Genomic DNA, 55,377 nt, shown 5'->3' on the forward strand with positions numbered 1-55,377 from the left:
TTGCGCAGTTCGCCCCGGTAATAGCGATAGATGGCGCCCTGTCCCGGGCTTCCATCCGTGGCCATGGTCCCGATCCAGAACCCGCCCTGCGGATCGGCGCGGCCATCATTAGAGCGGGTGTCGGGGCGGTCGGCCTCAAGCGCGACCAGATGCTGACGGCTGCCATCGCGCAGGTCGAAACGGAACAGCGCCGTTTCGCTGGCGATCAGCAGATTGTCGTGGTCGATCCAGCCTGCCGCCGAGACACGATCGTCAAAGCTCCATGCCAGTTCGCGGCCGTGCCTGCGGCTCAGCATCCGGCGGTTCAGGATATCGAACCAGAAGGCCTGCTGGCGCTCGGGGTGCCAGAACGCCCCCTCGCCCAGCAGGCAAGGGCGAGGGTCGAACAGCGTGTATTTCATGCCGGAAGCGCCGCGACCATTTCGCGAGCGCGCTGGCCCACCTGATCGGCGCTGTCGCCGGGCTTGTAAAGCGAACTGCCGATGCCGAAGCCCTGCGCGCCCGCTGCGATCCAGTCCGCGAAATTGTTCGGACCGACGCCGCCCACGGCATAGACCGACATGTCGCGTGGCAGCACCGCACGCAGCGCCTTGAGCGCGACCGTCCCGGCCTGATCGGCGGGGAACAGCTTCAGTCCGGTGGCCCCGGCGGCGATGGCGGCAAAGCACTCGGTTGCGGTGAACACGCCCGGATAGGACTCCAGCCCCAGCCGCCGCGTTTCGCGGATGACCTCGGGATTGGTGTTGGGCGAAACGATCATGCGCCCGCCCACATCCGCGACGCGGGCCACATCCTCGACCGTCAGGACGGTGCCGGCGCCGATGGTGGCGCGGCCGGCAAAGGCCGTGGCCATCAGGCGGATGCTCTCCAGCGGATCGGGAGAGTTCAGCGGCACTTCGATTCGGTCGATGCCGGCATCGATCAGGGCCTCGCCCACGGCAAGTGCGTCGGTCGGGGTCAGGCCGCGCAGGATGGCTATGATTGGCTGGGTCATGTGGTCCTCGTCAGGGCGGAAGCAGCGGCGGTCAGTCCGGCAAGGACCAGTTCGCCACCATCCATTTGATGAGCATCCGCACCGGCCTGCGTCAAGGCCCCCGCGTAAAGCGCCGAAAGTTCGGGCGCGCCGATGATGACCACGCGGCGATCGCTCCATAGCGGTCGGGCTGCGGCCAGTTCGGACCCGATCAGCAGGCCCGAAAGCCGTCCTGCGCCCTGTTCCGCCGTCAACCCGTTCAGCAGTGCCGCCGCGCGCAGGGGGAACAGGCCTGCCGGGGCCATGTCGGCATTGGTCGCCGCCTGGGCCGAAGCTTCCAGAAAGCTGTCCATGTCAGGTCGTGCGTTGCCGACGGTCAGGCGCAGTACGGATTGGCGCGACAGAAGGGCATAGACCTCTCCGGTCATGAAGGTGTGGAACCCCTCGACCATGCCGGATGCGATGCGGACCCATTTGCAATGCGTGCCGGGCAGGCAAAGCGTGCCTTCGAAATCCGGGTTGCGCGCCAGAAATCCCGCGATCTGGGTTTCCTCCCCGCGCAGCACGTCGGGCGGGTCGATCTGGGACAGGCCGGGCAGGATATGGACCTGAAGCCGCAGATCGGCGACCAGGGGTCGTGTCGCGCGCAGCGGGTCAAGCGGCGTGCAGGGGGTGGGGCGGTATTCCGCCTCGACCCAACCCGTCCGCGCGCCGACCATGCCGCAGGCGATGACCGGAACCGGCTGGTCACCCAGCCAGTCCGCGACCAGTTCCAGAAGCGCGGGTTCGAACCCTTCCGGCGTCAGGCTGCCCATGCCCTTGTCCGAGGAGCGGTTGTCCAGCACCTCGGATCCCTGCATGGCCCAGACGCGAAGCCGGGTGGTGCCCCAGTCGACCGCGATCCAGTCCGGACCGGTCACGACGGGGCTTACCATTCGAACGCGTCGGTCTGCACCCGGCGCCCCAGCATCATGGCATCGGCGACATGGCGGAAGGGTGCCAGGTCGACATCGCTTTCGCCTTTCGCGATCAGCTCGGCAAAGCGGGCATAGATGCGGTCGTATTCGCCCGCCAGCGCGCCTTCGGCGGACAGAACCTCGCCATCGGCAGTGATGGTCGCGCCGCCTTGCGACAGCTCCATCACCCCGCGATCGGTTTCGATCCGCATGTTCCAGGTCTGGACGCCCGTTTCGCGGAAGTCGAAGTCCAGGTCGACCGGCGCGCCTTCCTCGGTCAGCATGGTCAACCGACCTGCGATGGGCGTGTCGCGGTTTGCCGGGAATTCAAGCTCGGCCCCGGTCGTGTAAAGCGCGACCGGCAGGATATAGGTCAGGATCGAATAGGCGTTGATGCCGGGATCGAAGACCCCGGTTCCACCGGGGGCGAAGATCCAGTCCTGGCCCGGATGCCAGCGCCGCACATCCTCGCGCCAGGTGACGGTGATCGCGGTGATCTTGCGGCTGGAGAGCCATTCCCGCGCGCCGGGAATGCCGGGCGCGAACTGGCTGTGCCAGGCGGTGAACAGGGTCTTGCCCTGATCACGGGCGATGCGCTGCAGGGTCATCACCTCGGACACGGTGGTGCCCGGCGGCTTTTCCAGCAGGACGTGGCGACCCGCCAGCAGCGCTTCGCGCGCGACGGCGAAGCGCACCTGCGGCGGGGTGCAAAGCGCGACCGCCCCGACCTCGGGCCGCTCGGCCAGGAAGGTCGTCACGTCCTTGAAGGCGCTGACCCCCTCGGCCGTGTTGAAGGGGTCGACCGTCGCGGCCAGGTTGAAGGCGCTCGACGCATCCAGCGCGGGACGATGCTGTTCCCGCGCGATCTTGCCGAAGCCGATGATTGCCAGATCAGTGGCTGTCACGTCCCACCTCGCGTCCACGGCTGCCTTTGAGGAAGTCGAAATCGGCCCCGGTATCGGCGCCCTCGACATGGTCATGGAACATCCGGGCATAGCCGGAGGCCGGCGGCTCGACCGGGTTCTTCCAGTCGGCCAGACGCTGCGCGATTTCCTCGTCGCTGAGGTCCAGATGCAGGCGGCGGTTCGGAACGTCCAGTTCGATGAAGTCGCCGGTGCGCACGATCGCCAGCGGACCGCCACGCGCGGCCTCGGGCGAGGTGTGCAGGACCACGGTGCCATAAGCCGTCCCCGACATGCGCGCATCCGAGATGCGGACCATGTCGGTGATGCCCTTTTTCAGCACCTTGGGCGGCAGGCCCATATTGCCGACCTCGGCCATGCCGGGATAGCCCTTGGGACCGCAGTTCTTCATGACCATGACGCAGGCCTCGTCGATGTCGAGGCTGTCATCGTTGATCCGGGCCTTGTAGTCGTCGATATCCTCGAAGACCACCGCACGGCCACGGTGCTGCATCAGGTGCGGGCTGGCGGCCGAAGGCTTCAGCACCGCGCCCAGCGGCGCCAGGTTGCCCTTGAGAACGGCGATGCCGCCCTGCTGGGTCAGAGCCTTCTCGACCGGCAGGATGACGTCCTCGTTCCAGTTCTTGACGTCCTTGACCTCGTCCCAGACCGTCTCGCCCGAGACGGTCAGCGCGTCCTTGTGCAGAAGCCCGGCTTCGCCCAGACGCTTCAGCACCACAGGCAGACCACCCGCATAGAAGAACTCTTCCATCAGGTATTTGCCCGAGGGCATCAGGTTCACGATGGTCGCGACGTCGCGGCCGCAGCGGTCCCAGTCGTCCAGCGTCAGGTCGATGCCGACCCGGCCCGCCATCGCCAGCAGGTGGACGACGGCATTGGTCGACCCCCCGATCGCGCCATTGGTGCGGATCGCGTTTTCGAAGGCCTGCTTGGTCATGATGTCGCTGGGCTTCAGGTCGTCCTTGACCATCTGTACGATGCGGCGGCCCGACAGTTGCGCCATCACGCGGCGGCGACTATCGACGGCCGGGATCGCGGCATTGCCGGAAAGCGCCATGCCAAGCGCCTCGGCCATCGACGCCATGGTCGAGGCCGTGCCCATCGTGTTGCAGGTCCCGGACGAGCGGCTCATCGCCTGCTCGGCTTCCAGGAACTCGTCCTGCGTCATCTCGCCCGCCTTCACGGCCTCGGAGAATTTCCACAGATGCGTGCCCGAGCCGATGCGCTCACCGCGGAACCAGCCGTTCAGCATCGGGCCGCCGGTGACGACGATCGAGGGGATGTCGGTCGAAGCCGCACCCATCAGCAGGCTGGGGGTGGTCTTGTCGCAACCGACCAGCAGCACCGCACCGTCGATCGGCTGGCCGCGCATCGCTTCCTCGACCGCCATGGCGGCAAGGTTGCGATACATCATCGCGGTCGGGCGATAGGTGTTTTCCGAGGCCGAGAAGACCGGAACCTCGACCGGGAAGCCGCCGGCTTCCCAGATGCCGGCCTTCACCTTTTCGGCCAGTTCCCGCAGGTGGCCGTTGCAGGGCGTCAGGTCCGACCAGGTGTTCAGGATCCCGATGACCGGGCGACCGTCGAACAGGTCATGCGGATAGCCCTGATTCTTCAGCCAGCCACGGTGATAGATGGTGTCGCGCGAGTTGCCGCCATACCAGTGCTGCGACCGCAACTTGCGCGGCCATTCTGCGGGTTTGAAAGTCATTACGATTTGCTCTTGTTCGAAACGTCGAAGATGACGGCAGCCATGAGGACCAGCCCCTTGATGACCTGTTGGTAGTCGATGCCGATGCCAAGGATCGACATGCCGTTGTTCATCACACCCATGATGAATGCGCCGACCACGGCCCCGATCACGGTGCCGACGCCGCCCGACATCGAGGCGCCGCCGATGAAGACGGCCGCGATCACGTCAAGCTCGAAGCCGACGCCGGCCTTGGGGGTGGCCGAGTTCAGGCGGGCCGAAACGACCAGGCCGGCCAGCGCCGCCAGCATCCCCATGTTCATGAAGGTCAGGAAGACGACGCGTTCCGAGTTGATGCCCGACAGCTTCGCGGCCTTGGCGTTGCCGCCGATGGCATAGATGCGGCGGCCGATCGTCGTGCGTTCGGACAGGAAGGCGTAAAGCGCGACCAGCACGGCCATGACGATGAAGACGTTCGGCAGGCCGCGGAAGTTCGCGAGCGCCCAGGTCATCCAGGCCAGCGCGACGAAGATCAGCGCGTTCTTGGCGACGAAGAAGGCAAAGGGTTCGTCCGCGATGCCCAGCGTCTCTTCGCGGCGGCGGTTGCGGACCTGCATCCACAGGATGACAAGTGCGGCGCCCCAGCCCAGGATCAGCGACAGAGTGTTCGGCTTGTCCGGCCCGAAGAAGTCGGGGATGAAGCCCGAGGCGATCATCTGGAATTCGCGCGGGAAGGGGCCGATCGACTGCCCTTGCAGCGTCCACATGGTCAGGCCGCGGAAGATCAGCATCCCCGCCAGCGTCACGATGAAGGACGGGATCTTCCAATAGGCGACCCAGTAACCCTGGATGGCGCCGATGATTGCGCCCGCAACCAGGCTGAGCACCACGACCACGGGGATCGGCAGGCCCAGCTTCACGATCATAAGCGCGGCCAGCGCGCCCACAAATGCCGCGACCGACCCGACCGACAGGTCGATATGGCCCGCGACGATGATCAGAAGCATCCCCACCGCCATGATGACGATGTGGCTGTTCTGCAGGAACAGGTTCGTCAGGTTGACCGGGCGGAAAAGAATCCCCCCGGTCACGATCTGGAAGAACGCCATGATGACGATCAGGGCGAACAGGATTCCGTATTCGCGGATGTTGCGGCGGATGAACCCAAAGGTATCGCCGCCGGGACGGGTTTCGGTGGTATCAGACATGGGCGGCCTCTGCCTCGATCTCTTCGGGGGTGATGTCTTCCTCGGTCAGGTTGTGGCCCGACTTGATGATGATCGACATGATGCGTTCCTGGGTCGCCTCGGCGGTCGGCATGTCGCCCACCAAACGCCCTTCGTTCATGACGAGTACCCGGTCGGTGATGCCCAGAAGTTCCGGCATTTCCGAGGAAATCACGATGATGGATTTACCCGCGGCGGCAAGGTCGCGGATGATGGTGTAGATCTCGTATTTCGCGCCGACGTCGATGCCGCGCGTGGGTTCGTCCAGGATCAGGATCTCGGGTTCCGAGAACAGCCACTTCGACAGCACCACCTTTTGCTGGTTGCCGCCGGAAAGGTTGGCCATCACCTGGTCGATGGACGAAGAGCGGATGTTGATCTGCTTGCGGAAGTCGCGCGCGACCTGGCCTTCGCGGTGGCGGTCGATGATGCCGCGTTTCGCGATGCCCGCAAGGTTTGCCAGCGGGATGTTGCGGCGGATCGTGTCCTCAAGCACCAGTCCCAGTGACTTGCGGTCCTCGGTCACATAGGCAAGCCCGGCCTTGATCGCCTTGGGTACGGTCGCAAGATCGACCTGCTTGCCGTGGATCGACACGCTGCCCTTGCGGAAATCACCGACCGAGCGGCCGAACAGGCTCATCGCCAGCTCCGTGCGGCCCGCACCCATCAGGCCGGCAATGCCCAGAACCTCGCCCCGCTTCAGGTCGAAGTTGGCGTTGTCGACCAGCATCCGGCCTTCGCGCAGGGGGTCGGCGACGGTCCAGTCGCGGACCTGCATCACCACTTCGCCGATCTTCGGCTCGCGCGGCGGATAGCGGTCGTTCATGGAGCGACCGACCATGTCCTTGATGATCTGGCTTTCCGGGACCATCCCGGTGTGGTGCGACACGGTCGAGCCGTCGCGCAGCACGGTGATGCTGTCGCAGACCTGCGAAATCTCGTTCAGCTTGTGCGAGATCATGATGGCCGTCATGCCCTGCTCGCGGAAGCCTGCAAGCAGGCGCAGAAGCGCGGCGCTGTCATTCTCGTTCAGGGATGAGGTGGGCTCGTCCAGGATGAGCAGGTCGACCTTCTTGGACAGGGCCTTGGCGATCTCGACAAGCTGTTGTTTGCCCATGCCCAGCTCGCCGACCTTGGTTTCGGGGCTTTCGCGCAGCCCGACCTTGGCCAGAAGCTCGGCCGTGCGGCGGTTCGTCTCGTGACGGTCGATCACGCCACGGCTGGCGATCTCGTTTCCAAGGAAGATGTTCTCGGCGATCGACATCTGTGGCACCAGTGCCAGTTCCTGATGGATGATGACGATACCCTGGGCTTCGCTGTCAGGGATGCCCCGGAATGCCATCGGCTTTCCATTATACAGGATTTCGCCGTCATAGGAGCCGTGGGGATATACGCCCGACAACACTTTCATCAGCGTCGACTTGCCGGCGCCGTTTTCGCCGCAAAGCGCCCGGATCTCGCCCCGGCGCACGACCATGTTGACGTTGTCCAGGGCTTTGACGCCGGGGAATTCCTTGGTGATTCCCCGCATTTCCAGAATGGGATCCATCGCTACCTTCTGCCCCTAGCTAAGGAATACGCCGCCGCAGGGGGCTTTCCCCTGCGGCGGCGCGGGTTGGTTGGATTACTTCAGCTGGTCTTCGGTGTAGTAGCCCGAGCCGACCAGCACGTCCTTGACGTTGGCGGCGGTGACCGGAACCGGCTCCAGCAGGTAGGACGGGACGACCTTGACGCCGTTGTCATAGGTCTTGGTGTCGTTGACCTGCGGCTCTTCGCCCTTGATCATCGCATCGACCATGCTGACGGTGACTTTCGCCAGTTCACGGGTGTCCTTGAAGATGGTCGAGTACTGTTCGCCCGCCATGATCGACTTGACCGACTGGACTTCGGCGTCCTGACCCGAGACGATCGGCATCTTCAGGTCGCCCGAGCCATAGCCCACGCCCTTCAGCGACGACAGGATGCCGATCGACAGCCCGTCATAGGGCGACAGCACGCCGTTCACCTGCTTGTCGGTGTAGTTGGCCGACAGGATGTTATCCATGCGCGACTGCGCGGTGGCCGGGTCCCAGCGCAGGGTGCCGACCTTGTCCATGCCCATCTGGCCCGACGGGATCACGATCGAGCCGTCGTCGATCATCGGCTGCAGGACCGACATCGCGCCATCATAGAAGAAGAAGGCGTTGTTGTCGTCCGGGCTGCCGCCGAACAGTTCGACGTTCCACGGCTTCACGTCCGGGAAACGCTCCTTGAGGCCGGCGACCAGGGTGTTGGCCTGCTCGACGCCCACCTTGAAGTTGTCGAAGGTGGCATAATAGTCGATGTCCGGCGTGTCGCGGATCAGGCGGTCATAGGCGATGACCTTGATGTCCGCCGCTTTCGCGTTCGCCAGCGCGTTCGACAGCGTGGTGCCGTCGATGGCGGCGATGACCAGCACGTTCACGCCCTTGGTGATCATGTTCTCGATCTGGGCAAGCTGGTTCGGAATGTCGTCGTCAGCATATTGCAGGTCGGTCTGGTAACCGGCGTCCTGGAACTGCTTGACCATGTTGTTGCCGTCATCGATCCAGCGGGCCGAGGTCTTCGTCGGCATCGAGATGCCGACCATGCCTTCGGCCAGCGCGAAGCCGGGCACCGAAAGAGCCGCGACCGAAGCAGCAGCAAGCGCAAGTTTCTTGAGGGTAGACATATTTCCTCCCGTTGATGGGCACGACAGAAGAGGGCGCTCATCGGCGCCTTGCAGGATCTTCCGGTGCTTCCCCCCGTCATCGCGGGCCTGCCGGGCCAATCCCGGCAGCCGTCCGCGGCAGCGGCGTCAGGCCGCCTGCCTGCCGACAGGCTAGCTTGGCACCGTTGCAGGCGTCAATTTCGGTTTCTGTGGGGCGTTATATCGTTTATGATATATCTTAGCGCTAACATTGGGATGAACGGCCGCAAGCATGCGCGCAAACCGCGACGTGGGGGACGAACTCGTCTCTCGGGGAATCAAGCTGAAACAACTTGCCCTGCTGGTCGCGGTCGAGCGGACGGGGCAGCTTAGCCTTGCGGCAGCCTTCCTGAACATCACCCAGCCCGCAGCATCGCGAATGCTGTCGGATCTTGAACGCATCGTCGGCGCCCAACTGACGCAGCGTCACAGCCGCGGCGTCAGCCTGACACTCGCCGGGGAAAGACTGGCGGAACGGGGGCGCGCCATGCTGCGCGACCTGGATATCGCCGGGCGCGAGGTGCGCGACATCGACCGCGGGCGGGTGGGGTCGGTGCATATCGGCTCGGTCTCTGGCCCGTCGCTGGATCTGGTGCTGCCGATCGTTCACAGCCTCGAACGGTCCGAACCCCATCTGCGCGTGCGCATCGACGTCGCTTCCAGCGACCGCCTGGTGGGAGAGCTGTTGTCCGGGCGGCTGGACCTGTATATCGGCCGCGTCCCGGATACGCAGGATCCTGCGCCCTTCGACGTGGCCCCGATCGGCCCCGAGCCACTGTCGCTGATCGTGCGACGCGACCATCCGCTGGCGGGGAAGACGGGCTGCGACCTGCGCGATTGCCTGGAATACGACTGGGTGATGCAACCGACGGGCAGCATGCTGCGCGGCACGGTCGAGCGTTACCTGATCGACCACGGGCTGTTTCCGCCGCCGACGGTCATCTCGACCAGTTCGCTGATGCTGACGCTGGCCTTTGTGCTTCGATCGCAGGCGGTGGGGGTGATGTCGACCTCGGCCGCGCGGCTGTTCGCGTCCGAAGGGCGCAGTGCGCCGATTTCCCGGCTGGGCGTCGCCCGCGATCTCAGCGTGGCGGCCTATTCGATCGTCACCCTGCGTGACCACAATCCGACTCCCGCCGCGCAGGTCTTCCTGAACATCCTGCGCGAAGAGCTGCGCCAGCGCCGCGGCTAGGGGTCAGCCTTCGCCCGCGCGCAGGTCTGCCCATTCGGGATGCCGGTCGAATTGCGCGCGCACATAGGTGCAGGCGGGGACGATCAGCAATCCCTGACGGCGCGCATCGTCGATCAGCCGCTGGACCATCGCGGTCGCAGCGCCGGTGCCGCGCATCGTGTCGGGGGAATAGGTGTGGTCGGCGACGATGATGCCGGGCCCCCCCGAACGCCAGGTCAGCTCCGCCTCGCCGTCGATGCCGGGCAGGGTGGCGACATAACGTCCCGAGCTGCCGTAATTCTCGTGCGAGACGCGGATGGTGAGTTGCGACATGTCATGCTCCGTCTTGACCTGGCTTGAACGCACGAAGCGGCGTTTCGGTCCGTTCCGTCTTGAAGCATTGTCGCGGGCGGGGACAAGGGCGGCATTTGCCGCCCCTGCGCCATCGATTCAGGCGCGCTCCGAATATTCGAACAGCTCGGTATTGACGACGATCGCCTCATCCGCGCCGACGAAGGGCGGGATCATGATCCGCAGTCCATTGTCGAGGATCGCGGGCTTGAAGCTTTTCGAGGCCGTCTGGCCGTTCAAGACCGGCTCGGTCTCGGCGACGCGGCAGACGACCTTCTGCGGGATGCGGACCGACAGCGCCTCGTCACCGTAATATTCGATGGTCGCGGTCATGCCGTCCTGCAGGAAGGGGCGACGGTCGCCCAGAAGATCGGCATCCAGCTCGATCTGCTCGAAAGTCTCGCTGTCCATGAAGACAAGGCGCCCTTCGGATTCATACAGGAACTGCTGGTCCTTGTTGTCCAGCCGGACATACTCGACCTTGTCTTCCGAGCGGAAGCGTTCGTTCAGCTTGCGGCCATCGCGCAGGTTCTTCATCTCGACCTGGGCAAAGGCGCCGCCCTTGCCGGGCTTCACGTGGTTGACCTTCACGGCGGCCCAAAGCCCGCCGTCATGCTCCAGCACATAGCCGGGCTTGATTTCATTGCCGTTGATCTTGGCCATTCAATTCGCCTTGAAAGGTTGAGAAAGGGATGTGACGTCGCGGCGCTTGAACCGCGCTTACGCGCCCCTATATCCAGTGCCATGTTCCGCCGCAATCGGATCGGCTTTGTGCCATTGTCAAGGGTTGGCGGGGTTTTCCGGGTGTCGTGAAAGCTTCAGAAAGCGCAAGCTATGCTGCATTTGCTTGGGTTTGCACGGGGCGCATGGCTGTCATGTAGGTAGGGGCATACCGAATCACGGGCGGGATCGGCTAAGCCCGCCTAGCTTCGCCGTCGCTGGCGAAGGATACGACCGGGCAGGGGCCCCGTCGTCATGATGCGGTACTGCAAGAAAAACAGGATTAAGTATATGCGCGATTTCGTGGATGGTTCGGCTTTCAATTTCGAACAAGGGCAACGTGCCCGCAAGCTTTTTGCTGCCGTTGTGCTGGCTGCGCTTGATGATGCGATCGCGGATGACAAAAAATACGGCAACGGGCCTGATCAGATTGCACGTTGGGCACGCTCGCGCGATGGGCGCGAGGTCCTGTCCTGCGCTGGCATCGATCCGAACGAACGCGTCGTGAAGGGCCTGATGGAATTCGTCTCGAAAGGTGTGCGGACCTCGGTCGCGTTGTCGCGCGAGGAAAGCGAACGCCGCCACGCCGCCGAAGAGGCTGACGCCGCCTGATCGCGCGCGCCTTATCGTCGCATTGACGGGCTGCCCTTGGGCAGCCCCTTTTTGTTTCTGCTGCTGGAAACTCAAACCATTGTGGATCGCCGCCGCAGGTTATCCACATATTGTGGCGCAGATTGACTTTTCCGGCATTTTCGCCAAGGATTGGCGCAAAATAATCATAATGCAGGACCAATCCCATTGCGCTTCGACCGGCTTCGCCTGAACGGCTTCAAAAGCTTCGTGGATCCGACCGACCTGGTCATTCATGAGGGGCTGACCGGCGTGGTGGGTCCGAATGGCTGCGGCAAGTCGAACCTGCTTGAGGCCCTGCGCTGGGTGATGGGCGAGAACCGCCCGACCGCCATGCGCGGCGAGGGGATGGAGGACGTGATCTTTGCCGGGACCGCACGCCGCACCGCGCGCGCCCATGCCGAGGTCACGCTGACCATCGACAACAAGGACCGCCTGGCCCCTGCCGGCCTGAATGATGCCGATGCGCTGGACATCACTCGCCGGATCACGCGCGATGCTGGCAGCGCCTATCGCATCAATGGCAAGGAAGTGCGCGCGCGGGACGTGCAGATGCTGTTCGCGGATGCCTCGACCGGGGCGCACTCGCCGGCGCTGGTGCGGCAGGGCCAGATCTCCGAACTCATCAACGCAAAGCCCAAGGCGCGTCGTCGCATTCTTGAGGAAGCGGCCGGCATCTCGGGGCTTTACCAGCGCCGGCACGAAGCGGAACTGAAGCTGAATGCGGCCGAAGCAAACCTGACCCGGGTCGATGACACGCTGGACCAGTTGTCCTCGCAGGCGGCATCCTTGGCGCGGCAGGCCCGCGCGGCGGCAAAATACCGCGAGATCGGTGCCGCGCTGCGTCAGGCCGAAGGGCTGCTGCTGTATCGCCGCTGGACCGAGGCCGAAGAGGTCAAGGCCCAGACCGCTGAAGCCCTGCGCGAAGCGATCCGCCTTGCCGGCGAGGTCGAGGCGACCGCGAAACGCGCCATTGCCGCGCGGGAGGAGGCCGAGATCCACTTGCCGGCCCTGCGCGAGGAGGAACAGGTCGCCGCGGCAATCCTGTCCCGCGCCACTGTCGAGCGCGAGGCGCTGGACGAGGCCGAGGCCCGCGCGACCCAAGCCATCAAGACCCTGCTGGCCCGCATCGCCCAGCTTGACCGCGACATCGAGCGCGAAGCCGCCCTGAACCGTGACGCGGGAGAGGTCATCGAACGTCTGGAATGGGAAAAGCGCGAGCTGGAAAAGGCCGGGCAAGGTCACGCCGAGCGGCTGGAGCTTGCGACCGGGGTGGCGGACGAAGCCGCCGAGGTTCTGCGCGAGGTCGAGGACCGGCTGGCCGAACTGACCGACGAAAGCGCGCGACTGTCGGCGCGGCACCAGTCGGCGGAGCGGCTGGCCCATGATCTGCGCCAGATGCACGACCGGGCGAACCGGGCCGCAACGACCGCCGAGGCCGCCGCCACCAAGGCGGACGAATCTGGAGCCGTCGCCGAGGCTGCCCGCGAAGCCGCAGACATCGCGCAGGACGAGGCGCATGAGCGCGTCGAAGCAGCCGAAGAGGCGCTGCTGCTGGCCGAAGAGAGTCGCGGTGCCCTTGAGGGGGACGAGGCCGAGGCCCGCGCCACCCGCGCCGAGGCCGAGGGCGAGCTTTCCGCCTTGACCGCCGAAATGGCCGCGCTGAAGCGGCTGGTGGAACGCGGCGATGCTGGCGGTGCCTCGATCCTTGACCTCGTGCGGGTTGCCCGCGGATACGAGGCCGCCTTTGGCGCGGCGCTGGGCGACGAACTGGCGGCCGGGCTTGCCGAGGATGGTTCCGGCTGGCATCCGCTGCCCGGCTATGAGGCGCCACAACCCTTGCCCAAGGGCGTGGCCCCGCTTGCGCCCCATGTCGACGCTCCGCCAGTGCTGACGCGTCGCCTGTCGCAGGTCGGGCTGGTCGGTGACGCGGTCGAGGCGGCGCGGATGCAGCAGGCACTGGCACCCGGTCAGCGCCTGGTCACGCTTTCGGGCGACTTGTACCGCTGGGACGGAATGCGCGTTCTGGCGCAGGACGCTTCGTCGACTGCCGCACTGCATTTGCAAAAGGTGAACCAGCTTGCGGAACTAACCGCGCAGGCCCAGGCCGTGGGCGATCGGGCCTCGGACGCCGCAAGGCGTCATCAGGCCCTGCGTGATCGCCTGGCCGATGCAAGCGGGGCCGAGCGTTCGGCCCGCGATGCGCGGCGCGAGGCCGAACGCGGCCTGTCCGAGGCGTCGCGCGCAGTGACGCGGGCGGAATCCGAACTTGCCGCCACGCGCAGCCGTGCCGAATCGGCGCGAACCGAACTGGCCCGCCACCGTGCTGATGCTGGCGACGCCGCGGCGCGACTGGCCGAGGCCGAGCGTGCATTGGCCGAGCTTCCCGATCGCGGCGTTGCCGCCGCTGCGCTTGAGCATGCCCGCACCGGGGTCGAGGCCGCGCGCATCGCCACCATGACCCGGCGCGGTGCTTTGGACGAATTGAAGCGCGAGGCGACGGCCCGGATCCGGCGCCTGCAGGAAATCGCCAAGGAGGATTCGGGCTGGCGCCTGCGTCTGGATCAGGCGGGAACGCGCGCCGCCGAGTTGGTCGCGCGGCGCGAACATGCCGCGGACGAGCTGGAAGCGGCCGAAGCCCAGCCCGAGATCCTGGCCGAGCGCCGCGAGACCCTGACCGATGCCGAGGCCAAGGCCGCCGCACGCCTTGCCCGTGGTCGGGCTGCGCTGTCGGTTGCCGATCAGGCGCTGCGCGTCGCGGCCGAAGCCGAGCGCGAGGCCGAGCGTGCCGCCTCGGACGCGCGGGCGACGCGGGCCGCGCGCGAAGCGCGGGCAGAAGCCGCGACCGAGGCCGAGGTCGCCGCCCGTGCCCGCATCCTTGACGAGACCGAGGCCGAACCCGAAGCCCTGCGCGAAGCGCTGGGCGAGATCGACGAGATCGCCCCCGCCGCGCTTGAGGACCGCATCCAGCGTCTGCGGCAGAATCGGGATTCGCTTGGTTCGGTCAACCTGCGCGCCGGTGAGGACAAGCAGGAGCTTGAAACCGAACGCGACCGGCTGAATGCAGAAAAGGAAGACCTGACCGAAGCGATCCGAAAGCTGCGTCAGGGGATCGGCAGCCTGAACCGCGAGGGCCGCGAAAGGCTGCTGGCGGCTTTCGACACGGTGAACCAGAATTTCACCAATTTGTTCACGCATCTCTTTGGCGGCGGCGAGGCCCGGCTGGTCCTGGTCGAGTCCGACGACCCGCTTGAGGCCGGGCTGGAAATCATGTGCCAGCCCCCCGGAAAGAAGCTGTCGACGCTGAGCCTTCTGTCCGGGGGTGAGCAGACGCTGACGGCGCTGGCGCTGATCTTTGCCGTGTTCTTGGCCAATCCCGCGCCGATCTGCGTGCTGGACGAGGTGGACGCACCGCTGGACGATGCGAACGTGACGCGTTTCTGCGATCTGATGGACGAAATGACCCGCCGGACGGATACGCGATTCCTTGTGATCACGCACCATGCCGTAACTATGGCGCGGATGGATCGGCTGTTCGGCGTGACCATGGTCGAGCAGGGCGTCAGCCAGCTTGTCAGCGTCGATCTGAAGCGCGCGGAAGCTCTGGTAGCCTGATCGGCAAAACGCTAATAGGCCTGCCATCCCTCCGGCGGAGTCTGTTCCATGCGTGCGTCACGCGCCTTCTTCCTGCTTGCCTTCCTGAACCCCGCCGCGCTGATGGCCGAGGCGGTGACGGGAGACCCCGAAATCATTGGCCGGATCATGGCAGAACAAGGCATGAAGGTGGTCCCCAGCCGCGATGTCGAAGGCATGCCAATGCTGGAAAGCGAGATCGACGAGACGCTGTTCAACGTCTATTTCTATGACTGCGCGCCCAGTTGCCGGCGCATGCAGTTCGTCACCAGCTTCAAGCTGACCCATCCGATGACGGCCGAGGATGCGAATGACTGGAACCGGGACAACCCGGTCGGCAAGCTTTTCGTGGCGGATTCCGGCGATCCCTTTCTGGAAATGGATATCGGGCTTGCGGATGACGGTCTGGGGCGCAAGAATTTCGAGGACGCGCTGGCGACATGGCGCGCCGTCCTTGGCGACTTCCGCGCCTCCATTACAGACTGAGGGATAAGATGAGCATCGAGACGAGACTGGCCGAACTGGGGATCACGCTGCCCGACGCGCCCGCGCCGGCTGCGAATTACGTGCCCTTCGTGATCTCGGGGAACATGCTGTTCGTCTCGGGCCAGATCAGCGCGCAAAAGGGCAGGCTGGGCGACGACCTTGCCGTCGAAGCGGGGGCCGAGGCAGCGCGGACCTGCGGGCTGGCGCTGCTGGCGCAGGCGCGCGCGGCGCTTGGGTCACTTGATCGGGTGAAGCGGGTCGTCAAGCTGGGCGGCTTCGTGAACTCGACGCCCGAATTCACCGACCAGCCCGAGGTCATCAATGGCTGCTCGAACCTGATGGTCGAGGTGTTCGGGGACAAGGGCCGCCACGCCCGCGCCGCTGTATCCGCCCCCGCGCTTCCGCGCGGAGTCGCGGTCGAGGTCGAAGCGATCTTCGAGATCGCGTGATGCCGCTTCATCCCGATTTTCTCAGCCTGCCGATCACGCATCGGGGGCTGCATTCTGCCGGACTTCCGGAAAACAGCATGGCGGCCTTTCGCGCCGCCATCGCCGCCGGCTACGGCATCGAATGCGACATCCAGGCGGCGGCGGACGGAACGCCGATGGTCTTTCACGACGATGATCTGCCGCGCCTGACGGGGGCCGAAGGACTGGTCCGTGCGCTGGGAATCGACACGCTGTCGATGCTGCGCCTGATGGAAACCGACGAGGCGATCCCGACGCTGGCCGAATTGCTGGCCGAAGTCGCGGGCCGCGTTCCGCTGCTGATCGAGATCAAGGATCAAAGCCTGCGCTCGACCGACGAGATCGGGGATCTGTCCGAACGCGTGGCGGCGCTTGTGGCCGCCTATGACGGGCCGGTCGCGGTCATGTCCTTCAATCCCCACAGCATCGCCGCGTTCCACGCTGCGGCGCCGGGGGTCGCGGTCGGTCTGACCACCTGCGGCTATGACGCGGAGGACTGGCCGATGCTGGACGACGCGACGCGCGAGGGTCTCGCGGCCATCGCAGATTTCGACCGGGTCGGGGCAAGTTTCGTCTCGCATGACCGGGACGATCTGGACAATCCTGCCGTCACTGCCCTGAAGGCGCGTGGCGTGCCGGTCCTGACCTGGACCATCCGTTCGCCCGCGCAGGAGCAGGCAGCGAGAGCGGTGGCCGACAACATTACGTTTGAAAATTATCTGCCGGGGGGAGCATGAGCAGAACCAAATCCATGATCGTGACGGGCGGGTCGCGCGGCATTGGCCGCGCCGTCGCGTTGCTGGCGGCCGAACGCGGCTGGGATGTCGCGATCAGCTGGCGCAATGACGCCGAGGCCGGGCAGGAGGTGCTGGAGCGCATCCGCGCCGCGGGTCGCCGCGCCGTCGGCCTTCAGGTCGACGTCGCTCGCGAGGCCGAGGTGATCGCGCTGTTCGATGCGGCCGAGGCGGCCTTCGGCCGGATCGATTCCGTCATCGTCAATGCCGGAATGCTGTCGAAGGCCATGCCGCTGGCCGAAATGTCGCTGGACCGGATCCAGCGGGTCATGGACGTGAACGTCACCGGTGCATTGCTGACCGCGCGGGAAGCGGCGCGTCGGCTGAAGCGGTCCAAGGACGAGGCCTCGTCCTCGATCGTGCTGCTCAGCTCTGCCGCGGCGAAGCTGGGCGGACCGGGCGAATATGTCGACTATGCCGCCAGCAAGGGCGCGATCGACAGCCTGAACATCGGTCTGGCAAAGGAACTGGCGCCACAGAACATCCGCGTCAACGCCGTCCGCCCCGGTCTGATCGAGACCGAGATCCATGCCTCGGGTGGCAATCCCGACCGCGCGCGGATCCTTGCCCCCGGTGTTCCGATGGGCCGTCCGGGCAGTGCCGAGGAGGTGGCCGAGGCGATCCTGTGGCTGGCCAGCGAACAGGCGAGCTATGTGACGGGCACAAACCTGGAAGTAACCGGGGGCCGCTGACAAAGCGCGGCACCCCCGATATCTTTCCCGGCATGAGCGAACTCAGCGTCTCCGTCCTGCCCGGGATACTGGGCATCGACGCCGCCCTTTGGGATGGCTGCGGTGCGCAGGCGAATCCCTTCACCACACACCGCTTTCTTGCCGCGCTGGAGCAATCCGGCTCGGTCGGAGAGGGGACGGGTTGGCACCCGATCCATCTTGTCGCCCGACTGGACGGCAGGGTGGCGGGCGTGGCGCCCTGCTATCTCAAGACCCACAGCCAGGGCGAATACATCTTCGACCATGCCTGGGCGCAGGCATTCGAACGCGCGGGCGGGCAATACTACCCCAAGCTTCAATGCGCAGTTCCGTTCACGCCGGTGACGGGCCCGCGGCTGATCTCGGCCTTTCCCGAGGTGCAGGCGGCGCTGCTGCAGGCCATGGCGCAGGTCGTCCGGCAATCGGGGCTGTCCGGCGCGCATGTGACCTTCTGCACCGAGGCCGAGGCAGAGCTTGGCCGGAGCGTGGGCTTCCTGACCCGCGCCAGCGAACAGTTTCACTGGCAGAATGACGACTATGCCAGCTTCGACGATTTTCTGGCGCAATTGTCGTCGCGCAAGCGCAAGGCGATCCGCAAGGAACGCGAACGTGCCCAATCCTTCGGCGGCACCATCCGCAGCCTGCGCGGGGACGAGATCCTGCCCGCACATTGGGATGCGTTCTGGCACTTCTATCAGGACACGGGCAGCCGGAAATGGGGCCGCCCCTATCTGACGCGGGATTTCTTTGACCGGCTGCATGACACGATGCGAGATGATTGCCTGCTGGTTCTGGCCGAGCGTGACGGCCGCCCTGTCGCGGGGGCGCTGAACCTGCTGGGCAGGGATGCGATCTATGGCCGCTATTGGGGCTGCATCGAGGATCACCCCTTCCTGCATTTCGAACTGTGCTATCACCGGGCCATCGACTGGGCGATCGCGCATGGCCTGTCGCGGGTCGAGGCGGGGGCACAGGGCGAACACAAGCTGGCGCGGGGGTATCTGCCCAGCCAGACCCATTCCCTGCATTGGCTGTCCGATCAGGGCCTGCATGACGCGATCGACGATTACCTGCAGCGCGAACGCCGCGCCGTCCGCGAAGAGATGGAAGTCCTGACCGAGATGGGGCCGTTCCGTCGCACCCCCCGCGATACCTAGCTGCGCTGCAACTGGCGGAAGGCGGCGGATGCGCCCCAGCCCGCGGCGACTGCCAATGCCAGTGACATGAGCCCGTAAAGGAAGGGTTTTTCAAAGGCCAGCCGATACAGCCAACGCTCCAGCCCGACCTTACGAACCTCGATCGGGGCGCGGAACGTGTCCTGTACCTTGCCGTCGCGGATCAGGAAGATGCGGGTCGCGTAAAGCCCCTCCATCAGGTTGGCGGGCAGGCGGACATCGGCGCGGAACAGCGTCTCTTCAGCCAGACGGACCGCGCCTTCGTCCAGACGATACAGGTCGTGCTGTTCGCGCAGGCGGATCAGTGCCTCGGTATAGGGGACGACGTCATCGACCTCGGCCGCGCCGGCGAAGGCGCGCATGGCCAGCGGGACCGAGATGCGGAAACGACTGTCCTCGGCCGGGTCGAGAATCTTTTCCAGCGGGCGGGTGGTGGCCACGACATAGAAGTTCGGGGCCGAGGCGATGGCGACCTTGCCGGTATTGACCCAGATACCGAAGCGCCGCTCCTTGTGGCGGACGGTGACCGGCAGGGCCGGGCCTTCGACGGTGACGATGACGTCCAGCGGCGTGGCCAGCGGCGGGGCCTCACGCTTGATCGCTCCATAGATGATGATCTCGGACCCGTCGAAGCTGGTGGTGATGTCGACGTCGTCGCGCGACAGGTCGGCGACGATCCGTTCGGGCGGCTTGGTCGGGGCAGCCTCTTGCGCGGCAAGGGGCAGCGCGCCCGCGATCAGGATGGCCAGGGCGCGCAGGATCATCCGATCACCCCCGGCGTCAGCGAATAAAGGTCGTCCGGCTTCAGCACCAGATCCAGCCCCAGCTTGCCACAGACGGCCAGCACCAGCAGCGCCAGCAGGATGCGCAATTGCTCGGCCCGCAGTTTCGCGCCCAGCGTGGTGCCGATCTGCGCGCCCACGACGCCGCCGATGATCAGCAGAACTGCCAGCATGATGTCGACGGTGTTCAGCGAGACGGCATGCATCAGCGTCGTATAGGCCGACAGGAAGGTGATCTGGAACAGCGAGGTCCCGATGACGACCTTGGTTGGCATGCCCAGCAGATAGATCATCGCGGGCACCATGATGAAACCGCCGCCGACCCCCATCAGGGCGCCCAGAATGCCGACCGCGGCCCCGACCAGCAGCACCGGAATCACACTGATATACAGGCCCGAGGCGCGGAACTTGATCTTGAACGGCCCGCGATGGACCCAGCCATGCTGGTTGCGGCGCATCGGCTTGATCGGCCCGCTTTTCCGGGACCGGCGCAGGGCGCGGACGCTTTCCTGCAGCATCATCGCCCCGATCAGGCCCAGGAAGATGACGTAGCACAGCTGGACCACCAGATCGACCTGGCCAAGGCGCGACAGGATGTTGAAGAAAAAGACTCCGATCGAGGATCCGACCAGACCACCGGCCAGCAGCACCCAGCCCATGCGGAAGTCGACGGACTTGCGCTTCACATGCGACAGCAGCGCCGAGAAGGATGAGGCCACGACCTGATTCGCCCCGGTCGCCACCGCGATGGCGGGCGGGATGCCGATGAAAAACAGCAGCGGTGTGATCAGGAATCCCCCACCCACCCCGAACAGGCCGGACATAAGCCCGACGACACCGCCAAGCCCGACAAGTGCGAAGGCATTGACTGCCACTTCTGCAATCGGAAGATAGATCTGCATGTTCTGCCCGGCTCTGCTCGGTTTGATCCTGCCCTTAGCACTGCCGCGCGTCAAACGCTGCGGTTGTCCCTGCTTCGGGTTGTCGCAGCGCCGCCACGCGGATAATCATGTTTCTAACGGGGATTTGATTGCAAATATCGGACGGTCCGGGCGACGCGGGGGGAATTCAGGCCCCGATCCACACCGGGTTTCCGGCGCAGCACATGGGGACTGAATGCGGATCCTGCTTACCAATGACGACGGAATCAATGCGCCCGGGCTGGTCGCGCTGGCCGAGATTGCGGCCGAGATCGCGGGTCCCGAGGGTGAGGTCTGGACCGTCGCCCCTGCCTTCGAGCAATCCGGGGTCGGCCATTGCATCAGCTATGTCCATCCGACCCTTATCGCCGAGCTTGGCCCCCGCCGGTTTGCGGCAGAAGGCTCGCCCGCCGATTGCGTGCTTGCGGCGATTGGCGACGTCATGCGCGACAATCCTCCCGACCTTGTGCTGTCCGGCGTGAACCGGGGCAACAACTCGGGCGAGAACGTGATGTATTCCGGCACCATCGGCGGGGCGATGGAAGCGGCGCTTCAGGGTCTGCCTGCCATTGCCCTGTCGCAATACATGGGGTTGCAGACCGCCGGCCTGGCCGACCCGTTCGAGGCCGCGCGCCGCCACGGTCCGCGCCTGATCCGCCAGCTTCTGGAACATGGCGACTGGACCTCGGACGCGGATTTCCGGCTGTTCTACAACATCAACTTCCCGGCCTGCGACGCCGCATCGGTGCGCGGCACGCGCGTCGCGCCGCAGGGGCGTCGCGCGGGCGTGCGGTTCGAGGCGGAACCCTATCCCGCGCCGAATGGGCGGCGGTTCCTGTGGATCCTTGGCGGCTCGCAGACGGCCGAGGCCAGTCCCGGCAGCGACGTCGACGCAAACATGCGCAACTATATCTCGGTGACGCCAATGCGTCCGGACCTGACCTGCCACGCAAGCCTTGACGCGCTGCGCGTCCTTGAAGAGGGCTGATCCCGCGATGAGCGACGAACCCGAAGCCGCCGAAAGAAAGATGCGCTTCCTGTTCGCGCTGCGCCAGCGCGGTGTGACCGACCCCAGGGTGCTGGAGGCGATGGAGCGGATCGACCGGGGCGAGTTCGTGCGCGGTCATTTCGAGGATCGCGCCTATGAGGATACACCCTTGCCCATCCCCTGCGGCCAGACCATCAGCCAGCCTTCGGTGGTCGGGCTGATGACCCAGGCGCTTGAGGTCGGGCCGCGCGATAAGGTGCTCGAGGTCGGGACCGGCTCGGGATATCAGGCGGCGATCCTGTCCCTGCTTTGCCGCCGCGTCTATACGCTGGACCGACACCGCAGGCTGGTGACCGAGGCCGAGGCGATCTTCCGGCATTTCGGCCTGACGAACATCACCGCTATGGCGGCGGACGGCTCTCGCGGGTTGGCCGAACAGGCACCCTTCGACCGGATCATGGTCACTGCCGCGGCCGAGGATCCGCCGGGGCCGCTCTTGGCGCAACTGAAGATCGGCGGTATCATGGTCCTGCCGGTCGGGCAGTCGGATGCGGTGCAGACCTTGATCCGCGTGCGACGGACCGAAACCGGTTTCGATTATGATGAATTGCGGCAGGTGCGTTTCGTGCCGCTGGTCGAGGGGTTGGGCCAGACATGACCCCCGACTGAAGGATTGGGGATCGGGCAGATGGTAGATTTCGCGCGGCTTGCATGTGCTGCCGGGATGTTGGCGGTGCTGGTGGGCTGCAGCCCGCAGGGGGGCGTCAACCTTAGCACGTTGGACGCGGATTTGCGGGGATGGGGCGGCGGCGGACTGGACACAGCCCCGGCCGCAGCGGCGGCCGCGCCGCGTCCAGCGCCGGACAGCCGCGGGATCATCAGCTATCCCAGCTATCAGGTGGCGATCGCCCGTCAGGGCGACACCATCGCCGCAGTCGCTGCGCGGGTCGGCCTGAATGCGGCCGAACTGGCGCGCTACAACGCCATTGCGGCCGACGCGCCGCTGAATCCGGGATCGGTCGTCGCCTTGCCGCGTCGGGTCGCGGCTGGTGCGCCGGTCGCCGCGACTGGGGGCGCGCGCGTGACCTCGACCACCGGTCAGGTCAGCGATCCGTATGCCGGGCAAGGTGTCAGGCAACCGAACGTCCCGCCGCCTGCGGGTGCGACCGGGGCTGTGACGGCGGGCGCGGTCACGCAGCCAGCCGCAAGCCAGCCGCGCCAGCATGTCGTCGCGCAGGGCGAGACAGCGTGGTCCATTGCCCGCAAATACGGTGTCTCGGTCAATGATCTGGCGTCCTGGAACGGATTGCCGTCCAGCATGGCGGTTCGGAATGGCCAGCGCCTGCTGATCCCGGTCGCTGGTAAATCGCCGCAACCCCTTGCCGCGCTGACGGCACCCGGAACAGGCAGCCCGACGCCGCGGCCGCCATCCTCGTCCGAGCCGCTGCCGAACGAGAAGACCAAGCCTTCGAACAGTCCGACCAACAAGCCCGCAAGCCCCGATCTGGGCAAGACGCGCACCGCGGCCTCGGGCAATGGCAAATTCCGCATGCCTGCGAATGGCGCGATCATCCGCACCTACGAAAAGGGCAAGAACGAAGGCATCGACATTTCGGCCGCGCCGGGCACCACGGTTTCGGCGGCAGCCGCCGGCACCGTCGCGGCAATCACCCGCGACACCGATCAGGTGCCGATCATCGTCCTGCGCCATCCCGACAACCTGATGACCGTCTATGCCGGGCTGGACGATGTCGCCGTGACCAAGGGCCAATCGGTCGCGACCGGCACGGCCCTTGGCAAGGCCCGCAACAAGGGCGTGGTGCATTTCGAGGTCCGCAATGGCTTCGACAGCGTGGACCCCGAGAAATACCTGAACTGAACTGAACTGAACTGCCATTGCCGCGGCGTGGACGCGGCATGGCGACGCAGGCTTAGGGGCCGATCGCGGCTTCGCGGATGACCGCCTCGATTTCCTGGCGAATGACCCGGTGCAGGTTGCGGCTGAAGGTCGCGCCCATCTCGCCCTCCATTTCCTCGCGCAGTGACGCGCGGATCAGGCTGCGCAGGTCTTCGCGATCGGCATGTCCCTCGGGCGCCAGAAACATGTTCCGCAACTCGGGCCCTTGTGTCCCCTCGGGCGCCTCCAGAGGCGAGGCGATCTCCTCGATGACGGCGATCGTCGCTGCGGGCGGGGCCAGCATGCGGGCCAAGGCGGCCTCGGCCTCCGCGAATTCGGCTGCTTCCTCTTCGCTCATGGCGGGGTCTTCGAAGGGCGGCGGCGCGACCTGATCGGTCTGCGACAGGACCAGGGGCGAAGGTGCCGGCAGTTTCGTCATAACCGCCTCAGGAGGTGTTTCCTGCGCGATGAGACGCCGGATCGAGGCCAACACGTCCCCCACATTTGCGGTCTGGGGCAGCGGCAGACGCTGCACTGCCAGTTCAGCCTGCATCGCGCGCCCCCGTGGCAGGGGCGCAGCCGGCGTTATTGCTTGCCGATGGCGCGCAGCACGCGGTCGAGGCTTTCGCCCTGCCGGCTGGTGAAGGGTGCGTCCTGCACCGCATTGTAATAGGCCGTTGGGTCATAGGTCGGGATTCCCAGTTTCAGGTTCTCTACCGTCAACAGACCCATAGCGGACAGAAGTTGATAATGTGCTAATTGCAGGTTGGCTTCGGCGGTGATCTTGTTGGCCATCGCCTCAAGCACCGATTGTTCGGCATCCAGCACGTCCAGCGTCGTCCGCGCGCCCAGCAGGGATTCCTCGCGCACGCCGTTATAGGCCTGGCGGGCCGCGACGATCTGTTCGTCGATCGCACCGATCTGTGCGCGTGCCACATCGATGCCCGCCCAGGCATTTCCGACCGCCTGGTCGACCTGACGGGCGGTGTGCAGCAGCGATGACCGCGTGGCATCGCGCTGTGCCATGGCCTTGCGGTGGGCGGATGGCAGGCGTCCGCCCGAGTAGATCGTCTGCGACAGGTTCAACCCGATCGAGCCGACATCGGTGGTCGTGCTGACCCCGCCGCCGCTGATCGACTTGGACCGCGTCGTGCTGATGCCGGCGGTGCCGGTCAGTTCGGGATTGCGTTCGGCGGCGGCGGCGGCAACGCCAAGCTCCGAGACCGCGGTCTCACGCTTTGCCTGCTGGATCAGCGGATGGGTACGCTGCCCGATTTCGCGCGCGGCGACCAGGTTCGCGGGCAGCTTCGGCGTCGGCGGCGGCGGGGCAAGGGTGCCAGGGAACTTGCCGGTCAGCGCGCGGTAATTCTCGCGCGCGATCTGCAGGTCGCCCTGCGCGGTGGCCAGTTCCGCCCGCGCCTCGGCCAGGGCCGCATCGGCCTGCGAGACGTCGGTTTGCGTAATCTCGCCCACTTCGAAGCGGTCCGTCGCGGCCTGTTGTTCCTGACCGATCACGCGGACCGAGTTCGATTGCAGCTCGACCTGCTCGGTGGCGCTGCGCACGTTCAGATAGGCTTCGACCGCGCCCAGAAGCACGTCCTGTTCCACGCCGACCAGCGCGGCGCGGGTCGCCAGAACCGATTCCTTGGCGATGTCGATGGCGATCGCATTCCGGCCCCAGTCGTACAGCGTCATCTGTGCCTGCAGCGACAGGCTGGCCGAGTTGGCGTCGAACCCCTCGATGTTCTGATAGGTGTATTCGCCGACCCACTGCAGGATCGGGCGCAGCGCGGCAAGGGCGGTGGCGGCATCTTCGTCGGCCGCGCGCAGGACGGCCCGGTTCTGTTCGAGCAGGGCCGAGTGCCGATAGGCCGCGACCATCGCATCGGCCAGCGTTTCCGCCTGAGCAGGCAGGGCCATGGCACCTGCAAGCGCCGCCGCGACGAGCGGCTTGCGCAGATTTCTCAGCCTGGTGCCCAACATGTCCTGCCCCTTTTGCGTGCCTTTTGCGTGGCTTTCTTACAAGACGAAACCCCGGACCTTCTCGAAGCCGGGCAGGACGGGCGCGCCCGCGTTGAAGGCAAAGCGCCAGTTGATGCGCCCCTCGACCTTGCGTCCGATGCGGACCGTGCCAAGATTGCCCTCGCGGAACAGCGCGACGACCCGACCGCCGTCGCGCAGCTGCTCGGCCAGCGCGGCGGGGAATTCCTCGATCGCGCCCTCGATCAGCATCGCGTCATAGGGGGCCTGGCTGGCGTAACCCTGGTTCAGCGCGCCGGTCACGACCGCGGCGTTGAAGACGTCCTGCGCGGTCAGGCGCGACTGCGCCTCGGCCGCCATGGCAGGGTCGTCCTCGACCGCGACCACGGCCTGGGCGATCATCGCCATCAGCGCGGCGGTATAGCCGTAGCCTGCGCCGACATTCAGCACGAGGTCGCCGGACTGCAGGTCCAGCACCTCCATCATCTTGCCAAGGGTGCGCGGCTCCAGCAGCACCCGGCCTGCGCCAAGCTCGATGTTCTGGCCGGCATAGGCCACATCGCGGCGGGCGTCGGGTACGAATTGCTCACGCGGAACATGAAGCATCGCATCGATGACGGGATAACTGGTCACATCGTTGGGGCGGACCTGGCTATCGACCATCATGGTGCGGCGCTGGGCGAAATCGGTCATTCTGCGAACCCTGCTTTCGGTTGCTTTCGAGTCCTATTGCCACGAAAAAACCCGCTGGGCAACGCCACCCGCAACCAAGGCCGGGCGATGGCGGTCATGTGACCGCCCCTTGCGACCGCGTTGCGCCGGCGTCATGCCATTCCATCACCATCTGCGTCTGGGTGACGATGGCGGCGACCTTCCCATCTGCGCGGCTGATCGTGGTCTGCCAGATCATCGTCGTGCGCCCCTTGTGAAGCGCGATGCAGCGGCCGTGGGCGACATCGCCGATGCGGATCGGGCGCAGGAAGTTGGTCTTGCTTTCCAGCGTGGTCGTCGCCTGTCCCGACCCCAGATTCAGGGTGGCTGCAGTTCCGCCCAGATTATCGGCAAAACCCATGATTGCACCGCCATGCAGCACGCCATTGCGGTTCGACAGTTCGGCCGTCGCCGTCATCTCGGCCACGACCTCGTCGGGATCTGCCGACATGACCCTGATCCCCAGAAAATGTGCGAATGCCGGTTGGTCGGCTGCAAGCCTTTGACGTTCATCGTCCTGCATGGACCGTCCCTCTTTTGGGTCATGCTGAACCGGAGGGGCGGGGCCGTCAAGCCAAGGGCAGGGCGCAGGCATGTGTTGCCGCGGGCCTGTGTCCGCCATGCCAAGGCGGGGGATCTGCCGGTCTGGGCAGAAAGCGGGCTTTCGGGCGCGGCAGGCAAGGAATCCGTTGTTTCCGGGCCCGGTTCCGCGCAACATCCCGACCTGTCTCTGGCATCGCCACTGGTGCCGGAACCCGAAAAGGACAGATCCAGGAATGATCCCGCGCACCAAGCTTCCCGATGGCGAAACCGTTCCCTCACTGGGGCAGGGAACCTGGATGATGGCCGAAGATGCTGAGGATCGCGCCGCGGAACTTGCCGCGCTGCGGTGCGGGCTGGATCTGGGAATGACGCTGATCGACACCGCCGAGATGTATGGCGAAGGTGCTGCCGAGGAACTGGTTGCCGAAGCGATCGAGGGGCGGCGGGATGAGGTCTTTCTGGTCTCCAAGGCCTATCCTTGGCACGCCTCGGCGCGGGAACTGCCGCTGGCCTGCGCGCGCAGCCTGAAACGGCTGGGGACCGATCGGATCGACCTTTACCTGCTGCATTGGCGCGGCAAGGTGCCGCTGGACGAGACCGTCGCTGCGATGGAGAGACTGCGCGATCAGGGCCATATCCGGCATTGGGGGGTCAGCAATTTCTCGGTCGAGGATATGGACGAGCTGACGGCCGCGGGCGGCAGGCGCTGCGCGGCGAATCAGATTCTTTACAACCTGACGCGACGTGGTCCGGAATGGGACCTGCTGCCCTTGCTCGAGGCGCAGGGAATCGCCGCGATGGCCTATAGCCCGGTCGAACAGGGCCGACTGGCCCGGCATCCGCGCCTGCACCGGCTGGGCGCGGACCTTGGCCTGACCGCAGCGCAGCTTGCGTTGGGCTGGGTTCTGAACCGCTCGGGCATGATCGCGATCCCCAAGGCCGGGCGGGTCGAGCATGTCCGCCAGAACCTTCGCGCGGTCGAGCTTGGCCTGCCGCGCGACGTTGTGTCCGAGCTGGATTCCCTGTTCCTCGCCCCCTCGGGACCGCGCCCGCTTGAGATGATCTGATCGCCGCGGCATTGACGACGGCGCGCTGACGGCATTTGTTGGCGCTATATTCCGAACGAACCGGGCCAACCGGACAGGAGGCTTTTACATGCTCAAGGGCATCGATCCGCGCGTTTCACCCGACCTGCTCTACGTGCTGGCGCAGATGGGTCATGGCGACGATCTGGCGATCGTGGACCAGAACTTTCCCGCCGCCAGCATCGCACGGGGCTTGCCCTATGACCGCGTGCTGACCGTCGGCGTGCGGCTGAACGTCGCCGTGACGCTTGTCACGAACCTGATGCCGCTGGACACCTTTGTCCCGGCGGCGGCGACGACCATGCAGGTGGTGGACGATCCCGAATCCGTCCCCGAGGCGATTGCCGAAACGATCCCGATCATCGAACGGGCGGGTTCGTCGCTGCAATCCATCGATCGCTTCGGTTTCTACGAGTTCACGCGCAACAGCTTCGCGATCCTGCAATGCCTGGACACGCGGCTTTACGCGAACATCATCCTGAAGAAGGGCGTGCTGCCGCTGATCGCCCGCTAGGGCGCGCAGCCTCGCATCAGCAGACCGGCGCGGGTTCGGGCCTGCCCTTCAGGTCCAGCCCGCGCGCGGTCGGCGCGTGCCAGGTCTTGGTGTGCCGCGTCGCGCCCGAGGGGTTGGTCCCGATCAAGGACCCCCCGGCACCCCCGCTCCATCCCGTCGAACCGGAATTTCCGGGCGCGGTTCCGTCGGCGCTGGCCGTGGGCGGGGTCGCGGGTTCGGCCTGTGCGGCGACCGGCGGGCAGTCACCGGCATCCGCCCTTACGGTTTCGGGGGGCTCGGCGGGCAATGGCGGGCTTGTGGTGGTCGTGCCGGACACAGGCGGCGTTTCGGCCAGGGCGGGAAACGCGGCCGAAGCGGCGAACAGGGCGGCCACAAGCAGGTGGGGCAGGCGATGACAGGACATGGGCTGATCCCTCCGTGATGGCAGGGGAACGCGCCGTGCCGGCGGCGGTTCCCCTTGCCTGCACCGGGGTCAGGCCACGGTGATGCCCGGCGTGCCGGCTTCGGCCCGCCCGATGATCGCGGCCAACGGAAAGCCTGCCGCACGAATGCTTGCCAGCAGGTCCGGTGCCGCATCCGCCGCGCAGGAGACCAGAAGCCCGCCCGAGGTCTGCGGATCAGTCAGTAGCGCACGCTGCCAGTCCGGCAGGTCGGGGGGCAGGCTGACCTCGGCGCCATAGGCAGCCCAGTTCCGGGTCGATGCCCCGGTGAAGTGCCCGGCCCTGGCAAGCTCTGCCGCGCGGTCCAGCAGGGGCAGGTCGGCCAGGTCCAGATGCAGGCGCAGCCCCGCGCCCCGTGCGATCTCCAGCCCGTGGCCAAGGATGCCGAAGCCGGTCACGTCGGTGATGGCATGAACCTCGGGGCGCTTCGCGAGGTCGCTGCCGATGCGGTTCAGGGTGGTGGCGCTGGCCACCATCTCGGCGATGCCCTGATCATCCAGCGCACCTTTCTTGATCGCGGCGGAATAGATGCCGACGCCGATGCCCTTGGTCAGGATCAGCAGGTCACCCGGTCGCGCATCGGCATTGCGCCGCAATTCGGACGGATGGCAAAGTCCGATCACCGCAAGGCCATAGATGGGCTCGGGCGCGTCGATGGAATGGCCGCCCGCGACGGGAATGCCCGCCTCGGCGCAGATTTCGCGCCCGCCGGCCAGGATCTCGCGGATCTGCGCGGGGGCAAGCTTGTCGATCGGCATTCCCAGGATCGCCAGTGCCATGATCGGCCGCCCGCCCATCGCATAGATGTCCGAGATGGCGTTGGTCGCGGCGATGCGCCCGAAATCGCGCGGATCGTCCACCATCGGCATGAAAAAATCCGTGGTGGCGATGACGCAGGTATTGTCGTCGACCTGCCAGACCGCCGCGTCATCTGCGGTTTCGGTCCCAACCAGAAGCTGGGGAAAGACCTGCGTGACGGGCTGGTCGGCCAGCAGCTCTCTCAGGACCGAGGGGGCCAGTTTGCATCCGCATCCGCCCCCGTGGGCAAGTGAGGTCAGACGGGGAAGTTCGTTCATCTCATCGCTCCTTCTTGCCGCGCCGGTCGGTCAGCCTGCGCACGGTAACGTAGAAGGCCGGCACCATGAAGATGCCAAGGAAGGTTGCCGCGATCATCCCGCCCATCACGCCGATCCCGATCGAGTTCTGGGCACCCGCGCCCGCCCCGGTCGCCACCGCCAGCGGCAGCACGCCCAGGATGAAGGCCAGCGAGGTCATCAGGATCGGCCGCAGCCGCTGGCGCGCGGCCTCGGTCGCGGCCTCGATGGCGGATCGTCCCTTGTCCTGAAGCTCGCGCGCGAATTCGACGATCAGGATCGCGTTCTTCGCGGCAAGGCCGATCGTGGTCAGGATGCCCACCTTGAAATAGACGTCATTGGCCTGCCCAAGTGTCAGTGCCGCGATCACCGCGCCAAGGACGCCGACCGGTACCGCCAGCATGACCGAGAACGGGATCGACCAGCTTTCGTAAAGTGCGGCAAGCGACAGGAATACAACCAACGCCGACAGCGCGAACAGATAGGGCGCCTGATTCCCGGCCTGGCGTTCCTGATAGGACAGGTCCGTCCAGGCAAGGCCGTAGCCGCCCGGCAGGGCCGCGACCATTTCCTCCATCGCGTCCATCGCCGTCCCCGAGCTGACGCCGGGGCCGGGCTGCCCCTCGATCGAGATGGCGTCCAACCCGTCCAGCCGCGCCAGCCGGGGTTCGACTGGTTCCCAGCGCGTGGTCATGAAGGCCTTGAAGGGTACCATCTCGCCCTCGGAATTGCGGGCATACCAGCTGTCCACATCCTCGGGCTGCATCCGGTTTTCGGCCCGGCCCTGCACGACGACCGGGCGCAACTGCGCGCCAAGGGCAAAGTCGTTGACCTCGGTCCCGGCAAAGATCGTCGACAGCATCGAGTTCACGCCCTTGACCGAGACGCCGAAGCTTTCCGCCTTTTGCTGATCGATGTCGATGCGCAGCGCGGCCTCGTCCTCGGATGCGCCGCTTTCGACATTGTCGACGCGGTTGTCCTGTGCCGCGTTCTGCTCCAGCAGGTCGGCGGCCTTGGTCAATTCCTCGACTCCGCCTCCGGACTGGTCGAGCAGATAGAAGGTGAAGCCCGACGAGTTCCCCAGCCGCGGAATGGCCGGCGGCTGCATGAAGATGATCCGGCCCGCGCGGTGGCTTGCGAAATGCGCATTGGCGCGCTGCGCCACGGCCGAGGCGGACAGCGTCTTGTCGCCGCGCGCGCCAAAGTCGCGCAGCTTCACGAAGACCATCGCCTGGTTCTGCGCGGTGCCGGAATAGCCGAAGCCCATCGCGACGAAGACCGATTCCACGGCAGCCTTTTCGTCCTTCAGCATGTAATCTTCGATTTCCTGCACCACTGCGGCAGTCTGCTGCGCGGTCGAACCCTCGGTCAGGGTGATGCGCGATTGCAGCACGCCCTGATCCTCGGTCGGGATAAAGGTCGTCGTCATGCGCTCGAACAACTGCAAGGCGCCGAAGCTGATCGCGGCCAGCACGATCATCACCAGAAAGGGACGGCGCAGCGTGCGCCGAACGGTCGCGGAATAGCCGTTCGTCACCCGGTCGAAGCCGTGATTGAACCAGCGCGCCGGGGCAAATCGCGGCTCGCCGTGGCCGGGGCGCAGCAGGCTGGCGCACATCGCGGGCGTCAGGATCAGCGCGACCAGCAGCGACAAGACCATCGCGGTGATGATCGTCACCGAGAACTGGCGATAGATGACGCCGGTCGAACCCGCCATGAAGCCCATCGGCAGGAACACGGCGGACAGGACCAGCGCGATCCCGACCAACGCCCCGCTGATCTGGCCCATGCTTTTCTCGGTCGCCTCGACCGGTCCAAGCCCGTCCTCGGCCATCACGCGCTCGACGTTTTCCACGACCACGATGGCGTCATCGACCAGCAGGCCGATGGCCAGAACCATCGCGAACATCGTCAGCGTGTTCACCGAATATCCCAGTGCCGCAAGCATCCCGAAGGTGCCCAGCAGGACGACGGGAATTGCGATGATCGGGATCAGGGTCGCGCGCCAGTTCTGCAGGAACAGCAGGATGACCAGGAAGACCAGCACGATCGCCTCAAGCAGCGTGTGGTAGACCTTTTCGATCGACAGCTCGACAAAGGGCGCGGTGTCATAGGCGATATGGATCTCGACCCCTTCGGGCAGGGCGTTCTTCAGCCCGGCCAGCGTGCTGCGGACGGCCTCGGCGGTTTCGACCGCGTTCGCGCCCGTGGCAAGGTTCACCCCGAAACCCGAGGCGTTCATGCCGTTGAACCGGGAATCGCGGCCATAGCTGGTCTGGCCGATCTCGACCTCGGCGACATCGCCCAGCCGCACGGCGGCGCCGTCCGACCCGGTCTTCAGCAGGATGTTGCGGAAATCGTCGACCGAGGTCAGCTGGCTTTGCGCGGTGATCGTGGCGGTGAACTGCTGGCCCGCGATCACGGGTTGGCTGCCCAGATCGCCGACCGAGACGGTGCTGTTCTGCTCGGCCACCGCCGCGGTGATGTCGGTCGGCGTCAGCTGGAATTGCGCCAGCCGCAGCGGGTCCATCCAGATCCGCATGGCATAGCCCGAGCCGAAGACGTTGACCCCGCCGACTCCTTCGGTGCGCTTGACCGGGCCTTCGACCACCTGTTCAAGCAGGTTGCCCAGTTCGATCGTCGAATGCTGCCCCGTGGTCGACACGAGCGCTCCGACCATCAGGATCGAGGATGAGGAACGGGTGACGTTCACGCCGTCGTTCTGCACCGGCGTCGGCAAGCGCCCCTCGACCGAGCGAACCTTGGACTGGACTTCGTTCAGGGCATCGACGGGATCGACGCTGTCGTCGAAGGTCATCGTGATGGTGGAACGCCCCTGCGCCGAGTTCGAGACGGTATAAAGCAGCCCGTCGAGCCCCGTCAGCGCATCTTCGATGGGGGTCGTGACCGAGTTCTGCACGGCCCGCGCCGTCGCGCCGGAATAGTTGGCGGTGATGCGGATCGTCGTCGGCGCGATGTCGGGATATTGCGAGACGGGCAGCCCCAGCAGCGACCATGCGCCGACCAGCATGGTGACGATCGCGAGAACCCAGGCAAAGACCGGGCGGTGGATGAAGAAGCGGGCCATCAGTTGCCGCCCGCGGCTTTGTCCTGCCCCGCCTTGTCCGATTGCGCCTTGTCCTGATCACCTGACGCCTGCACGTCCTTATTCTGTCCGGCCGCGGGCTGATCGCCTTCGGCCTTCGCGTCGACCTCGCGGACCACGCCCTGCTCATCGATACGGACGGGCACGGTCTTGACCTCGGCGCCGGCGCGCAGGTTGTCCAGCCCGTCCAGTACGAGCTGCTCTCCGGGGCTGATGCCTTGGATGACCACCCAGTTGTTGCGGTAGTTGCCCTGCGCGCTCAGCGTGACCTGCTGGGTCTGGCCGTCGCGGACGACAAAGGCAGTCAGCGTCCCGTCCGAAGCCCGGCGCGTCGCGCGCTGCGGCACCAGAACGGCGCGAGTCGAGCCCAGCGTCATTTCGACACGCAGGAACTGGCCCGGCAGGATCAGCTTGTCGGGATTGTCGAATTGCAGGCGGATCGGCACGGTGCCGGTGGTGGGGGACACGGCGATGCCGGGGCTGACGATGCGCCCGGCGCCCTTGTATTCCTCGCCCGTCTCAAGGGTCAGCTGGGCCTGCACCTCGCCGGTGCTGACCAGCTTGCCCTTGTCGATCTGGGCGCGGTTGCGCAGGATGCTGGCACTGGATTCCGACACGTCCACATAGATCCGGTCAAGCTGGGTGATCGTGGTCAGCGCCTCGGACTGGTTGGCGGTGACGATATCCCCGACCGAGACCTCGGCCACGTCGGCCATGCCGTCGATCGGGCTGGTGATCTGGGTCCGGTCCAGCGACAGCCGCGCGGAATCGCGCGCGGCCTCGGCCGATTTCAGGTTCGCCTCGGCCTGTTTCAGCGCGACTTCGGCAGCGGCGCGGTCAACAGCGGAAACGCCCTTCCCCTCAAGCCGGATATAGCGGGTGACGGTGTTCTGGGCCTCGGTCAGTGTGGCCTCGGCACCGGCGACGCCGGCTTCGGCAGCGGCCAGGGCCGCAGCCAATGTCTCGGGGTCGATGCGGAACAGCACGTCTCCGGTCTTGACCGGGCGCGCGGGGTCATAGGTGATCTCAAGGATCTCGCCGCCGACCTGGGGGCGGATCGCGGTCTGCTGATAGGCGATGGCCCGGCCGGGCAGGGTCACGGTATAGGGCACGTCCTCTTCCGAGGTCACCATCACGCCGACTTCGCGCGGACCCTTCTGCGCTTGGCGGTGCTGTGCCCATGCCGGTGTCGTTGCCAATCCCGAAACCAGCAGCAGCGCCACCCATTTCGACATCGTTTGGCCAAATCTCATCTGCTGCCGATCCCTGCGGTTTGGTGTGCCCGACTCTCTAGTCGGCAAAACCCAATGGCAAGTAAATGGCCGCCGTCGCCCGCATCACGGAATCGCCATCCGGCGTGAGGAGCGGTCGCGCAAAGGCGTCAGAAATCGACGCAGATGCCCTTTTTCTCGTAATCGCCGAAGCGCACGGGTTCTGGGCCGTCGCGGCCGCCCAGTTCCTCCGGCAGGTCCAGCGGCGGGGTCTTGCGGCGGCGCTCCTCGGCCTCGGCCAGCGCGCGCTGGGCGGCGGGGGGAAGATCCTTGTGGTCGGTCATGGCGGTTTTCCCTGCATCGCGGTAAACCCGACCTATCTAGGCATGGGGGCCGAATTGGACAAGACGCGCAAGAATGGGCGGGGACCGCGTCCCGAACGCGGGGACACCGCGCGGCAGGGCACGATGCGCCTGCTGGCGGCGGTCGAGGCCGGTGCGACCCTGGACGAGGCCGCTGCCGCCATCGAGACGCTTGAGCCGGCCGCCCGCGCCCGTGCCCGCCGCCTTGCGCTTGAGGTGTTGCGCCGGGTCGAGCGTTGCGATGCCCTGCTGGCCCCGCATCTGGCGCGCAGGCCGCGCCCCGAGATCATGCGCGTTCTGCGCCTTGCGACGGTCGAGTTGCTGGCGTTGGGCGAAGCGCCGCATGGCGCGGTCAATGCTGCGGTCTCGCTTTGCCGCGGGCTGGGCGGCAAGGGGCAGGCCGCGGCGGGCATGGTAAACGCCGTCCTGCGCAAGGTCGCTGCCTCGGCTGATGCCTGGGCCGCGCTGCCACCCCAGCGCCTGCCGGACTGGATGCGTGGGCCCATCGTTTCACAATGGGGCGAAGACGTTGCCATCGCCATCGAGGCTGCGCAGGAGGCCGGTGCGCCCCTGGACCTGACGCCAAGGTCGGGCGATGCGCCGGGCGAGACGCTGTCGACCGGGTCGCACCGCTTGCCCTCGACCACGCAGATCAGCGCGCTTGCCGGATATGACGGTGGCGACTGGTGGGTGCAGGACGCAGCGGCGGCGATGGCGGTCCGGGTCCTGAATCCCAGGCCGGGCGAAAGGATCGCCGATCTTTGCGCCGCGCCCGGCGGCAAGACCATGCAGCTTGCCGCGGCAGGGGCAGAGGTGACGGCGCTGGACATCTCGTCGTCACGACTGGCGCGGGTGGCCGAGAATCTGGAACGATGCCGGTTGAAGGCAAGCCTGATCGCAGCGGATGCGCTGGAGTGGCGGCCCGATGCGCCGCTGGATGCGATCCTGCTGGATGCGCCCTGTTCGGCCACCGGCACCGTGCGGCGCCATCCTGAACTGCCGCTGATCCGCGATGGCAGCGCCCTGTCGGGGCTGGTCGCCCTGCAGGCGCGCCTGATCGATCATGCGCTGTCGATCCTGCGTCCCGGCGGGCGACTGGTCTTTGCAACCTGCTCGCTTCTGCCTGCCGAGGGCGAGGAGCAGCTTGCCGCGGCTTTGGCCCGCAATCCCGGCGTCACGGTCGAACCGGCTGCTGCCCCCGGAATCGAGCCGGGCTGGCTGACGCCGCAAGGTGCGCTGCGCCTGCGTCCGGACCTGTGGCCGGATCGCGGCGGCATGGATGGGTTCTTCATCGCGTGCTTGCGGAAATCAGGTGCAAAGTCCTAAACTTGCCCCGTTCCAGCGAATGCGGCACAGATGAACGACACGCCCTCACCCCGAGGATTCCTGCGCCGGCCCGAGCCGAAGGCCATCGGCCATTCCGGCCTGGGTGAGCAGATCATCGCGGGTCAGATCAATCTGGGCGGCGTCACCCTGACGGGAGATTTCTTCGCCGTCGCGACTTCGGCCTCGGTCGCGGCGGAATTGCATGGTTTCGGTTGGCTGGACGACCTGGCCGCGGTCGGTTCGCCCAAGGCGCGGTCGATCGCGCAGCACCACGTCCTGCACTGGCTGCGCAAGCATCGCGCGGGGCCGAGGGATGGGCCTGAATGGCAGCCCGCCATTGCCGGGCGTCGGGTGCTGCGCTGGATCTTCCATGCAGGGATGATTCTGCCGGGGCTGGACCGGGACGAGGCAGAGCCCTATTTCCGCGCGCTTGACCAGCATCTGACCCATCTGCGTGGCAGTTGGTATGACTGTCCCGACGGCTTGCCGCGGCTTGAGGCGTTGGCTGGGCTGGCGATCGGGGCGATGTCGCTGCGCGACCGGCATGTCATGGCCGGTCCTGCCCTGATCGCGCTGGCCGAGGAGGCGGATGCGATGGGCGTTGCCACGCTGTCGGAATCTCGCTGCCCGGAAACCCTGCTCGACGGCATGGCCCTGCTGGTCTGGGCGCAAGAGATCGCCGACGAATCCGGGATCGAATCGCCCCCCGAGCTGCGCACCATCATCGCCGAGATCGCGCCGATCCTGCGTGCGCTGCGCCATGCCGACGGCTCGTTGCCGCGGTTTCACGGCGGCGGGCGCGGTGCGGCGGGGCGGCTTGACCGCTGCCTTCGCGCGGCCGAAGGGGCGGCCTTGCCCGCGCATGGCCTTGCCATGGGATTTGCCCGCATGGCGCGGGGGCGCACGACGCTGATCCTGGACGCCTCGCCCCCGCCCGGTGGGCCGGCGGCAGCACGCGCCCACGCCTCGACCCTTGCCTTCGAACTGACCGTCGCGCGCCAGCCGCTGATCGTGAATTGCGGGCCGGGGGACGGCTTCGGCCCGCTTTGGGCGCGGGCCAGCCGCGCGACCCCCAGTCATTCGGCGCTTTGCCTTGAGGGGCTGTCCTCGTCCCGTCTGAGCGCCAGCCGGCAGAAGGATGAGCCGGATATCCTGACCGAGCGTCCCGGCCTTGTCTGGGCGGGGGATTGCGATGCGCTAGGCAACCTGACGCCCCCGAATTGCGGGCCCGCCCATGCGCAGGATCCCGCGCATCTGCTGGCGGGACATGACGGCTGGCTGGACAGCCACGGCCTGACCCATCTGCGGGAACTGTGGCTTGCCCCCGATGGCGGGGCGCTGGAGGGCGAGGATTCGCTGGCCGCGCTGGACGCCACTGCGCAGGCCCGGCTGGACCATTTGCGCGGCCCGGACGGACTGGCCTTCGACATCCGCTTTCACCTTCATCCCGAGGTCGAGGCGCGGCAGCAGGACCAGGACATCCTTCTGACCCTGCCCACCGGTGATGAGTGGCGCTTTGCGCATGACGGCGTCGGGCGTGTCGCGCTTGAGGCAAGCTGCCTGCTGGATCGCGGCCTGCCGGAGCCACGCCCCGCGCGCCAGATCGTGCTTTCCGCGCGTTTGCAGGGCCGCGCGATCCAGATCGGCTGGACCTTGGCGCGTTCCGGCGCTAGGTGACTGGGCAAATCCGCGATCCAATACGGGGCTCCCACCGATGACCGACCGCATTCCTCTGAAGCGCGCGCTGATTTCCGTTTCCGACAAGACGGGGCTGATCGACTTTGCCCGCGCCCTTTCCGCGCGCGGGGTCGAGCTGCTTTCGACCGGCGGCACCGCCAAGGCGCTGCGCGGCGCAGGGCTTGCTGTGATCGACGTGGCCCAGGTCACCGGCTTTCCCGAGATGATGGATGGCCGCGTCAAGACGTTGCATCCGTCGGTCCATGGCGGGCTGCTGGCGCTGCGCGACAATGCCGAGCACATGTCGGCGGCCAATGCCCACGGCATCGGCATGATCGACCTTCTGGTCGTGAACCTTTACCCCTTCGAGGAGACTGTCGCGAAGGGCGCGGATTACGACGACTGCATCGAGAATATCGACATCGGCGGCCCGGCGATGATCCGTGCGGCCTCCAAGAACCACGCCTATGTCACCGTCGTCGTCGATGTCGCGGATTATGCCGCTGTCCTGCACGAGCTGGACCAGAACGACGACACCACCAGCTATGTCTTCCGCCAGCGGCAGGCGCAGATCGCCTATGCCCGGACCGCGGCCTATGACGCGGCGGTGTCCGGATGGCTTGCCCAGTCCATCGGCGAGGCGACCCCCCGCCGCCGCAGCTTCTCGGGCGAGCTTGCCCAGACCCTGCGCTATGGCGAGAACCCGCACCAGTCCGCCGCCTTCTACAAGGACGGCTCGGACCGGCCGGGCGTCGCGACCGCGAAGCAGTGGCAGGGCAAGGAACTCAGCTACAACAACATCAACGACACCGACGCGGCGTTCGAACTGGTGGCGGAATTCGACCCGGCCGAAGGGCCTGCCGTCGCAATCATCAAGCACGCCAATCCCTGTGGCGTTGCCCGTGGTGCCACCGCGCTCGATGCCTACCGCCGCGCCTATGACTGCGACCGCACCTCGGCATTTGGCGGGATCGTCGCGCTGAACTGCACGCTGGACGCAGATACGGCCCGCGCCATTACCGAGATTTTCACCGAGGTCGTCATCGCCCCCGACGCGACCGAGGAAGCACGCGAGATCTTTGCCGCCAAGAAGAACCTGCGCCTGCTGACCACGGGCGGACTGCCCGATCCGTCGGCCGCTGGCACCTCGTTCCGGCAGGTGGCGGGCGGCTTTCTGGTGCAGGGACGCGACAATGGCCGCGTCGCCCGGGCGGATCTGAAGGTGGTGACGCAGCGCCAGCCCTCGGATCAGGAGCTGGACGACCTGCTGTTCGCCTGGACCGTGGCCAAGCATGTCAAGTCGAACGCCATCGTCTATGCCAAGGATGGCGCGACCGTGGGTATCGGCGCGGGTCAGATGAGCCGCGTCGATTCGACCCGCATCGGCCGTCGCAAGTCCGAGGACATGGCCGAGGCGCTTGGACTGGCCGAGGCGACGACGATCGGTTCTGCCGTCTCGTCCGATGCCTTCTTTCCCTTTGCCGACGGGATCGAGGCGCTGGCGGCCGCCGGGGCCAAGGCGGTGATTCAGCCTGGCGGTTCGATGCGCGATGCCGAGGTGATCGAGGCCGCCGACCGTCTTGGACTGGCAATGGTCTTTACCGGCCAGCGCCACTTCCGCCACTGATGAGCCCGTCCGCGACCCCAAAGCCGCGGAAGTCTCCGACGGCGACGCGCAAGGCAGGTGCCCCGAAACGGGGTGCCCGCCCCCCGGTCTGGCGCAAGGTCGGCTTGACCGCCGCGGCGGTCTTCCTGCTGGATCAGGCGCTGAAATATCTTGTCGTGCATATCCTGCAACTGGATCGCGTGCGCGAGATCGATGTGCTCAGCCCTTGGCTGAATCTGCGCATGGCCTGGAATCAGGGCATGAATTTCGGCCTGTTCGCCAGCGATGTCGATGTCATGCGCTGGGTGCTGATCGCGATCGCCATTGCGGTTTGCGTTTGGGTCGGGGTCTGGATCGGGCGCACCCGACCGCGCAGCTTCGCGCTGATCTCGGCCGGAATGCTGATCGGCGGCGCGCTTGGTAACGTCGTCGACCGTCTGCTTTACGGCGCGGTCGCGGATTTCCTGAACATGTCGCTGCCCGGCTGGCGCAACCCCTACAGCTTCAACGTGGCCGATATCGCGATTTTCCTGGGCGCGGTCGGACTGGTCCTGCAACCGCCGGAAAAGCAGGTTGCGGCCAAAACCCGGCGCCAGCCCGCAAAGACGCGGGATGCGAAGCCGCGTGCCGCTGTTCCCGCGCAGGCGCAGGTACCCGCGCCTGAAGCGGCACCGGCACCCGCACCGTCTGGCGCACCCGTGGCGGCCCCGGCCTCGCGACCGTCGGCGCACTCGACCGGTCCGGGTCATGCCCCCACGCAAGGCGAACTCGCGCTGGATCCGACCCCACCCGACGACAAGCCCCGTGACGAGCCGGGCAATTCACGCTAAGAACGGCGCAAGACGAATATGAGGGACGGAAGATGCGGGCGATTGCGCTGACCATGACCATGCTGCTGCTGGCCGCGTGCAGCACCGATCCGCAGCTGATGAATCTCAGCACGAACCGTTCGGGACCGGACGAATTCGCCATTCTTCCGACGAAGCCGCTGACAATGCCACCGGACCTGAATGTGTTGCCGACCCCGACGCCGGGCGGCAGCAACATCACCGATCCGACGCCTGAAGCGGATGCCGTCGCTGCGCTTGGCGGCAATCCCGGCCAGCTTGCGGCGCAGGGGATCGGCAGCGCCGATGCGGCGCTGGTCGCCTATAGCTCTCGGCTGGGCCGCGATCCGGCGATCCGCCTGACCACCGCGCAGGAAGATCTGCAATGGCGTCAGCGCCATTCCCGCCGCGCGCTGGAAGTCATTGCCCGCACCGACGTCTATTACCGTGCCTATGACCCGATGACCCTGGACAGCTGGGCCGAACAGGAACGTTGGCGCCCGACCGGCGTGCAGATGCCGGCCGCTCCGCCGCGCGAAAGCCGCGGCAACGCCGACGCCATCGCCGCCCAGCGGGCCGAGGATCGGAGCCCGATCCTCAGCGGCGACTGATCCGGCCCGCGCGCACGATCACGGCATGATGACGGGCTGCTGACTTGCGCGGCCCGCCCGGTCAGGGCAGGTTCTGGCAGCGACCCGGAACCGGAGCCTGCCCCATGTCTATCCTGATGCGCCTTTCGCCCCTTGCGCTGGCGCTGGCCGCGACCCCTGCGCTGGCCGAAATGCCCAAGGGAATCAGCCATTTCAAATTGGATAACGGTCTTGAGGCCGTGGTAATCGAGGATCACCGCACCCCGGTCGTCGTCCAGATGGTCTGGTACAAGATCGGCTCGGCCGATGAACAGCCCGGCAAGTCCGGCATCGCGCATTACCTGGAACACCTGATGTTCAAGGGAACCGACCGGCTGGGACCGGGCGAATTGTCCAAGACGGTCACCGCCAATGGCGGCATGGACAATGCCTTTACCAGCTATGACTACACCGCCTATTTCCAGCGCATCGCCTCGGACCGGCTGCCGCTGGTCATGGACATGGAATCCGATCGGATGGCCAATCTGCGCATCGGCGAGGATGACTGGAAGGCCGAGCGTCAGGTCGTGCTTGAAGAGCGCTCGCAGCGCACCGACAGCGATCCCGGCGCCCAGTTCTCTGAGGAACGCAGCGCCGTCCAGTTCTACAACCATCCCTATGGCCGCCCAGTCATCGGTTGGCGGCACGAGATGGAGGGGCTGACCCGCGACGATGCCATCGCCTGGTACGATGCGCATTACGCCCCGAACGACGCGGTGCTGGTCATCGCGGGCGACGTGACGCCCGAAAAGGCCAAGGAACTGGCCGAGAAGTACTACGGTCCGATCGCCCCCAAGGAAAATTCGACCCGCAAGCCCCGCCCGCAGGAGCCCGAGCAGCGTTCGGCCCGCCGGATGGAGCGCAGCGACCCGCGCGTCGCACAGCCCGTCCTGATGCGCACGACCCTTGCCCCCGAACGCAATGCCGGCGACCAGAAACAGGCCGCCGCGCTGACCGTACTGGCCGAACTGCTGGCGGGTTCGGCCCAGACCTCGGTTCTGGCCCGGGATCTGGTGCTGACGGGCAAGGCGCTTTACGTCGATGCCTCTTATGACGGGTTGACAGTCGATCCGACCACGTTCGGCCTGTCTCTGGTTCCCGGCCCCGGTGTCGGGAACGCCGATGCCGAAGCGGCGCTGGATGCCGCGCTGGCGAAATTCCTGCAGGACGGCCCGGATGCCCAGCAGCTTGAGCGGGTCAAGACCCAGATCCGGGCCGCGCGCATCTATGCCCAGGATTCGGCGCATGGCCGGGCCTATGACTATGGGCAGGGGCTGTCGGTCGGCCTGACGGTCGAGGATGTGAACGACTGGCCCGACATTCTGGGCGACGTGACTGCCGACGACATCCGCGCCGCCGCGAAGCTGGTTCTGGACAGCCGCGCCAGCGTCACCGCATGGCTTCTGCCGCAGGCGGGGGCCGATGCCGCCGCTGCCGAAGCCGTCCCTGCCGCAGCCACCACTGCCGAGGAAGTCCAATGATCCGCGCGCTTGCAACCCTTGTCTTCGTCGCGCTGGCCAGCCTGCCGGCCCGTGCCATCGAGATCCAGGAAATCACCTCTCCCGGCGGGATCAAGGCCTGGCTGGTCGAGGATCACTCGATCCCCTTCACCGCGCTGTCCCTGATGTTCAAGGGCGGCGCCAGTTTGGACGCGCCTGAAAAGCGTGGTGCGATCAACCTGATGACCGCGCTGCTTGAGGAAGGCTCGGGCCAGATGAACTCGGTCCAATACGCCGAGGCGGTCGAGGGGCTGGGGGCGATGAACCGCTTTGACGTGGGCGATGATGCCCTGACCGTCAGCGCCCGCGCCCTGACCGAGAATCGCGACCAGGCCGCCGACCTGCTGCGCCAGGCCCTGACCGACCCGCGCTTCGACGCCGACGCGGTCGAGCGTGTGCGTGCGCAGGTCCAGTCTGTGATCCTCAGCGAGGCGACCGACCCGAGCTCGATCGCGGCCAAGGAAATGGCCCGCCTGTCCTGGGGCGATCACCCTTATGCCACCTCGATCAACGGGACGGCGGAATCGGTCAAGGCGCTGACCCGTGATGACCTGATCGACGCCAAGAACCGCGTATTGGCGCGTGACCGCGTGGTCGTAGCCGCAGCGGGCGACATCAGTGCCGAGGATCTTGGCAAGCTGATCGACAAGATCCTGGGCGGGCTGCCCGAAAAGGGATCTGCGCCCCTGCCGGAACCCGCCAAGCTTGGCCTGACCGGCGGTGTGACGGTCATCGACTGGGACAGTCCGCAGACGGTGGTGAATTTCGCGCAACCCGGCCTGCCCATGTCCGACCCCGACTATTTCGCCGCCTTTGTCGCGGACCATATTCTGGGCGGCGGCGGCTTTTCCTCGCGCCTGATGGACCAGATCCGCGAAAAGCGTGGGCTTACCTATGGCGTCGGAACCGGCCTTTCGAACGGTGTCTATGGCGAGACCTGGGCCGGGGCCATGGCCAGCGCCAATGAAAAGGTGGCCGAGGCCATCGGTCTGATCCGTCAGGAATGGGACCGCTTCAGCCAAAGCCCGGTCAGCGACAAGGAGCTTACCGACGCCAAGACCTATCTAACTGGCGAATATCCCTTGCGGTTCAACGGCAATGGCAAGATCGCCAGCATCCTTGCCGGGATGCAGCTGATCGGGCTGCCCGCCGATTACGTGAATACCCGCAATTCGAAGATCGAGGCCGTCACCGCCGAGGACGTCCAGCGCGTTGCCAAGCGCCTGCTGCATTCCGACCAGATCCGCTTCGTCCTGGTCGGGCGGCCGCAGGGCATCTCGGCAAGCAACTGACGAACTCTTTCCTGATTTGTCCGATACTGCTAAATCTTGGGGCATGAACAGTCATGCCCCCAACATGCGTCCCATCATCCGCCAGCTTGATGAAGCCGCCGCCAACCGCATCGCAGCGGGCGAGGTGGTTGAGCGCCCGGCCTCGGCGGTCAAGGAGCTGGTCGAGAATGCGTTGGATGCCGGCGCGAGCCGCATCGACATCGCGATCTCCAAGGGGGGCAAGGGGCTGATCCGCGTCGGTGACGACGGTTGCGGCATGACAGCCGAGGATCTGCCGCTGGCGCTGTCCCGCCACGCCACCAGCAAGATCGACGGCAGCGACCTGCTTGATATCCGCAGCTTCGGCTTCCGGGGCGAGGCGCTGCCCAGCCTTGGTGCTGTCGGCCGCCTGACGCTGACCAGCCGCGCGCAGGGTTTCGAGGGGGCGCAGATCGCCGTTCAGGGCGGGCGCATCGGCCCGGTCCGGCCCGCAGCGGGCAATCGCGGCACCATAGTCGAACTGCGCGACCTGTTCTTCGCCACGCCCGCGCGTTTGAAATTCCTGCGCAGCGACCGCGCCGAGACGCAGGCCGTGGCCGAGGTCATCCGCCGCCTTGCAATGGCCGAACCCTATGTCGGCTTCACCCTGACCGACGAGGATGAGGGCCGCCAGCTTCTGCGCGTCGATGCCGAGCAGGGCGAGCTGTTCGGCGCGCTCCAGACCCGGCTGGCCCGGATCATGGGGCGCGAGTTTATCGAGAATTGCCTGCCGATCGACGCGACCCGCGACGGTATCACCCTGACCGGCTTTGCGGCGCTGCCGACCTATTCGCGGGGTGCCGCAGTGGCCCAGCACCTGTTCGTGAACGGTCGCCCGGTTCGTGACAAGCTGCTGACCGGGGCGCTGCGCGCGGGCTATATGGACGTGCTGCCCTCGGGGCGCTATCCGGCCGCGGTCCTGTTCGTGACCTGCGATCCCCATCAGGTCGATGTGAACGTCCACCCGGCCAAAGCCGAGGTGCGGTTCCGCGAACCCGACATCGCCCGAGGTCTTGTTGTCAGCGCCCTGCGTCACGGGCTGGCGGGGGCAGGGCATCGCAGCTCGACCACGGTGGCGACGGCGGCGCTTGGCGCGGCACGGGTCGAGGCTGCGCCGGAGGCGGTTGCAACCCGCGCCTATCAGGCAAGCTATGCCCCGGCCGCACGCCCCTCGCCGCAGGCCATCGCCGCGAGCATGGCCTTTCAGGCCCCCGGCTTTGCCGAGGCGCCGACGGCGCGGGTTGAACCGGAAATCGAGGTCGAAGTCGACGCCCCTCTGGGCGCCGCCCGCGCACAGCTGCATGAAAACTGGATCATCGCCCAGACCGCGAATGGCATCGTCATCGTCGACCAGCATGCCGCGCATGAGCGGCTGGTCTATGAACGGCTGAAGACCCAGGCCGAGGCGCGCCGTGTCGCGAGCCAAGCCCTGCTGATCCCCGAGATCGTCGAACTTTCTGACGCGGACGCGCAGCGGATCCTGTCCATCGCCGATGACCTGGCAGAATTGGGGCTGGTGATCGAACCGTTCGGCGGTGGCGCGGTTGCCGTGCGCGAGGTTCCGGCCCTGATCCGCCGCATCAATGCCCCCGCGCTGATCCGCGACATCCTGGACGATCTTGCCGATCAGGGCACATCGGACCGCTTGAAGGCCCGCGTCGATGCGGTGCTGTCGTCGATGGCCTGCCATGGCTCGGTCCGTTCCGGCCGGCGGATGACGGCGGACGAGATGAACGCTCTGCTGCGCGAGATGGAGCGGACGCCCCGTTCGGGACAGTGCAACCACGGCCGCCCGACCTGGATCGAGCTGAAACTGGGCGACATCGAGCGGCTTTTCGGTCGCTAGTTGACCTGCGCCCCGGCTGGCGCGACACTTCGCTGCAAGGAGAGGTCGCCATGCTGGAAATCAGCCCTGAGAAGATTGCCCATGTCATCATCCGCGCGCGTGAATACGACAGCGGGGTCAACGCCTGGGCGCATAGCGGCCATCGGCGGGGTCACGGGACCGAGACCGAGCTTTCCGAATTCATCGCCAGCCTGAACGATGATGAAAAGGCCAGCCTTGTCGCGGTGATGTGGATTGGCCGCGACACCTTTGCCGCCGAGGATCTGGCCGAGGCAATTCGCACCGCCAAGGTCGAGAACCGCTCGCCCACCGAGAGTTACCTGATGGGAGAGCCGCAGCTGGCCGATTACCTTGAAGCCGGGATGGAGGCCTTGGGGATTTCACCCGAAGAGGCCGAGGATGACCTGCATCACCCCGTGTGACCCGGACTAGCGCGTCAGTCGGATCAGCGCGCCGTCATCGGCATCGGTCAGGATCAGGATCGAACCATCCGCATCGACGGCGACATCGCGCACGCGCCCGATCCCCTCGGCCAGATGCTGTTCGCCGGTCACGCGCCCCTCGGACATTTTCAGGCGGACAAGGGACTGCGATTTCAACCCGCCGATCAGCGCATCACCCCGCATTTCGGGGAACATCGCGCCGTCGTAAAAGACAAGGCCGCTGGGGGCGATGACCGGATCCCAGTAATAGACCGGCTGCTCCATCCCGCCTTGCGCGGTGATGCCCTTGCCGATGGGCTTGCCGCTGTAATCCTCGCCATAGGTGATGATCGGCCATCCGTAATTGCGCCCGGCCTGGGGCATGTTCAGCTCATCCCCGCCCTTGGCGCCATGCTCGACGGTCCAAAGCCGGCCCTGGCCGTCCAGCGCCGCCGCCTGCAGGTTGCGATGGCCCCATGACCAGATCTCGGGCTGACCGCCACCCTGCGCAAAGGGATTGCCCGGAAGCCCGCGTCCCGTTTCGGGATCAATGCGCAAAACCTTGCCCAGATGGGTGTTCACGTCCTGCGCCAGTTTCCGCGGCTCGGGCAGGGATCTTTCGCCGGTGGTCACGAACAGCATGCCATCTGCATCAAAGACCAGCCGAGAGCCATAATGCATGGTCGAGTCCCAGGCCGGTTCCTGGCGGAAGATGACGCGGGCGTCGCTGATTGCCGTGCCGTCCGCCGACAAGGTCCCGGTCGCGACCGAGGTCGAGGTCTTGCCGCCGTCGCGGGGTTCGGCAAAGCTCCACCACAGGCGGCGGGTCTGGGCGAAATCGTCCCGGACCGCGACGTCAAGAAGCCCGCCCTGCTTGCGCGTGTCGACCTGCGGAAGACCGGACAGCGGTTCGCTCAGCTTGCCGTCGGCAAGGATGCGCATCTTTCCGGGTCTTCCGGTGATCAGCCAGCCGCCATCCGGCAGGGCGGCCATCCCCCAGGGGTGATCCAGCCCCGAGACCACGACATCTTGTTTCACGTGAACCCCGTCCGTCAGTTCCGGGGCACGGGTCTGGCCGTCAAAGGCGGGCTGCTGGTCCGGGGCGTTCGGAGGCTGCTGGTTCAGCTGCGCGGCGGCGGGTGTCGCCGCCAGTCCGGCGAGAAGGCTAAGCGTGCAAAGACGGGGCATGGTCGCGATCCTTTGGGTGAAGCGGCAGGGGATACCCGCCAACACCCCGCGAACCCGCCCCGTTCCCTGACAATTCCGTCAGCGCATCCCCCTGCGCGTCGGACGGTCAGGGGGGCGGGCGGTCAGGGAAAGACCGCGTCCGCGCTTGCGGGCGGGCGCCGCGCGCCAAGGAAGGGGCCCTGACCCGCCGAGTCGATGCGCGCAATGGCCGACGCGATCGGCTCGATCACCACGCTCATGGTCCAGGCTGTGGCATGGATCATGCGGGTCGCGTCCAGCGCGATGGCGACATGGCCGGGCCAGAACAGCAGGTCGTTGCGGCGAATTTCGCCCTCAACCACCGGAAAGGCGGCTTGCTGCATGTCGCTGTCGCCGGGACAGGCGATGGCGCAGGCGGTCAAAGAAGCCTGTGCAAGTCCCGAACAATCGATCCCCCAGCGGCTGTTTCCTCCCCACAGATAAGGGGTGCCGATCAGCGTTTCGGCGACGCTGGCCGGATCGCTGGCGGGCTGGTCGGAAAGATGCTGGCGCGGCACCCAGCCGCCTTGCGCAAGCTGGGCGAAGCCGTCCTGCCAGGCCATGACCGACAGGCGCGCGCCGATCGACAGGCTGCCCAGTTCGGTCGTCTTGATGCTGGGCTGGGGATAGACATGCGTCGCGGGTGCGCTGACGCGATGCGTGACCGGCTGTACCGCCGAACCAAGCGCGCTGTCCCGCAGCCAACCGCAATAGCCGTCCGCGACCGCCTGCACAAAGGACCAGCCGTCGCGTTCCTCGATTACCGTCAGCTCGGCACCGTGGTTGACCTGTCGGTCGCGCGCGCCACCCGGCTCGCGGCACAGATCCGCCAGCGCCACCTGCAGACGCGCCGGGCGACCGGCGGTATAGGCGGGGCGGTTCAACACGCCGCGCAACGATTCCAAAGCGACGTTTTGCGTCGCCGGGGTCAGGCGTCGGTCCGTTCTTGGTTCGGCGGTCTGGGGCGATGCGGTCACTTCAGGATCTCCGGCAGGGCGTTCAGGATGGCGCGCATTCCTTGCCCGGTGCCGCCCTTTGTGCGTCCGGGGGCAGCGACGGGCTGCCAGCCGTAAATGTCGAAATGCAGGTAAGTCGCGTCCTCGCCCGCAAAGCGGCGCAGGAACAGGGCGGCGGTAATCGCGCCCGCGAAGCCGCCACCCGGCGCGTTGTCCAGATCCGCGATGACCGGCTCGATCATGGATTCGTAAGGCTCCCAGAACGGCATGCGCCAGATCGGGTCGGCATTGTCGCGCCCGGCCCGCTGGACTGCCGTCGCGGTGCCGTCATCGTCGCAGAAAAAGGGCGGCAGGTCCGGCCCAAGCGCCACCCTTGCGGCCCCGGTCAATGTCGCCATCGAGATCAGGACGGCGGGCTTTTCCTCGGCCGCGAGGGCGAGGGCATCGGCCAGAACAAGACGGCCTTCGGCATCGGTATTGTTGATCTCGACGGTCAGGCCCTTGCGGCTGGTCAGGATGTCGCCGGGGCGGAAGGCATTGCCCGCGATCGAGTTCTCGACCGCCGGGATCAGCACCCGCAGGCGCATTCCCGCAGTCAGGCCCAGTCGGGCCAGGGTCTCGGCCAGGCCCAGCACGTTCGCGGCCCCGCCCATGTCCTTTTTCATCAGCCCCATCGAGGACGGCGGCTTGATGTCCAGCCCGCCCGTATCGAAGCAGACGCCCTTGCCGACCAGGGTCAGCATGGGCCCTTCGCCGGGAAAGCGCAGGTCGATCAGGCGCGGGGCCTGCGCCCCGGCGCGGCCGACCGCATGGATCATCGGGAAGTTCTGGGCCAGCAGATCCTGCCCCTCGATCACCGAGATGCGGGCACCGTGGCGTGCGGCCAGCGCACGCGCCGCCTGTTCCAGATCCGCCGGACCCATGTCGGATGCGGGCGTATTGATCAGGTCGCGCGCCAGATATTCGCCCGCGGCCAGGGCCACCACGCGATCCGCATCCACGCCCTCGGGGCAGACCAGTCGTGCGGCCGGGGTCTTGCCCTGCTTGTAGCGAGTGAAGCGGTATTGCGCGAAAAGCCAGCCAAGCGCGCCAAGCTGCGGGTCGAACCCCTCGGGCGCGTTGGCCAGGTGCCAGTCGCCTTCGGGCAGCGTCTCGGCCGCCTTGGCAAGGGAATAGCGTTCGCGGGCGGGGCGGCTAGCGGGATCGGCCTGCGGGCCGATGCCGAAAAGCGCCCCGGCGATGACACCGCCCTCACCCGGCAGCAGGCAAAGCTGGCCCGCCGTTCCGGCAAAGCCCTGCGCCAGCGCCCAGGTGCGGTCGGACGCGGCCAGACCTTCGGGCAGGGCGGGGCCGTCGGCACCCGGCCGGACCAGCCAAAGCGGCAGGCTGGCAGAGAAGGGGGCTGCAAATTCGGGAAGAGGTGTCATGGCACGGGCCTTTTCTTGGTCTTGCCGTCAACCTAGCGCGCGGGGTGACGACCGCAAGCCCCGCTTACCCGGCGGCGGGATCGGGGCGGTCACATATCCGCGTCAGGGAACTGTCGCCGATCCGGCGCAGCCGGGCCGAGGTCGCTGCCAGACCGCCAGCATCGCGCCGCTCGGCGCAGGTGCCGACGTCGATGGCGACCGCTGCCATCGAAACCAGCCCCAGTTGCCATGCCAACCGCGAGATACGGTCGGCGTCGCAGGCGACCGCGACCAGATCGCCGCGCGCAATCGCGGCCTCGGTCCGGTTCAGCGCCAGTCGAAGCTGCTCCAGCGCGGCCGAGATGATGCGCGCAGCCGAGGCCTCGCCCAGGGCTTCGACCATCTGGTTCAGCCTTTGCCGGTCGATCGTCGACTGCTCTTCGACCGCCAGCCTTGCAATTCCCGCCATGTATCCCACCCTACTCGATAAGTCGCGAAACACAGCTTTCGCAGCCATCTCTCAAGAAATGGTTGAGGGGGTGTCGCTAAACCCCTCGAACTTTATCGGTTCCGGGGGTATCAAGTCGCCAAACAGCCAGATGAGGATATGATGAAACAGGCGCGTCCGCTGCCCCCGTATCTAGTCCAGCGCTATCAGGGCTGGCGCGCGACGACCTTCGGCGAGAATCGCAGCTGGTACCGTCGCCTTGCCGAAGTTGGCCAGCATCCGCGCGCGATGGTCATCGCCTGCTGTGACTCTCGCGTGCATGTGACCTCGATCTTCGGCGCCGACACGGGTGAGTTTTTCATCCACAGGAACATCGCGAATCTCGTGCCGCCCTATCTGCCGGACGGACAGCAGCACGGCACCTCGGCTGCGATCGAATATGCGGTAAACGCCCTCAAGATCGCGCATCTCGTGGTCGTGGGGCACACGAATTGCGGCGGCGTCGTCGGCTGCCACGCGATGTGCCACGGCAACGCGCCCGAACTGGAAGAGAAATCCAGCTTCGTCGGCCGCTGGATGGACATTCTGCGTCCCGGATACGAGCGCATCGCCCATCTGCCCGACGACCAGCAGATCGCCGCGCTGGAACAGCAGGCGGTGCTGATCTCGCTGGAGAACCTGATGACCTTCCCCTTCATCCGGGAAAATGTCGAGGCGGGCTCGTTGACGCTGCATGGCGTCGTCCATGACATCGGCGAAGGCACGCTGCTGGAATACCTGCCGGAGACGGACAGCTTCACCCTGCTCGGCTAAGGCGTTCGGGCATCGCAAGCCGCCTCAAGGGCTGATATGGCAGTCCCCGGTTCAGCCAGGAGGATTTGCCATGACCACAGCGCCCAGCCCCGAAGACATTGCCCGGATGGATGCCAGCGACCCGCTGGCCCGGCTTCGGCAAGGTTTCCTGCTGGCCGAGGGCGAGGTCTATCTGGACGGGAACTCGTTGGGCGTGGCCAGCGCCGCCGCGCTGGATGCGTTGCGCATCGGCGCGCGCGAAGAATGGTCGCAGGGCCTGATCCGCAGCTGGAACACCGCCGGCTGGTTCGACCTTCCGGTCGAGCTGGGCGACGCGATCGGCCGCCTGGTCGGGGCCGCGCAGGGACAGGTCGTGGTTTCCGACACGACCTCGATCAACATATACAAGGCCCTGCATGCGGCGATCGGCCTGCGGCCCGGTCGCAAGGTGATCGTGGCCGAGGCGGGCAGCTTTCCGACCGATCTTTACATTGCCGAGGGCGTGATCTCGACCCTGCCGGGCGTGACGATGCGGCTTGAGGGGCGCGATGCCGACCGGATCGAGGATCTGCTGGACGACGATGTTGCTGCGGTCCTGGTCAATCATGTGAACTACAAGACCGGGGCGCTGCGCGACATGGCGGAACTGACGCGCGCCATCCACGGCGTCGGCGCGCTGGCGGTCTGGGATCTTTGCCATTCGGCGGGGGCACTGCCCATCACGCTGGATGAAGCGAAAGCCGATTTCGCGGTCGGCTGCACCTATAAATACCTGAATGGAGGTCCCGGCTCTCCTGCCTTCATCTATGTCGCGTCGCGTCATCTGGCCAAGGCGCAGCAACCGTTGAGCGGGTGGTGGGGCCACGCCCGTCCCTTTGCCTTCGAGACCGGCTATCAGGGCGATCCCGGCATTCGCCGCTTTCAATGCGGCACGCAACCGGTCCTGTCATTGCGGGCCTTGAAAGGCGCGCTTTCGGTCTGGGACGATGTCGACATGGGTCAGCTTCGCGCCAAGAGCATCGCGCTGACCGAGCTTTTCATCCAGCTGGTCGAAGAGAAATGCACGGGTCATGGTCTGGTCCTTGAAAGCCCGCGCGATCCCGCGCGTCGCGGCAGCCAGGTCGCGTTTGGCCATGAGCACGCCTATGAGATCGTCCAGGCGCTGATCGAGCGCGGCGTGATCGGTGATTTCCGCGCGCCCCATACGCTGCGCTTCGGCTTCACCCCTCTGTATCTGAGCCATGCCGATGTGGCGCGCGCCGTGCAGGTGCTGGCCGATGTGCTGGAATCGGGGCTGTGGCGCGAGCCGCGCTTTGCGGTCCGCGGCGCGGTGACCTGAAGCTGCGGTCCGTCCCGGCAGGGGTCAGGCGCGCACGCTCCACGCGACGGATTGCGGCCGGGCCTTTGCCAGGGCCGCAACAAGCATCCCGGTGACGCCCGCCTTCAGCACATCGCCTGGCAGGAAGGCCATGACCAGCTTTGCGCATTCGGGGATCGATTTGCCCAGCCCGATCGACATGCCAAGGATACCCAGGGCGTAAAGCACCACGATGCCGCCAAGCGCCGCGCCAATTCCCGCGCGCAGGCCGATCGGGCGCAGGCGCACCTTCTCGACGAACAGTCCGGTGACGAAGGCGCCGAATGGGAACGCGATCAGGAAGCCCGAGGTCGGCGCGACGAAAGCGCCAAGGCCGCCGCGCCCCCCTGCCAGCAGCGGCAGCCCGATGGCCACCAGCAGCAGAAACAGCAGCATCGACAAGAAGCCGCGTTTGGCCCCCAGTACCGCCCCCGCCAGCATGACGCCCATGCTTTGCGCGGTAATCGGGATGCCGAAGGCCAGGGTGATCTGGGGAATGGCCCCCAATGCGGCGATCAGGGCGGCGAACAGCGCGATCTGCGCCACGTTTCGTTCCATGTGCTCAGTCCTCGTCATTCGGGTTCAGGCCGCCCCGCGCGCGCAGCGCCTCGGCCAGGTGGTCGGCATCGTCCAGCGCCAACAGCGCCATCGGCAGGACGATATGCCAGTTCGCCCGCCGGGGCGAGCGCGCGCGCCAGGCATCCAGCAGCAAGCGCCCCTTGGCGATCAGCGTTGGGGTGAAGCGGATGACAAGGGGAATGCCCGCCTCGATCAGTCCCACGGGCAGGCCAAGCCGGCGCAGCGGGCGCAGCAGCCGGTGCAGCAGGTCCGACAAGTCCGACAGGCTGGTCGTCATCGTCACCAGATTCGCCATCGCCACCGTGGAGACCATGCGCAGCGCGATGGTCCATCCCTGCACCCATCCTCCGGTCACTGCATGCCACGCCAGAAGCAGGACGACAAATGGCCACAGCACACGCAACTGCCGCAGGCCGTGGACCATGAAGTCGCGCCCCGGCAGGCTATAGATTGCCAGCACCGCCACCAATGCCAGTCCCTGCGCCAAAGGGCCCTTCAGCAGGAACAGCAAGGTCGTCGCCACCGCCAGCCCGGCCAGCTTGGCCCCGACGGGCCAGCCATGTGCCCGCGTTCTAACCGGCGAGGTCAGCGAGATCATTCTCGGCCCCCTCGCGGGTCATCTCCATCTCGAACCGCTGCAAGACGGTGGCATCCCCTGCCTCGACGATGCGGCCCTCATCCAGCCAGCAGACATGGTCATATCCCGCCAGATCGCGCGAATCGTGCGAGATGTGCAGAAGTCGTGCACCGCAACGGTCCAGATGACGCGCAAGCTGCATCCGGGTCGGGATGTCCAACCCTGCAAAGGGTTCGTCCAGGATCAGCCAGCGCGGCCCCATCGCCATTACCGCCATCATGCAAAGCAGATGTTTCTGGCCCTGCGACAGTGCCTCGGTCGTGGCGTCCAGCCAATGCGCACGGTCGAAGCGGTCCAGAACGGCCCGGGTCGCGTCGCGCGCCTCTGCCTTGCTGCGGCCCATCTGGCGCAGGCCAAAGCCGATCTCCTCGGCGACTGTGGGAAAGATGATCTGGTGTTCGGGGTTCTGGAACAGGATGCCGACGGTCGCGATCGCCGCCTTGCGGTCCTTGCCGACATCCGTGCCTTCGATCAGCACGCGGCCCTGCGTCGGTTCGATCAGCCCGGCCAGCAGGCGCGCCAGCGTGCTTTTGCCAGATCCGTTCCGACCGATGATGCCGATACGCGGCGCATCCAGCCGCAGATCGATTCCCTGGATGATCGGGCGGGGTCCGATGGCAAGATGAAGGCCTTGGATCTCGATACCCGAGCCGGGTTGCATTGTCGGCGTCCTCACGAGACGGTTTTCCAGAATCGGGAACCGCTCTAGCATCTTTAAGGCTGCTTGAAACCCGCATCTCGAAAGGAGACTCGGATGAGCTGGAATCCCGCGCTTGAACCCGGATGCCCCGATGACGTCGCGCTGGAAAGCATCGAAACCCTGATCGTGCCCCGAGCGCGCGACCTTGGCAGCTTCGAGGTCATGCGCGCCCTGCCTGCGCCCAAGCGCCAGATGGTCGGGCCGTTCATCTTCTTCGACCAGGCCGGGCCGGCCGAGTTCCTGACCGGGCAGGGCGTCGACATCCGTCCGCATCCGCATATCGGGCTGGGGACCGTCACCTATCTTTACCGTGGCGATTTCCACCACCGCGACAGCACCGGCGCCGACAAGGTCGTCCTGCCGGGAGAGGTGAACTGGATGGTCGCGGGCAAAGGCGTGACCCATTCCGAACGCACCAGCGAGGAGGGGCGCAAGGGTCCGCATTCCCTGTTCGGCATCCAGACCTGGATCGCGCTGCCCGAAACGCATGAGGACATGGCCCCGCTGTTCGAGCATCACGAAAAGAAAAGCCTGCCTGAATTCGAGGACAGCGGCATCCATGCCCGCCTGATCCTGGGTCGGGCCTATGGTGAACGGGCCCCCGCGACCCTGTATTCAGACGCCTTTTACCTCGACATCACGCTGGATCCCGGTGCGCTGTTTCCCCTGCCCGAGGATCATGAGGATCGGGGGATCTATGTGACGCAGGGCTCGATCCTGATTTCGGGGCAGGAATTCCCGGCCGGGCGGATGATGGTCTTTCGCCCCGGCGACAAGATCACGGTCGCGGCGGGCGCACAGGGTGCGCGCATCATGGCCTTGGGCGGCGAGACCCTGAACGGCCCACGCTATATCTGGTGGAATTTCGTCGCCTCGTCACAGGAGCGGATCGAACAGGCGAAAGAGGAATGGCGCGAGGCCCGCTGGGGGCAGGGGCTGTTCAACCTGCCGCGCGGCGACAATCACGAATTCATTCCCCTGCCCTGACCAGCCCCGCTTTGGCGACCGCAGGCGCGCCCGACTGCGGCCGGGTTGGTGCGGCCGGGTTGGCGGGGCTGCGGCCCAAAATAGTTCGGGGTCGCGGAAACCCTTGGCGGGGGCATTTCGTTGATCTCGAACTTGCAGGGACACAGGAAACAGGAGATTTAAAAATGAATTCCATCATCTACCTTGTCGGCCTTGTGGTCGTGGTGCTGTTCATCCTGTCGATGCTGGGGCTGCGCTGACGTTGTCGCGTGCCTTGCCCGCGATCCTTAGCCCTCGGCGGTGGCCGGACATAGCCGCAGATCGGTGCGCCATTCGGCGCAACGGTCGGCAAGTTCGGGTGGAAGGGGCTGGTCGGTAAAGATCGTGTCGATTTCGGCCAGACTGGCGATGCGCGCGGGTGCGGTCCGGCCCAGCTTGGAATGGTCGGTGACAAGAAACGACTTGCGGGCCTGTCGCAGGATTGCGCGGCTGACGCGAACCTCGGCCAGATCGAAATCCAGCATGTCGCCGTCATGGTCCAGCGCCGAGGTGCCGACCACCGCGTAATCCACCTTGAATTGCTCGAAGAACTGGGTCGTCAGTTCGCCCACCAGGCCGCCGTCCGACCGGCGCAGCGCGCCGCCAGCGACCATGATCTCGCATCCCGGATTCTCAAGCAGGATGTTCGCGACATTCATGTTGTTGGTGACAACGGTGATGTTCGAATGGTGCAGCAAGGCGCGGGCCACGGCCTCGGTCGTGGTGCCAAGGTTCAGGATCAGGCTGCAATTGTCCGGGATCTGGGCCGCGCAGGCCGCGGCGATGGCGGCCTTGGCGTCGGCATTCATGCGCCGGCGCGCCTCATAGCCCAGATTGACGGTTCCGGCACGCGGCACGGCGCCGCCATGGACGCGCTCCAGAACGCCCGCTTCGGCCATTTCGC

54 protein-coding genes (2 of these 54 running past the window's edge) are annotated in these 55,377 nt (G+C 66.3%); 25 read left to right on the forward strand and 29 right to left on the reverse strand.

What is annotated here, in order from left to right:
* From ACO2Q4_RS17150 to chvE, 8 genes are all read right to left on the reverse strand, one after another.
* A protein-coding gene (locus tag ACO2Q4_RS17150; RefSeq protein ID WP_423320793.1) for an SMP-30/gluconolactonase/LRE family protein crosses the window boundary here: on the reverse strand, positions 1-401 show its 5' portion. The gene continues 445 nt to the left of window position 1, outside the view; 401 of the gene's 846 nt are visible here — the first part of the coding sequence; its start codon is at positions 399-401; its stop codon lies off the left edge, out of view.
* Positions 398-994: a 2-dehydro-3-deoxy-6-phosphogalactonate aldolase gene (locus ACO2Q4_RS17155; RefSeq protein ID WP_423320795.1), complete on the reverse strand. Its 597-nt coding sequence runs from the start codon at positions 992-994 to the stop codon at positions 398-400. The genes ACO2Q4_RS17150 and ACO2Q4_RS17155 overlap by 4 nt, the downstream gene beginning before the upstream one ends.
* Positions 991-1,908 (reverse strand): 2-dehydro-3-deoxygalactonokinase, encoded by a 918-nt coding sequence (locus ACO2Q4_RS17160; RefSeq protein ID WP_423320797.1) that lies wholly within the window; start codon positions 1,906-1,908, stop codon positions 991-993. Before ACO2Q4_RS17160 ends, ACO2Q4_RS17155 begins: the two co-directional genes overlap by 4 nt.
* Complete coding sequence (locus tag ACO2Q4_RS17165; protein WP_423320799.1) at positions 1,902-2,834, reverse strand: Gfo/Idh/MocA family protein; 933 nt, start codon at positions 2,832-2,834, stop codon at positions 1,902-1,904. Before ACO2Q4_RS17165 ends, ACO2Q4_RS17160 begins: the two co-directional genes overlap by 7 nt.
* Positions 2,821-4,563, reverse strand: coding sequence for an L-arabinonate dehydratase (gene araD / locus ACO2Q4_RS17170; protein ID WP_423320801.1), 1,743 nt, complete (start codon positions 4,561-4,563; stop codon positions 2,821-2,823). Before araD ends, ACO2Q4_RS17165 begins: the two co-directional genes overlap by 14 nt.
* Positions 4,563-5,750, reverse strand: coding sequence for a multiple monosaccharide ABC transporter permease (gene mmsB, locus ACO2Q4_RS17175; protein WP_311759925.1), 1,188 nt, complete (start codon positions 5,748-5,750; stop codon positions 4,563-4,565). The genes araD and mmsB overlap by 1 nt, the downstream gene beginning before the upstream one ends.
* Complete coding sequence (gene mmsA / locus ACO2Q4_RS17180; RefSeq protein WP_311759926.1) at positions 5,743-7,317, reverse strand: multiple monosaccharide ABC transporter ATP-binding protein; 1,575 nt, start codon at positions 7,315-7,317, stop codon at positions 5,743-5,745. The genes mmsB and mmsA overlap by 8 nt, the downstream gene beginning before the upstream one ends.
* Before the next feature lie 75 nt (positions 7,318-7,392).
* The gene (gene chvE, locus ACO2Q4_RS17185; protein ID WP_311759927.1) at positions 7,393-8,457 is read right to left on the reverse strand and encodes a multiple monosaccharide ABC transporter substrate-binding protein; all 1,065 of its coding nucleotides are present in this window, start codon (positions 8,455-8,457) and stop codon (positions 7,393-7,395) included.
* A gap of 250 nt (positions 8,458-8,707) precedes the next feature.
* Between chvE and ACO2Q4_RS17190 the strand changes: the two genes are divergently transcribed.
* Complete coding sequence (locus tag ACO2Q4_RS17190) at positions 8,708-9,667, forward strand: LysR family transcriptional regulator (protein WP_395134271.1); 960 nt, start codon at positions 8,708-8,710, stop codon at positions 9,665-9,667.
* A gap of 3 nt (positions 9,668-9,670) precedes the next feature.
* Here the strand turns inward: ACO2Q4_RS17190 and ACO2Q4_RS17195 are convergent, their stop codons facing one another.
* Both ACO2Q4_RS17195 and efp read right to left on the reverse strand, forming a co-directional pair.
* A complete protein-coding gene (locus tag ACO2Q4_RS17195) occupies positions 9,671-9,979 on the reverse strand; it encodes a GNAT family N-acetyltransferase (RefSeq protein ID WP_311759929.1) in 309 nt (102 codons plus the stop codon).
* 117 nt (positions 9,980-10,096) lie between these two features.
* Positions 10,097-10,660, reverse strand: a complete 564-nt coding sequence (efp, locus tag ACO2Q4_RS17200) for an elongation factor P (protein WP_311759930.1) — start codon at positions 10,658-10,660, stop codon at positions 10,097-10,099.
* 348 nt (positions 10,661-11,008) lie between these two features.
* On the opposite strand from efp, the gene ACO2Q4_RS17205 reads away from it, so the two are divergent.
* The 7 genes from ACO2Q4_RS17205 (at position 11,009) to ACO2Q4_RS17235 (ending at position 18,594) form a co-directional block, all read left to right on the forward strand.
* Entirely contained in the window at positions 11,009-11,329 is a 321-nt protein-coding gene (locus ACO2Q4_RS17205; RefSeq protein WP_074968330.1) for a DUF6280 family protein, read from the forward strand.
* A 186-nt stretch (positions 11,330-11,515) separates the two neighbouring features.
* The gene (locus ACO2Q4_RS17210) at positions 11,516-14,962 is read left to right on the forward strand and encodes an AAA family ATPase (protein ID WP_423320805.1); all 3,447 of its coding nucleotides are present in this window, start codon (positions 11,516-11,518) and stop codon (positions 14,960-14,962) included.
* Positions 14,963-15,010: 48 nt separating this feature from the next.
* Positions 15,011-15,466: a YbjN domain-containing protein gene (locus ACO2Q4_RS17215; protein WP_395134262.1), complete on the forward strand. Its 456-nt coding sequence runs from the start codon at positions 15,011-15,013 to the stop codon at positions 15,464-15,466.
* A gap of 8 nt (positions 15,467-15,474) precedes the next feature.
* Positions 15,475-15,915 carry a RidA family protein gene (locus ACO2Q4_RS17220; RefSeq protein ID WP_311759933.1) on the forward strand — a complete coding sequence of 147 codons (441 nt, stop codon included), beginning with the start codon at positions 15,475-15,477 and terminating at the stop codon, positions 15,913-15,915.
* Positions 15,915-16,670, forward strand: a complete 756-nt coding sequence (locus ACO2Q4_RS17225) for a glycerophosphodiester phosphodiesterase family protein (RefSeq protein ID WP_423320807.1) — start codon at positions 15,915-15,917, stop codon at positions 16,668-16,670. Before ACO2Q4_RS17220 ends, ACO2Q4_RS17225 begins: the two co-directional genes overlap by 1 nt.
* Positions 16,667-17,419 (forward strand): SDR family oxidoreductase, encoded by a 753-nt coding sequence (locus ACO2Q4_RS17230; protein ID WP_423320809.1) that lies wholly within the window; start codon positions 16,667-16,669, stop codon positions 17,417-17,419. Before ACO2Q4_RS17225 ends, ACO2Q4_RS17230 begins: the two co-directional genes overlap by 4 nt.
* A gap of 32 nt (positions 17,420-17,451) precedes the next feature.
* Positions 17,452-18,594: a GNAT family N-acetyltransferase gene (locus tag ACO2Q4_RS17235; RefSeq protein WP_423320811.1), complete on the forward strand. Its 1,143-nt coding sequence runs from the start codon at positions 17,452-17,454 to the stop codon at positions 18,592-18,594.
* Here ACO2Q4_RS17235 and ACO2Q4_RS17240 read toward each other — a convergent pair.
* Together ACO2Q4_RS17240 and ACO2Q4_RS17245 are read right to left on the reverse strand one after the other, a co-directional pair.
* The gene (locus tag ACO2Q4_RS17240; protein ID WP_311759937.1) at positions 18,591-19,376 is read right to left on the reverse strand and encodes a TIGR02186 family protein; all 786 of its coding nucleotides are present in this window, start codon (positions 19,374-19,376) and stop codon (positions 18,591-18,593) included. The two genes, ACO2Q4_RS17235 and ACO2Q4_RS17240, sit on opposite strands and share 4 nt — an antisense overlap.
* Positions 19,373-20,296, reverse strand: coding sequence for a sulfite exporter TauE/SafE family protein (locus ACO2Q4_RS17245; protein WP_311759938.1), 924 nt, complete (start codon positions 20,294-20,296; stop codon positions 19,373-19,375). Before ACO2Q4_RS17245 ends, ACO2Q4_RS17240 begins: the two co-directional genes overlap by 4 nt.
* Before the next feature lie 214 nt (positions 20,297-20,510).
* Between ACO2Q4_RS17245 and surE the strand changes: the two genes are divergently transcribed.
* From surE to ACO2Q4_RS17260, 3 genes are read left to right on the forward strand one after another with little or no spacing between them, the layout of a single operon-like run.
* The gene (surE, locus tag ACO2Q4_RS17250; protein ID WP_311759939.1) at positions 20,511-21,302 is read left to right on the forward strand and encodes a 5'/3'-nucleotidase SurE; all 792 of its coding nucleotides are present in this window, start codon (positions 20,511-20,513) and stop codon (positions 21,300-21,302) included.
* A gap of 7 nt (positions 21,303-21,309) precedes the next feature.
* Positions 21,310-21,960 carry a protein-L-isoaspartate(D-aspartate) O-methyltransferase gene (locus ACO2Q4_RS17255; RefSeq protein ID WP_311759940.1) on the forward strand — a complete coding sequence of 217 codons (651 nt, stop codon included), beginning with the start codon at positions 21,310-21,312 and terminating at the stop codon, positions 21,958-21,960.
* Between the two features lie 30 nt (positions 21,961-21,990).
* Positions 21,991-23,181 (forward strand): LysM peptidoglycan-binding domain-containing protein, encoded by a 1,191-nt coding sequence (locus ACO2Q4_RS17260; protein ID WP_423320813.1) that lies wholly within the window; start codon positions 21,991-21,993, stop codon positions 23,179-23,181.
* A 52-nt stretch (positions 23,182-23,233) separates the two neighbouring features.
* Here ACO2Q4_RS17260 and ACO2Q4_RS17265 read toward each other — a convergent pair whose 3' ends face one another.
* From ACO2Q4_RS17265 to ACO2Q4_RS17280, 4 genes are all read right to left on the reverse strand, one after another.
* Positions 23,234-23,752 carry a hypothetical protein gene (locus ACO2Q4_RS17265; RefSeq protein ID WP_423320815.1) on the reverse strand — a complete coding sequence of 173 codons (519 nt, stop codon included), beginning with the start codon at positions 23,750-23,752 and terminating at the stop codon, positions 23,234-23,236.
* Between the two features lie 32 nt (positions 23,753-23,784).
* Positions 23,785-25,182 (reverse strand): TolC family outer membrane protein, encoded by a 1,398-nt coding sequence (locus tag ACO2Q4_RS17270; RefSeq protein ID WP_395134246.1) that lies wholly within the window; start codon positions 25,180-25,182, stop codon positions 23,785-23,787.
* A 36-nt stretch (positions 25,183-25,218) separates the two neighbouring features.
* Positions 25,219-25,872 (reverse strand): protein-L-isoaspartate O-methyltransferase family protein, encoded by a 654-nt coding sequence (locus ACO2Q4_RS17275; RefSeq protein ID WP_395134245.1) that lies wholly within the window; start codon positions 25,870-25,872, stop codon positions 25,219-25,221.
* 94 nt (positions 25,873-25,966) lie between these two features.
* Positions 25,967-26,413, reverse strand: a complete 447-nt coding sequence (locus tag ACO2Q4_RS17280; protein WP_423320817.1) for a PaaI family thioesterase — start codon at positions 26,411-26,413, stop codon at positions 25,967-25,969.
* A 253-nt stretch (positions 26,414-26,666) separates the two neighbouring features.
* On the opposite strand from ACO2Q4_RS17280, the gene ACO2Q4_RS17285 reads away from it, so the two are divergent.
* Positions 26,667-27,500: an aldo/keto reductase gene (locus ACO2Q4_RS17285; protein ID WP_423320819.1), complete on the forward strand. Its 834-nt coding sequence runs from the start codon at positions 26,667-26,669 to the stop codon at positions 27,498-27,500.
* 88 nt (positions 27,501-27,588) lie between these two features.
* Entirely contained in the window at positions 27,589-28,032 is a 444-nt protein-coding gene (locus ACO2Q4_RS17290) for an RbsD/FucU family protein (protein ID WP_311759947.1), read from the forward strand.
* Between the two features lie 16 nt (positions 28,033-28,048).
* Here the strand turns inward: ACO2Q4_RS17290 and ACO2Q4_RS17295 are convergent, their stop codons facing one another.
* The 5 genes from ACO2Q4_RS17295 to ACO2Q4_RS17315 all read right to left on the reverse strand — a co-directional run bounded on the left by ACO2Q4_RS17295 (position 28,049) and on the right by ACO2Q4_RS17315 (position 34,227).
* On the reverse strand, positions 28,049-28,435 hold the full coding sequence (locus ACO2Q4_RS17295; protein WP_423320821.1) for a hypothetical protein: 387 nt from the start codon (positions 28,433-28,435) through the stop codon (positions 28,049-28,051).
* Positions 28,436-28,504: 69 nt separating this feature from the next.
* Entirely contained in the window at positions 28,505-29,548 is a 1,044-nt protein-coding gene (gene selD / locus ACO2Q4_RS17300) for a selenide, water dikinase SelD (protein WP_423320823.1), read from the reverse strand.
* Between the two features lies 1 nt (position 29,549).
* Complete coding sequence (locus ACO2Q4_RS17305; protein WP_423320825.1) at positions 29,550-32,654, reverse strand: efflux RND transporter permease subunit; 3,105 nt, start codon at positions 32,652-32,654, stop codon at positions 29,550-29,552.
* Positions 32,654-33,925, reverse strand: a complete 1,272-nt coding sequence (locus ACO2Q4_RS17310; RefSeq protein ID WP_311759951.1) for an efflux RND transporter periplasmic adaptor subunit — start codon at positions 33,923-33,925, stop codon at positions 32,654-32,656. Before ACO2Q4_RS17310 ends, ACO2Q4_RS17305 begins: the two co-directional genes overlap by 1 nt.
* Positions 33,926-34,053: 128 nt before the next feature.
* Positions 34,054-34,227, reverse strand: a complete 174-nt coding sequence (locus ACO2Q4_RS17315; RefSeq protein ID WP_311759952.1) for a DUF1674 domain-containing protein — start codon at positions 34,225-34,227, stop codon at positions 34,054-34,056.
* A gap of 54 nt (positions 34,228-34,281) precedes the next feature.
* Here ACO2Q4_RS17315 and ACO2Q4_RS17320 point away from each other — a divergent pair, with 54 nt between their 5' ends.
* From ACO2Q4_RS17320 to ACO2Q4_RS17360, 9 genes are all read left to right on the forward strand, one after another.
* Positions 34,282-35,571, forward strand: coding sequence for an RsmB/NOP family class I SAM-dependent RNA methyltransferase (locus tag ACO2Q4_RS17320; protein ID WP_423320828.1), 1,290 nt, complete (start codon positions 34,282-34,284; stop codon positions 35,569-35,571).
* A 30-nt stretch (positions 35,572-35,601) separates the two neighbouring features.
* Positions 35,602-37,248: a heparinase II/III family protein gene (locus ACO2Q4_RS17325; RefSeq protein WP_423320830.1), complete on the forward strand. Its 1,647-nt coding sequence runs from the start codon at positions 35,602-35,604 to the stop codon at positions 37,246-37,248.
* Positions 37,249-37,285: 37 nt separating this feature from the next.
* Positions 37,286-38,875, forward strand: coding sequence for a bifunctional phosphoribosylaminoimidazolecarboxamide formyltransferase/IMP cyclohydrolase (purH, locus tag ACO2Q4_RS17330; protein ID WP_311759955.1), 1,590 nt, complete (start codon positions 37,286-37,288; stop codon positions 38,873-38,875).
* Positions 38,876-38,979: 104 nt separating this feature from the next.
* Positions 38,980-39,684, forward strand: coding sequence for a signal peptidase II (gene lspA, locus ACO2Q4_RS17335; RefSeq protein WP_395134230.1), 705 nt, complete (start codon positions 38,980-38,982; stop codon positions 39,682-39,684).
* Between the two features lie 32 nt (positions 39,685-39,716).
* Positions 39,717-40,292, forward strand: coding sequence for a DUF3035 domain-containing protein (locus ACO2Q4_RS17340; RefSeq protein ID WP_311759956.1), 576 nt, complete (start codon positions 39,717-39,719; stop codon positions 40,290-40,292).
* A 104-nt stretch (positions 40,293-40,396) separates the two neighbouring features.
* Positions 40,397-41,791 carry a M16 family metallopeptidase gene (locus tag ACO2Q4_RS17345; RefSeq protein ID WP_423320833.1) on the forward strand — a complete coding sequence of 465 codons (1,395 nt, stop codon included), beginning with the start codon at positions 40,397-40,399 and terminating at the stop codon, positions 41,789-41,791.
* A complete protein-coding gene (locus ACO2Q4_RS17350) occupies positions 41,788-43,101 on the forward strand; it encodes a M16 family metallopeptidase (RefSeq protein WP_423320834.1) in 1,314 nt (437 codons plus the stop codon). The genes ACO2Q4_RS17345 and ACO2Q4_RS17350 overlap by 4 nt, the downstream gene beginning before the upstream one ends.
* A 43-nt stretch (positions 43,102-43,144) precedes the next feature.
* The gene (gene mutL, locus ACO2Q4_RS17355; RefSeq protein ID WP_423320836.1) at positions 43,145-44,965 is read left to right on the forward strand and encodes a DNA mismatch repair endonuclease MutL; all 1,821 of its coding nucleotides are present in this window, start codon (positions 43,145-43,147) and stop codon (positions 44,963-44,965) included.
* A 50-nt stretch (positions 44,966-45,015) separates the two neighbouring features.
* Positions 45,016-45,387, forward strand: a complete 372-nt coding sequence (locus ACO2Q4_RS17360) for a DUF3775 domain-containing protein (RefSeq protein ID WP_311759960.1) — start codon at positions 45,016-45,018, stop codon at positions 45,385-45,387.
* Positions 45,388-45,393: 6 nt separating this feature from the next.
* Here the strand turns inward: ACO2Q4_RS17360 and ACO2Q4_RS17365 are convergent, their stop codons facing one another.
* From ACO2Q4_RS17365 to ACO2Q4_RS17380, 4 genes are all read right to left on the reverse strand, one after another.
* Positions 45,394-46,575: a PQQ-dependent sugar dehydrogenase gene (locus tag ACO2Q4_RS17365; RefSeq protein ID WP_423320838.1), complete on the reverse strand. Its 1,182-nt coding sequence runs from the start codon at positions 46,573-46,575 to the stop codon at positions 45,394-45,396.
* A gap of 122 nt (positions 46,576-46,697) precedes the next feature.
* On the reverse strand, positions 46,698-47,570 hold the full coding sequence (locus ACO2Q4_RS17370; RefSeq protein ID WP_423320840.1) for a C40 family peptidase: 873 nt from the start codon (positions 47,568-47,570) through the stop codon (positions 46,698-46,700).
* Positions 47,567-48,976: a leucyl aminopeptidase family protein gene (locus tag ACO2Q4_RS17375; protein ID WP_423320842.1), complete on the reverse strand. Its 1,410-nt coding sequence runs from the start codon at positions 48,974-48,976 to the stop codon at positions 47,567-47,569. The genes ACO2Q4_RS17370 and ACO2Q4_RS17375 overlap by 4 nt, the downstream gene beginning before the upstream one ends.
* A gap of 64 nt (positions 48,977-49,040) precedes the next feature.
* Positions 49,041-49,424, reverse strand: a complete 384-nt coding sequence (locus tag ACO2Q4_RS17380; RefSeq protein ID WP_311759964.1) for a hypothetical protein — start codon at positions 49,422-49,424, stop codon at positions 49,041-49,043.
* Positions 49,425-49,565: 141 nt separating this feature from the next.
* On the opposite strand from ACO2Q4_RS17380, the gene ACO2Q4_RS17385 reads away from it, so the two are divergent.
* On the forward strand, positions 49,566-50,216 hold the full coding sequence (locus ACO2Q4_RS17385) for a carbonic anhydrase (RefSeq protein WP_311759965.1): 651 nt from the start codon (positions 49,566-49,568) through the stop codon (positions 50,214-50,216).
* A 106-nt stretch (positions 50,217-50,322) separates the two neighbouring features.
* Positions 50,323-51,534, forward strand: coding sequence for a kynureninase (kynU, locus tag ACO2Q4_RS17390; RefSeq protein WP_423320864.1), 1,212 nt, complete (start codon positions 50,323-50,325; stop codon positions 51,532-51,534).
* A gap of 24 nt (positions 51,535-51,558) precedes the next feature.
* On the opposite strand, the gene ACO2Q4_RS17395 is transcribed toward kynU, so the two are convergent.
* Genes ACO2Q4_RS17395 through ACO2Q4_RS17405 form a run of 3 tightly spaced genes read right to left on the reverse strand, consistent with a single transcriptional unit; the run spans position 51,559 to position 53,429 of the window.
* Positions 51,559-52,110 (reverse strand): biotin transporter BioY, encoded by a 552-nt coding sequence (locus ACO2Q4_RS17395; protein ID WP_423320844.1) that lies wholly within the window; start codon positions 52,108-52,110, stop codon positions 51,559-51,561.
* A gap of 4 nt (positions 52,111-52,114) precedes the next feature.
* Positions 52,115-52,729, reverse strand: coding sequence for an energy-coupling factor transporter transmembrane component T family protein (locus ACO2Q4_RS17400; protein WP_423320846.1), 615 nt, complete (start codon positions 52,727-52,729; stop codon positions 52,115-52,117).
* Entirely contained in the window at positions 52,704-53,429 is a 726-nt protein-coding gene (locus ACO2Q4_RS17405; RefSeq protein WP_423320848.1) for an energy-coupling factor ABC transporter ATP-binding protein, read from the reverse strand. Before ACO2Q4_RS17405 ends, ACO2Q4_RS17400 begins: the two co-directional genes overlap by 26 nt.
* Positions 53,430-53,522: 93 nt before the next feature.
* On the opposite strand from ACO2Q4_RS17405, the gene ACO2Q4_RS17410 reads away from it, so the two are divergent.
* Positions 53,523-54,455, forward strand: a complete 933-nt coding sequence (locus ACO2Q4_RS17410) for a pirin family protein (protein WP_311759969.1) — start codon at positions 53,523-53,525, stop codon at positions 54,453-54,455.
* Positions 54,456-54,721: 266 nt separating this feature from the next.
* Here ACO2Q4_RS17410 and ACO2Q4_RS17415 read toward each other — a convergent pair whose 3' ends face one another.
* Positions 54,722-55,377 carry the 3' portion of a DeoR/GlpR family DNA-binding transcription regulator gene (locus ACO2Q4_RS17415; RefSeq protein ID WP_395134207.1) on the reverse strand. 121 nt of this gene lie beyond the right edge of the window, so only the last 656 of its 777 coding nucleotides appear in the window; the start codon falls outside the window, past its right edge; its stop codon occupies positions 54,722-54,724.

Source organism: Paracoccus sp. KR1-242, from assembly GCF_049446195.1.
In the GTDB taxonomy this organism is placed as follows: domain Bacteria; phylum Pseudomonadota; class Alphaproteobacteria; order Rhodobacterales; family Rhodobacteraceae; genus Paracoccus; species Paracoccus broussonetiae.

Excerpts from the sequence above, each read along its gene's own strand:
- mmsA (WP_311759926.1), bottom strand. The coding sequence starts at position 7,317 with ATGGATCCCATTCTGGAAATGCGGGGAATCACCAAGGAATTCCCCGGC.
- ACO2Q4_RS17215 (WP_395134262.1), top strand. The coding sequence starts at position 15,011 with ATGCGTGCGTCACGCGCCTTCTTCCTGCTTGCCTTCCTGAACCCCGCC.
- ACO2Q4_RS17315 (WP_311759952.1), bottom strand. The coding sequence starts at position 34,227 with ATGACCGACCACAAGGATCTTCCCCCCGCCGCCCAGCGCGCGCTGGCC.
- ACO2Q4_RS17350 (WP_423320834.1), top strand. The coding sequence starts at position 41,788 with ATGATCCGCGCGCTTGCAACCCTTGTCTTCGTCGCGCTGGCCAGCCTG.
- mmsB (WP_311759925.1), bottom strand. The coding sequence starts at position 5,750 with ATGTCTGATACCACCGAAACCCGTCCCGGCGGCGATACCTTTGGGTTC.
- ACO2Q4_RS17240 (WP_311759937.1), bottom strand. The coding sequence starts at position 19,376 with ATGATCCTGCGCGCCCTGGCCATCCTGATCGCGGGCGCGCTGCCCCTT.
- ACO2Q4_RS17385 (WP_311759965.1), top strand. The coding sequence starts at position 49,566 with ATGAAACAGGCGCGTCCGCTGCCCCCGTATCTAGTCCAGCGCTATCAG.
- ACO2Q4_RS17160 (WP_423320797.1), bottom strand. The coding sequence starts at position 1,908 with ATGGTAAGCCCCGTCGTGACCGGTCCGGACTGGATCGCGGTCGACTGG.
- kynU (WP_423320864.1), top strand. The coding sequence starts at position 50,323 with ATGGATGCCAGCGACCCGCTGGCCCGGCTTCGGCAAGGTTTCCTGCTG.
- ACO2Q4_RS17255 (WP_311759940.1), top strand. The coding sequence starts at position 21,310 with ATGAGCGACGAACCCGAAGCCGCCGAAAGAAAGATGCGCTTCCTGTTC.
- ACO2Q4_RS17245 (WP_311759938.1), bottom strand. The coding sequence starts at position 20,296 with ATGCAGATCTATCTTCCGATTGCAGAAGTGGCAGTCAATGCCTTCGCA.
- ACO2Q4_RS17340 (WP_311759956.1), top strand. The coding sequence starts at position 39,717 with ATGCGGGCGATTGCGCTGACCATGACCATGCTGCTGCTGGCCGCGTGC.
- ACO2Q4_RS17275 (WP_395134245.1), bottom strand. The coding sequence starts at position 25,872 with ATGACCGATTTCGCCCAGCGCCGCACCATGATGGTCGATAGCCAGGTC.
- ACO2Q4_RS17410 (WP_311759969.1), top strand. The coding sequence starts at position 53,523 with ATGAGCTGGAATCCCGCGCTTGAACCCGGATGCCCCGATGACGTCGCG.
- ACO2Q4_RS17290 (WP_311759947.1), top strand. The coding sequence starts at position 27,589 with ATGCTCAAGGGCATCGATCCGCGCGTTTCACCCGACCTGCTCTACGTG.
- ACO2Q4_RS17190 (WP_395134271.1), top strand. The coding sequence starts at position 8,708 with ATGCGCGCAAACCGCGACGTGGGGGACGAACTCGTCTCTCGGGGAATC.
- ACO2Q4_RS17400 (WP_423320846.1), bottom strand. The coding sequence starts at position 52,729 with ATGATCTCGCTGACCTCGCCGGTTAGAACGCGGGCACATGGCTGGCCC.
- surE (WP_311759939.1), top strand. The coding sequence starts at position 20,511 with ATGCGGATCCTGCTTACCAATGACGACGGAATCAATGCGCCCGGGCTG.
- ACO2Q4_RS17280 (WP_423320817.1), bottom strand. The coding sequence starts at position 26,413 with ATGCAGGACGATGAACGTCAAAGGCTTGCAGCCGACCAACCGGCATTC.
- ACO2Q4_RS17230 (WP_423320809.1), top strand. The coding sequence starts at position 16,667 with ATGAGCAGAACCAAATCCATGATCGTGACGGGCGGGTCGCGCGGCATT.
- ACO2Q4_RS17405 (WP_423320848.1), bottom strand. The coding sequence starts at position 53,429 with ATGCAACCCGGCTCGGGTATCGAGATCCAAGGCCTTCATCTTGCCATC.
- ACO2Q4_RS17235 (WP_423320811.1), top strand. The coding sequence starts at position 17,452 with ATGAGCGAACTCAGCGTCTCCGTCCTGCCCGGGATACTGGGCATCGAC.
- selD (WP_423320823.1), bottom strand. The coding sequence starts at position 29,548 with ATGAACGAACTTCCCCGTCTGACCTCACTTGCCCACGGGGGCGGATGC.
- ACO2Q4_RS17325 (WP_423320830.1), top strand. The coding sequence starts at position 35,602 with ATGAACGACACGCCCTCACCCCGAGGATTCCTGCGCCGGCCCGAGCCG.
- ACO2Q4_RS17205 (WP_074968330.1), top strand. The coding sequence starts at position 11,009 with ATGCGCGATTTCGTGGATGGTTCGGCTTTCAATTTCGAACAAGGGCAA.
- ACO2Q4_RS17360 (WP_311759960.1), top strand. The coding sequence starts at position 45,016 with ATGCTGGAAATCAGCCCTGAGAAGATTGCCCATGTCATCATCCGCGCG.
- mutL (WP_423320836.1), top strand. The coding sequence starts at position 43,145 with ATGAACAGTCATGCCCCCAACATGCGTCCCATCATCCGCCAGCTTGAT.
- efp (WP_311759930.1), bottom strand. The coding sequence starts at position 10,660 with ATGGCCAAGATCAACGGCAATGAAATCAAGCCCGGCTATGTGCTGGAG.
- ACO2Q4_RS17225 (WP_423320807.1), top strand. The coding sequence starts at position 15,915 with ATGCCGCTTCATCCCGATTTTCTCAGCCTGCCGATCACGCATCGGGGG.
- ACO2Q4_RS17220 (WP_311759933.1), top strand. The coding sequence starts at position 15,475 with ATGAGCATCGAGACGAGACTGGCCGAACTGGGGATCACGCTGCCCGAC.
- ACO2Q4_RS17345 (WP_423320833.1), top strand. The coding sequence starts at position 40,397 with ATGTCTATCCTGATGCGCCTTTCGCCCCTTGCGCTGGCGCTGGCCGCG.
- ACO2Q4_RS17380 (WP_311759964.1), bottom strand. The coding sequence starts at position 49,424 with ATGGCGGGAATTGCAAGGCTGGCGGTCGAAGAGCAGTCGACGATCGAC.
- ACO2Q4_RS17265 (WP_423320815.1), bottom strand. The coding sequence starts at position 23,752 with ATGCAGGCTGAACTGGCAGTGCAGCGTCTGCCGCTGCCCCAGACCGCA.
- ACO2Q4_RS17260 (WP_423320813.1), top strand. The coding sequence starts at position 21,991 with ATGGTAGATTTCGCGCGGCTTGCATGTGCTGCCGGGATGTTGGCGGTG.
- ACO2Q4_RS17155 (WP_423320795.1), bottom strand. The coding sequence starts at position 994 with ATGACCCAGCCAATCATAGCCATCCTGCGCGGCCTGACCCCGACCGAC.
- ACO2Q4_RS17295 (WP_423320821.1), bottom strand. The coding sequence starts at position 28,435 with ATGTCCTGTCATCGCCTGCCCCACCTGCTTGTGGCCGCCCTGTTCGCC.
- purH (WP_311759955.1), top strand. The coding sequence starts at position 37,286 with ATGACCGACCGCATTCCTCTGAAGCGCGCGCTGATTTCCGTTTCCGAC.
- chvE (WP_311759927.1), bottom strand. The coding sequence starts at position 8,457 with ATGTCTACCCTCAAGAAACTTGCGCTTGCTGCTGCTTCGGTCGCGGCT.
- ACO2Q4_RS17305 (WP_423320825.1), bottom strand. The coding sequence starts at position 32,654 with ATGGCCCGCTTCTTCATCCACCGCCCGGTCTTTGCCTGGGTTCTCGCG.
- araD (WP_423320801.1), bottom strand. The coding sequence starts at position 4,563 with ATGACTTTCAAACCCGCAGAATGGCCGCGCAAGTTGCGGTCGCAGCAC.
- ACO2Q4_RS17270 (WP_395134246.1), bottom strand. The coding sequence starts at position 25,182 with ATGTTGGGCACCAGGCTGAGAAATCTGCGCAAGCCGCTCGTCGCGGCG.
- ACO2Q4_RS17195 (WP_311759929.1), bottom strand. The coding sequence starts at position 9,979 with ATGTCGCAACTCACCATCCGCGTCTCGCACGAGAATTACGGCAGCTCG.
- ACO2Q4_RS17375 (WP_423320842.1), bottom strand. The coding sequence starts at position 48,976 with ATGACACCTCTTCCCGAATTTGCAGCCCCCTTCTCTGCCAGCCTGCCG.
- ACO2Q4_RS17395 (WP_423320844.1), bottom strand. The coding sequence starts at position 52,110 with ATGGAACGAAACGTGGCGCAGATCGCGCTGTTCGCCGCCCTGATCGCC.
- ACO2Q4_RS17285 (WP_423320819.1), top strand. The coding sequence starts at position 26,667 with ATGATCCCGCGCACCAAGCTTCCCGATGGCGAAACCGTTCCCTCACTG.
- ACO2Q4_RS17310 (WP_311759951.1), bottom strand. The coding sequence starts at position 33,925 with ATGAGATTTGGCCAAACGATGTCGAAATGGGTGGCGCTGCTGCTGGTT.
- ACO2Q4_RS17365 (WP_423320838.1), bottom strand. The coding sequence starts at position 46,575 with ATGCCCCGTCTTTGCACGCTTAGCCTTCTCGCCGGACTGGCGGCGACA.